Annotated in this window: 48 protein-coding genes and 1 other annotated feature (2 of these 49 running past the window's edge); of the genes, 5 read left to right on the top strand and 43 right to left on the bottom strand. The window is 50.8% G+C overall.

Translation table 11 applies throughout. The features are described 5' to 3' along the window. From PAECUDRAFT_RS04135 to PAECUDRAFT_RS04035, 21 genes are all read right to left on the bottom strand, one after another. Window positions 1–670 carry the 5' portion of an AMP-binding protein gene (locus PAECUDRAFT_RS04135; protein ID WP_006036850.1) on the bottom strand. 587 nt of this gene lie to the left of the window's left edge, so 670 of the gene's 1,257 nt are visible here — the first part of the coding sequence; it begins with the start codon at window positions 668–670; its stop codon lies beyond the left edge, outside the window. Window position 671: 1 nt separating this feature from the next. Then, window positions 672–1,793, bottom strand: a complete 1,122-nt coding sequence (locus tag PAECUDRAFT_RS04130) for a cysteine peptidase family C39 domain-containing protein (RefSeq protein ID WP_006036849.1) — start codon at window positions 1,791–1,793, stop codon at window positions 672–674. 321 nt (window positions 1,794–2,114) lie between these two features. Then, window positions 2,115–3,233 carry a cysteine peptidase family C39 domain-containing protein gene (locus PAECUDRAFT_RS04125; protein ID WP_006036848.1) on the bottom strand — a complete coding sequence of 373 codons (1,119 nt, stop codon included), beginning with the start codon at window positions 3,231–3,233 and terminating at the stop codon, window positions 2,115–2,117. A 301-nt stretch (window positions 3,234–3,534) separates the two neighbouring features. After that, a complete protein-coding gene (locus PAECUDRAFT_RS04120) occupies window positions 3,535–5,013 on the bottom strand; it encodes an Lsa family ABC-F type ribosomal protection protein (protein ID WP_006036847.1) in 1,479 nt (492 codons plus the stop codon). 311 nt (window positions 5,014–5,324) lie between these two features. Continuing rightward, window positions 5,325–5,747: a hypothetical protein gene (locus PAECUDRAFT_RS04115; protein ID WP_006036845.1), complete on the bottom strand. Its 423-nt coding sequence runs from the start codon at window positions 5,745–5,747 to the stop codon at window positions 5,325–5,327. A 162-nt stretch (window positions 5,748–5,909) separates the two neighbouring features. After that, window positions 5,910–7,442: a gluconokinase gene (gntK, locus tag PAECUDRAFT_RS04110; protein ID WP_040711610.1), complete on the bottom strand. Its 1,533-nt coding sequence runs from the start codon at window positions 7,440–7,442 to the stop codon at window positions 5,910–5,912. Window positions 7,443–7,510: 68 nt separating this feature from the next. Further along, the gene (locus PAECUDRAFT_RS04105) at window positions 7,511–8,872 is read right to left on the bottom strand and encodes a GntP family permease (protein ID WP_006036843.1); all 1,362 of its coding nucleotides are present in this window, start codon (window positions 8,870–8,872) and stop codon (window positions 7,511–7,513) included. A gap of 150 nt (window positions 8,873–9,022) precedes the next feature. Continuing rightward, the gene (locus PAECUDRAFT_RS04100; protein ID WP_006036842.1) at window positions 9,023–9,700 is read right to left on the bottom strand and encodes a GntR family transcriptional regulator; all 678 of its coding nucleotides are present in this window, start codon (window positions 9,698–9,700) and stop codon (window positions 9,023–9,025) included. A 90-nt stretch (window positions 9,701–9,790) separates the two neighbouring features. Further along, a complete protein-coding gene (locus PAECUDRAFT_RS04095; protein WP_006036841.1) occupies window positions 9,791–10,315 on the bottom strand; it encodes a 5' nucleotidase, NT5C type in 525 nt (174 codons plus the stop codon). 130 nt (window positions 10,316–10,445) lie between these two features. After that, window positions 10,446–11,705, bottom strand: coding sequence for an MFS transporter (locus tag PAECUDRAFT_RS04090; RefSeq protein ID WP_006036840.1), 1,260 nt, complete (start codon window positions 11,703–11,705; stop codon window positions 10,446–10,448). A 174-nt stretch (window positions 11,706–11,879) separates the two neighbouring features. Further along, the gene (locus PAECUDRAFT_RS04085; RefSeq protein ID WP_144266435.1) at window positions 11,880–12,428 is read right to left on the bottom strand and encodes a hypothetical protein; all 549 of its coding nucleotides are present in this window, start codon (window positions 12,426–12,428) and stop codon (window positions 11,880–11,882) included. Between the two features lie 261 nt (window positions 12,429–12,689). Then, window positions 12,690–14,165: a protein adenylyltransferase SelO gene (locus PAECUDRAFT_RS04080; protein ID WP_006036838.1), complete on the bottom strand. Its 1,476-nt coding sequence runs from the start codon at window positions 14,163–14,165 to the stop codon at window positions 12,690–12,692. A 107-nt stretch (window positions 14,166–14,272) separates the two neighbouring features. Beyond that, window positions 14,273–14,443, bottom strand: a complete 171-nt coding sequence (locus tag PAECUDRAFT_RS04075) for a twin-arginine translocase TatA/TatE family subunit (RefSeq protein WP_006036837.1) — start codon at window positions 14,441–14,443, stop codon at window positions 14,273–14,275. A gap of 24 nt (window positions 14,444–14,467) precedes the next feature. Continuing rightward, a complete protein-coding gene (locus PAECUDRAFT_RS04070) occupies window positions 14,468–15,658 on the bottom strand; it encodes a ZIP family metal transporter (RefSeq protein WP_006036836.1) in 1,191 nt (396 codons plus the stop codon). A 15-nt stretch (window positions 15,659–15,673) separates the two neighbouring features. Beyond that, complete coding sequence (locus tag PAECUDRAFT_RS04065; RefSeq protein WP_006036835.1) at window positions 15,674–16,714, bottom strand: multicopper oxidase domain-containing protein; 1,041 nt, start codon at window positions 16,712–16,714, stop codon at window positions 15,674–15,676. A gap of 188 nt (window positions 16,715–16,902) precedes the next feature. Next, window positions 16,903–17,796, bottom strand: a complete 894-nt coding sequence (locus PAECUDRAFT_RS04060; RefSeq protein ID WP_006036834.1) for a polysaccharide deacetylase family protein — start codon at window positions 17,794–17,796, stop codon at window positions 16,903–16,905. Window positions 17,797–17,886: 90 nt separating this feature from the next. Beyond that, window positions 17,887–18,645: a cyclase family protein gene (locus PAECUDRAFT_RS04055; protein WP_006036833.1), complete on the bottom strand. Its 759-nt coding sequence runs from the start codon at window positions 18,643–18,645 to the stop codon at window positions 17,887–17,889. Window positions 18,646–18,742: 97 nt separating this feature from the next. Further along, complete coding sequence (asd, locus tag PAECUDRAFT_RS04050; protein WP_083814072.1) at window positions 18,743–19,831, bottom strand: aspartate-semialdehyde dehydrogenase; 1,089 nt, start codon at window positions 19,829–19,831, stop codon at window positions 18,743–18,745. 134 nt (window positions 19,832–19,965) lie between these two features. Next, window positions 19,966–20,231, bottom strand: a binding site (T-box leader). An 85-nt stretch (window positions 20,232–20,316) separates the two neighbouring features. After that, entirely contained in the window at window positions 20,317–21,216 is a 900-nt protein-coding gene (locus PAECUDRAFT_RS04045; protein ID WP_006036831.1) for a class I SAM-dependent methyltransferase, read from the bottom strand. 72 nt (window positions 21,217–21,288) lie between these two features. Further along, window positions 21,289–21,690: an Rrf2 family transcriptional regulator gene (locus PAECUDRAFT_RS04040; protein WP_006036830.1), complete on the bottom strand. Its 402-nt coding sequence runs from the start codon at window positions 21,688–21,690 to the stop codon at window positions 21,289–21,291. Window positions 21,691–21,754: 64 nt separating this feature from the next. Beyond that, complete coding sequence (locus PAECUDRAFT_RS04035; RefSeq protein ID WP_006036829.1) at window positions 21,755–22,669, bottom strand: NAD(P)/FAD-dependent oxidoreductase; 915 nt, start codon at window positions 22,667–22,669, stop codon at window positions 21,755–21,757. 195 nt (window positions 22,670–22,864) lie between these two features. On the opposite strand from PAECUDRAFT_RS04035, the gene PAECUDRAFT_RS04030 reads away from it, so the two are divergent. Both PAECUDRAFT_RS04030 and PAECUDRAFT_RS04025 read left to right on the top strand, forming a co-directional pair. Beyond that, entirely contained in the window at window positions 22,865–29,578 is a 6,714-nt protein-coding gene (locus PAECUDRAFT_RS04030; RefSeq protein ID WP_006036828.1) for a DUF7507 domain-containing protein, read from the top strand. 23 nt (window positions 29,579–29,601) lie between these two features. Then, window positions 29,602–31,260 (top strand): DUF11 domain-containing protein, encoded by a 1,659-nt coding sequence (locus PAECUDRAFT_RS04025; RefSeq protein ID WP_158306229.1) that lies wholly within the window; start codon window positions 29,602–29,604, stop codon window positions 31,258–31,260. A gap of 66 nt (window positions 31,261–31,326) precedes the next feature. Here the strand turns inward: PAECUDRAFT_RS04025 and PAECUDRAFT_RS04020 are convergent, their stop codons facing one another. From PAECUDRAFT_RS04020 to PAECUDRAFT_RS04005, 4 genes are all read right to left on the bottom strand, one after another. Further along, a complete protein-coding gene (locus PAECUDRAFT_RS04020; protein WP_006036826.1) occupies window positions 31,327–32,067 on the bottom strand; it encodes a hypothetical protein in 741 nt (246 codons plus the stop codon). A gap of 143 nt (window positions 32,068–32,210) precedes the next feature. Next, a complete protein-coding gene (locus tag PAECUDRAFT_RS04015; RefSeq protein ID WP_006036825.1) occupies window positions 32,211–34,031 on the bottom strand; it encodes an ABC transporter ATP-binding protein in 1,821 nt (606 codons plus the stop codon). 86 nt (window positions 34,032–34,117) lie between these two features. Then, window positions 34,118–35,869: an ABC transporter ATP-binding protein gene (locus PAECUDRAFT_RS04010; RefSeq protein ID WP_006036824.1), complete on the bottom strand. Its 1,752-nt coding sequence runs from the start codon at window positions 35,867–35,869 to the stop codon at window positions 34,118–34,120. Between the two features lie 76 nt (window positions 35,870–35,945). Beyond that, window positions 35,946–36,479 carry a hypothetical protein gene (locus PAECUDRAFT_RS04005; protein ID WP_006036823.1) on the bottom strand — a complete coding sequence of 178 codons (534 nt, stop codon included), beginning with the start codon at window positions 36,477–36,479 and terminating at the stop codon, window positions 35,946–35,948. 172 nt (window positions 36,480–36,651) lie between these two features. On the opposite strand from PAECUDRAFT_RS04005, the gene PAECUDRAFT_RS04000 reads away from it, so the two are divergent. Further along, a complete protein-coding gene (locus tag PAECUDRAFT_RS04000) occupies window positions 36,652–37,647 on the top strand; it encodes a YpdA family putative bacillithiol disulfide reductase (protein WP_006036822.1) in 996 nt (331 codons plus the stop codon). A gap of 86 nt (window positions 37,648–37,733) precedes the next feature. Here PAECUDRAFT_RS04000 and PAECUDRAFT_RS03995 read toward each other — a convergent pair whose 3' ends face one another. From PAECUDRAFT_RS03995 to PAECUDRAFT_RS03965, 7 genes are all read right to left on the bottom strand, one after another. Continuing rightward, window positions 37,734–38,642 (bottom strand): polysaccharide deacetylase family protein, encoded by a 909-nt coding sequence (locus PAECUDRAFT_RS03995; protein WP_006036821.1) that lies wholly within the window; start codon window positions 38,640–38,642, stop codon window positions 37,734–37,736. A gap of 68 nt (window positions 38,643–38,710) precedes the next feature. Continuing rightward, window positions 38,711–39,823, bottom strand: coding sequence for a homoserine kinase (locus PAECUDRAFT_RS03990; RefSeq protein ID WP_199558717.1), 1,113 nt, complete (start codon window positions 39,821–39,823; stop codon window positions 38,711–38,713). Next, the gene (locus PAECUDRAFT_RS03985; protein ID WP_006036819.1) at window positions 39,820–40,494 is read right to left on the bottom strand and encodes an MOSC domain-containing protein; all 675 of its coding nucleotides are present in this window, start codon (window positions 40,492–40,494) and stop codon (window positions 39,820–39,822) included. Before PAECUDRAFT_RS03985 ends, PAECUDRAFT_RS03990 begins: the two co-directional genes overlap by 4 nt. A gap of 192 nt (window positions 40,495–40,686) precedes the next feature. Beyond that, window positions 40,687–42,345, bottom strand: coding sequence for an amino acid permease (locus PAECUDRAFT_RS03980; RefSeq protein ID WP_006036818.1), 1,659 nt, complete (start codon window positions 42,343–42,345; stop codon window positions 40,687–40,689). Window positions 42,346–42,474: 129 nt separating this feature from the next. Then, window positions 42,475–43,086, bottom strand: a complete 612-nt coding sequence (locus tag PAECUDRAFT_RS24420; protein ID WP_006036817.1) for a response regulator — start codon at window positions 43,084–43,086, stop codon at window positions 42,475–42,477. A 53-nt stretch (window positions 43,087–43,139) separates the two neighbouring features. After that, window positions 43,140–43,751, bottom strand: a complete 612-nt coding sequence (locus PAECUDRAFT_RS03970) for a DUF3298 and DUF4163 domain-containing protein (protein ID WP_006036816.1) — start codon at window positions 43,749–43,751, stop codon at window positions 43,140–43,142. 75 nt (window positions 43,752–43,826) lie between these two features. After that, on the bottom strand, window positions 43,827–44,552 hold the full coding sequence (locus tag PAECUDRAFT_RS03965; protein WP_006036815.1) for a phosphonate ABC transporter ATP-binding protein: 726 nt from the start codon (window positions 44,550–44,552) through the stop codon (window positions 43,827–43,829). A 180-nt stretch (window positions 44,553–44,732) separates the two neighbouring features. On the opposite strand from PAECUDRAFT_RS03965, the gene PAECUDRAFT_RS03960 reads away from it, so the two are divergent. Further along, a complete protein-coding gene (locus PAECUDRAFT_RS03960) occupies window positions 44,733–44,954 on the top strand; it encodes a hypothetical protein (RefSeq protein WP_006036814.1) in 222 nt (73 codons plus the stop codon). A 61-nt stretch (window positions 44,955–45,015) separates the two neighbouring features. Here PAECUDRAFT_RS03960 and PAECUDRAFT_RS26560 read toward each other — a convergent pair whose 3' ends face one another. Then, window positions 45,016–45,147, bottom strand: coding sequence for a hypothetical protein (locus PAECUDRAFT_RS26560; protein ID WP_267879164.1), 132 nt, complete (start codon window positions 45,145–45,147; stop codon window positions 45,016–45,018). 197 nt (window positions 45,148–45,344) lie between these two features. Here PAECUDRAFT_RS26560 and PAECUDRAFT_RS03955 point away from each other — a divergent pair, with 197 nt between their 5' ends. Then, window positions 45,345–46,085: an HAD family hydrolase gene (locus tag PAECUDRAFT_RS03955; protein WP_006036812.1), complete on the top strand. Its 741-nt coding sequence runs from the start codon at window positions 45,345–45,347 to the stop codon at window positions 46,083–46,085. 90 nt (window positions 46,086–46,175) lie between these two features. Here PAECUDRAFT_RS03955 and PAECUDRAFT_RS03950 read toward each other — a convergent pair whose 3' ends face one another. The 10 genes from PAECUDRAFT_RS03950 to PAECUDRAFT_RS03905 form a co-directional block, all read right to left on the bottom strand. Beyond that, the gene (locus PAECUDRAFT_RS03950; protein ID WP_006036811.1) at window positions 46,176–48,485 is read right to left on the bottom strand and encodes a type IA DNA topoisomerase; all 2,310 of its coding nucleotides are present in this window, start codon (window positions 48,483–48,485) and stop codon (window positions 46,176–46,178) included. Between the two features lie 153 nt (window positions 48,486–48,638). Beyond that, on the bottom strand, window positions 48,639–49,835 hold the full coding sequence (locus tag PAECUDRAFT_RS24415; RefSeq protein WP_006036810.1) for a hypothetical protein: 1,197 nt from the start codon (window positions 49,833–49,835) through the stop codon (window positions 48,639–48,641). Between the two features lie 77 nt (window positions 49,836–49,912). Further along, window positions 49,913–50,233, bottom strand: coding sequence for a hypothetical protein (locus PAECUDRAFT_RS03940; protein ID WP_006036809.1), 321 nt, complete (start codon window positions 50,231–50,233; stop codon window positions 49,913–49,915). A gap of 106 nt (window positions 50,234–50,339) precedes the next feature. Beyond that, on the bottom strand, window positions 50,340–51,827 hold the full coding sequence (locus PAECUDRAFT_RS03935) for a glutamate synthase subunit beta (RefSeq protein WP_006036808.1): 1,488 nt from the start codon (window positions 51,825–51,827) through the stop codon (window positions 50,340–50,342). A 237-nt stretch (window positions 51,828–52,064) separates the two neighbouring features. Continuing rightward, window positions 52,065–52,550, bottom strand: coding sequence for a dihydrofolate reductase (locus tag PAECUDRAFT_RS03930; protein WP_006036807.1), 486 nt, complete (start codon window positions 52,548–52,550; stop codon window positions 52,065–52,067). A 45-nt stretch (window positions 52,551–52,595) separates the two neighbouring features. Further along, on the bottom strand, window positions 52,596–53,552 hold the full coding sequence (locus PAECUDRAFT_RS03925; protein WP_040711483.1) for a thymidylate synthase: 957 nt from the start codon (window positions 53,550–53,552) through the stop codon (window positions 52,596–52,598). Window positions 53,553–53,660: 108 nt separating this feature from the next. Beyond that, complete coding sequence (locus tag PAECUDRAFT_RS03920) at window positions 53,661–54,191, bottom strand: acyl-CoA thioesterase (protein ID WP_083814085.1); 531 nt, start codon at window positions 54,189–54,191, stop codon at window positions 53,661–53,663. 138 nt (window positions 54,192–54,329) lie between these two features. Further along, window positions 54,330–55,745: a dihydrolipoyl dehydrogenase gene (gene lpdA, locus PAECUDRAFT_RS03915; RefSeq protein WP_006036804.1), complete on the bottom strand. Its 1,416-nt coding sequence runs from the start codon at window positions 55,743–55,745 to the stop codon at window positions 54,330–54,332. Window positions 55,746–55,750: 5 nt separating this feature from the next. Beyond that, window positions 55,751–57,052 carry a dihydrolipoamide acetyltransferase family protein gene (locus PAECUDRAFT_RS03910; RefSeq protein ID WP_006036803.1) on the bottom strand — a complete coding sequence of 434 codons (1,302 nt, stop codon included), beginning with the start codon at window positions 57,050–57,052 and terminating at the stop codon, window positions 55,751–55,753. Window positions 57,053–57,128: 76 nt separating this feature from the next. Then, window positions 57,129–57,671: the 3' portion of an alpha-ketoacid dehydrogenase subunit beta gene (locus PAECUDRAFT_RS03905; RefSeq protein ID WP_006036802.1), read on the bottom strand. It continues 435 nt past the right edge of the window; only the last 543 of its 978 coding nucleotides appear in the window; the start codon falls outside the window, past its right edge — the gene reads right to left on this strand; the stop codon is at window positions 57,129–57,131.

The following is a 57,671-nucleotide window of genomic DNA, read 5'->3' as shown; positions in this document are numbered from 1 at the left end:
TTGGAGCGCCGGAGCTTATGAGCTTATGGAGGCGAAGCTCCTTTCGGCCAAGCGTTTGGATAAGATGCAGCAAAAACGGCACCGCGTACAAAATCGAAGGTCCGGCAGCTTTCAACAAATGAAGCGCAAATTTCGGGTTTTTGTCCGCGACGATGATCGGCTCAACGCCTCTGGCAAGCGCGGTAAGCGTGCCGGCAACGAGTCCGAACGAATGCGATACCGGTACGAGAATAATCGGCTGCTCATCGGGCGTTGCCTGAAGCCGGAGGTTATACGATTCGATTTCCCGCTCTACCTCGCGCCACGGTCTCGCAATTAATTTGGGTTCGCCCGTCGTTCCGGAGCTGAACTGGCATAAGGACGGCTCGCCAACATATTGCGGCTTGCTCACGACCACAGCCTCCCGCCAATTCGTATGGAGCAGAACGTTACAGCCAGCACGATTCGCTAGCGATAGCGCCGCTTCGAACGGCGTTTCCCCATGAAGCAGCAGCACGGAGCCCCCGCGCTCGCGTAAGTATAGGACCGTACTGAGTACATCGAACGGGTGCGTGAAACAGATCGCATACAGCTTCGTCTCCGGAGCTGAGAAATGAGGAAGCTTGGCCAGCTCCTCGTGCCTTTGCGCCAGCATGCTTTTGTCATAACGTTCTTTGTCGACGATGAACATATTAGTCTGCTGCCCCTATCGCCGGAGCACGGTCTAGCAGCGGCGTGCCGTTCAAATGAAGCTGCAAGCGCATAAACAAGTGCATCTCCAAATCGAGCGCTTCCTTCAAAAATGCGATCGTCCGTTCAACGACATCGGCTCTTTTACGCGCTACATTAATGACGAAGGAATTATAGATCGTCTCCCATTTTCGTTGCAGTGGCAAATAGGCATCCATGATATCCTGCGGAATGAGCGCAAGCTCCCTCATATCCGTAAGCAGCACGCCCATTTGCAGGCGATTGACTCGCATGAAGTAGAGGCAGCCTTCAATCCGTTCAGCTGGAATAGCTTGGCCTGCGAATTGCTCCAAATCATGCATAAACGTCGTTACCGCCGCATGCCCGAACCAGCATCGTTCTTCCCCTAAGTTAAAGCTTTCGCCCTTCAAATAAAGAGTCGTAATCGTATTGGCCGTACGCAAGAACAGATCGTTGAGCTCAGCTTGGCTGAAAATATGGCCGACATGAATATCAAGCTGGCCATAAATCGTACATTTTTCGACATCCTTCTTATCTGCTAGCTCAGGCACGAGGGCATTGCCTCCCCATGCATGCCGAAAATCCTCTAACGGAATCGTTCCCGTAAATTTGTTTGGAATCGGATCATAGATTCGAACGCCCGTCTCGTCGATTCCATATACGGAAAACCAGTGATCGCCAACGATATACATGGTCGCATTGACCCCATAACCAAACGTCTCAATAAACGAAGGGTTATAATATTCGGATGAATAAGGCAAACAGTAGGTGGTCCCGCTCAAAACAACCGCTTTTCCTTCCGCTAACGTCTGACTGATGCTTGCAAGCCCAGCTTCAAACGTATCATGCTTATGCTCATGCATATCGAGCTTCAAGATGTTCGTTGACCGCTCGAAGCCGTGGATATCCTTGATGTGAAAATCGATTCTCGCCGAGTCAAACGATTCGCCCCGCGTATAAGCAGGCAATCCTGCCAAATCCAGATTGGATAATAAGCTGATTGCGCTTGCGGAGCCCTCTGACTTTAGCTTTGCATGGATATATGGAATTAGGCAGTACACATAGCTAGGAATATCCACGGTAAGCTCTTGCGTTTCGATCAATATTGCTCCTCCTCTTCTCAAAATGGCATAGCTTATGTGCTTTTCAAGAGCAATTTCATACCATTAAACGCGCAAACGTTTGCACATTTGAGTAAAAACAACTGATTTGCCATTATGCAGCACTTTTGTTCACGGTTTAGTAATCTCCACCTTTACGAAAATAACAGAGTGAGAAATGTTTCCATGGTGCTTATAGTGAATATTATCTCAAGATCTAGCAATTGGCAATATGATCTAGTACCTAACATAATAAGAAATTATACTTGTTAAAAAAAACCAACAGAATCGAGTATCTGCTGGTTTTAAAAACGAAATATCCCGTTATTCTCCTCTTCCCGCCGAGCGCGCTAGGAATGGCGTTCCCTTAAGATAACGGTACAGAAGCGTAAACAAATGCTTCTCCATGTCTAGTGCCTCCTTCAGAAGCACGATCGTCCGTTCAATCAAGTCGTCCTTCTTCCGAGCCATATTAATCGCAAAAGCGTTATAGGTCGTTTCCCATTTCCTGTGAAGCGGCAGATACGCATCTAGTATATTTTGTGGAATCAGACCTAGTTTCCTCATATCATGCAGCAAATCACCGATCTGGTACCGGTTAACCCGCATCGAGTATAAGCATCCTTCAATCCGCTGCACGTGTCGATTATCGCCAGCTAACTGTTCCAGATCAGAGATAAATTCCGCTAACGCCGCATGCCCGAACCAGCAGTGCTCCGCCTCTAAGTTAAATTTGTCACCTTTCAAATAGAGGCTTGCCGTCGTGATGGCCGTACTTAGGAAGAGATCGTTCAGTTCGGTTTGGTCGAAAATATGGCCAACGCCCACATTGAGCTGACCGTAGGCCTTACACTTTTCAATATCCTTCTTATGAGCTAGCTCGGCGATTAGCCCATTGCCTCCCCATGCGAGTCGAAAGTCCTCCATCGGAATCGTTCCGGCAAATTTGCTAGGAATAGGATCATAAATGCGAACGCCGGATTCATCGATCCCATACACCGAAAACCAGTGGTTTCCAACAATATACATCGTCGAGTTAATGGTGTAACCAAAATTATCGATGAACCACGGATTATGATAATCGGAAAAATAGGGCAAATGATAGGAGCTTCCGCTCAAAATAACGGCTTTCCCCTCTGCAAACGAACGATTGATGCTAGCAAGCCCTGACTCAAACGAATCGTAATGATGTTCAATCAATTCGAGCTTCATTAGGTTCGTAAATGAATCGAAACCGAAAATACCTTTGATGTGAAAGTCTGTCCTCGCCGACTCAAAAGTCGCTCCGCGAACGTAAGCAGGCAGTGCGGCAAGATCCAAATTCGACATTAAGCTTATTGCGCTCGCCGATCCTTCCGACTTTAACTTCTCGTGAATATAAGGAATCAAGCAGTACACATAGCTGGGAATATTAACGGAAGGCCCTTCCGTTTTGATCATCATTGCTGCTCCTCCTTTTAGCCAATTCATGTTGCTCGTGTCTGTAATCGTAATCAATCCAAAATAGCGCAAACGTTTGCGCTATTGCGTAAAAAAACGCATTTCTTGCTCCATACAGCACTGTTGTTCGTGCGCTTGCCATCCACCGCCCTTTTAAATTTTCCGAATATGAAAGGCTTCCTCGGTACTTAAAGTGAATATTAGCTTAAGATCATACAATTGGCAATATGACTATACACCTATCAAAACATGCAATTGATCAATAAAAAAGGAAAGACTTGTAAAGTCTTTCCGCATTGATTCATTATAGATTAACAACTTTAGTAGCAATATTTTTGCAAAACTCGCTATCATGCTCCACAAACAGAATGGTTGGCGCGTATTCGAGCAGCAGCTCTTCAATCTGCATTCGGGAGATCACATCAATAAAATTAAGCGGTTCGTCCCAAATATGCAGGTGCGCAGACTCGCAGAGGCTTTTTGCTAGCAGCACCTTCTTCTTCTGCCCGCCGCTGAAGGATGCAATATCCTTCTCAAATTGCACCCTAGCAAAGTCTAACTTCCTTAGAATCGATTTAAAGAGGCTCTCGTCAATGCCATGCGCTCGCGCATAATCTGTTAAATTACCCTGCAGATGCGAGGTGTCTTGCGACACATACGATATTTTCAGCTGGCTTCCCTTTCTGAGCGTGCCCGTATGTGGGATATCCTCGCCGCATAAAAGCTTGATAATGCTTGATTTGCCAGAGCCATTCTGGCCCGAGAGCGCGATCCGTTCGCCCTGCTCAATCGTAAAGGTTAAATCGGAGGTAACCTTTTTCTCGCCGTAATAAATCGATACATGGTCGAACTCGGCTAGCAGCCGATTATGATACGGAAGCTGTTTTATTTTCAGCTGATCGGCCTTCTCGACATTTCTAAGCAGCTGCGACTTCTCATCAATCGCGGATTGCTGCCGCTGTTCGATCGATTTGGAGCGTTTCATCATTTTGGCAGCCTTATGGCCAACGTAGCCTTTATCGACCTTCGAACCCGAATTCCGAGTCCCGTTCTTCGTTTTCTCCACTTCGTCGGACCAATTGCTCGTTCGCTTGGCTGCCTCAGATAAGCGCTTGACGTCTTTTTTCAGCTTCTCGTTCTCCGCCAGCTCGTAGTTGTCTTGCCTCTGTTTATTTTCCCACCAGTCAGAAAAATTCCCGCGCTGAATGTCGATGTTCGTTTTGTTGATGGACAGAATGTGATCGACGCATCGGTCCAGGAAAGCCCGGTCATGCGAAACAAGAATAAATCCGCTCTTGGAATTGAGATATTGACTAACGATTTTTCTCGCATGAATATCTAGATGGTTAGTCGGTTCATCGATCAAGAGAAAGCTGTTTTCCTTCAAAAATAAGGCGGCTAGCATCACCTTCGTCTGCTCGCCATTGGATAGCGAATCGAAGGGCCGGTACAGCACATCCTCCGACACCTTAAGCAGCGAAAGCTCGCGCATTAACATCCAATGCAAGTAGTCTGGCACAATGTCGCTGACAATGTGCTCCGTAAGCTTGGCTCTGTCCTCGATTTGGAATGGAAAATACTCAAAGCTGACATTGGCTGAAATCGTACCTTGAAATTCATATTTCCCTTGCAGCAAATTGAGAAACGTCGTCTTCCCTCGTCCGTTGCGGCCCGTGAAGCCTAATTTCCAATCGGTATCGAGCTGAAAGCTCACGTCCTCGAATATGTTGTCATAGCTGCCGTCGTAGGCGAACGTTAGGTTTGTTACATTAATTAATGACATATATGGTTATCCCCCTGAAATAAAAATAAGAGCTGCAAGAAAGTTACTTTCTCGTAGCTCAAATAAATATAACAGCAAATCCAGCCCCCTAGCGGAGACAGATAAGGATATATGGATTGAGTTTGGAAAATGTCGTAACTTTCTTGCATATAAAAAATAAAACATGCGCAAACAAACCACGCATATGCTGTTTTATTGATTTATACGTCAGCAAGAAAGTATCTTACATGTTCCACTTCACTCCAATCTGGAAATTAGGTGTATCATACCACGCTCTTTCGATGATTTCAACCAGCCGACGTAACTGTGATTTACTCTTTGATGAGATTGCTGTCGCTGTATAGTTCTTTATAAAAAGATGACAACTCATCGTTAATATCCTCATTCATCTTATAAAATCCATCACCAATTGCAAAAACACCATCTCCGTTTGAGGTTATAAATGTAATTCTTTCATTTTCTTCATTATATAGCCCTAAACTAGAATTACCTGTGACAGGCTCATATGGTCCAGTCTTTGAATAAGTTGTAGCGCTCATAGTATTGACAAAATGGGCTATTATTTCTTTATTTGTCGTTGAATAAAACAATCCACTTCCACTATTGCGGCTAGAGATTTTGGATAGATCGTCCTTTACGATTTCAGAAAACTTCAACTTCCCTTCAGATGAGCTGCATCCGAAAAGAGAAAGTATGGATAACACCATCAGCAATTGAACAAATATTTTTTTCATTTACTCCCCCCTGTAAAAATAAACATATCCTTCTCAGATAAGTAAGCATTCCTTGCTATCCAAATAACGGAACCGGCCTTAATAATGTTGCAACTCCTTCATTGCAACGGTCGCAAAAAAAGAAGCCGCCAGCAATGCTGGCAGCCCAATTCCGTTCAGTCCCTATTGTTGAAACAAACTCTGCTGGAACTTCGCAATGCTCGCGTATTCCTCTTCCAGCTTGCGGGAGATGCTGACGAAGATCGGCAGCAATTCGCGATACACCTTGGCCGCTTCCGGATTCGGAGCATGCTCATGCGTCGTTCCGACCATCTTCTTAATGATCGTGAACGCATCGCCGTCTCCGAATGCTTCCATCCCAAGCACGACCGCACCCAGACAGGAGCTCTCGTAGCTCTCGGGCACGACGACGCTCTGATCGAAAATATCGGCCATCATTTGCCGCCAAAGCGGTGATCGAGCGAAGCCGCCTGTCGCTTTAATTTGCCTAGGTACGCCTGTCGTCTGCTCGATCGCCAGCATAACCGTATACAAATTGTAGATCACGCCTTCAAGAACGGCCCGAATCATGTGCTCCTTCTGATGATGCAGCGTCAGGCCAAAAAATGATCCTCGCGCGTCCGGGTTCCAAAGCGGCGCCCGTTCGCCTGTGAGATAGGGATGGAACAAGAGCCCATCCGCTCCCGGTCGCACGCGTTCGGCAATCCGAGTCAGCACATCGTATGCGCTGATGCCGAGCCGTTTCGCAGTTTCGGTTTCTGACGCGGCGAATTCGTCCCGTACCCAACGGAAGATGACGCCGCCATTGTTGACAGGTCCGCCGATGACCCACTTCTTGTCTGTCAAGGCGTAACAGAAATATCTCCCCTTGGGGTCGGTAGCAGGCTCGTCGATCACAGTGCGAATCGCCCCGCTCGTGCCGATCGTGACGGCAATTACGCCAGGATCAGTCGCATCCAAGCCGAGATTGGACAACACGCCGTCGCTTGCGCCTACTACGAATGGAGTCGATATAGCTAAACCCATCTCAGCAGCAGCTGCCGAATTCGTCATGCCAGCGAGCGTGTAGGTTGTCGGTACGAGCTCGGACAACTGGTCAGGCGACACGCCAGCGATCGCTAGCGCTTCCTTATCCCAATCCAACTCCGACAGATTGAATAACCCTGTCGCAGAAGCGATGGAATGGTCCACGACATAGCGTCCGAATAGCTTTGCGAACACATATTCTTTGATCGATATGAATCTGGCAGCCTGGCTGAACACCTCGGGTTGATCATTGCGAAGCCACAGCAGCTTCGTTATTGGCGACATCGGATGAATCGGCGTTCCCGTTCTCCGGTACAATGCAAGCCCATTCATCTCATCCTTCAACCGCCGCGACCAATCTGCGCTGCGATTATCCGCCCAGGTGATCACTCTCATCAAAGGCTTGCCGTCGGCGTCAATCGGAATAATGCTGTGCATTGCAGAGCTGCAGGACACGAATCGGATGTTCTCAGGCGCTGCAGCTGCTTCTCGGACTGCTTGCCCAATCGCGCTAACGACTGCAGCGAATATTTCATCAGGATCCTGCTCAGCAACGGAAGGCGTAGGCGTATAGAGCGGATACTCTACATTAGCTGTCGACACCGCACGACCTGCCGTATCAAAAACGACCGCCTTCGTGCTGGTCGTGCCCATATCGATTCCGATCATGTAAGTGTTGCGATCCGTCAATGTTTTCCCCTTCTCTCCACTGTACTTCCATTGTTTATTATAACGTTTTATACGACTGCATTAAGCAGCAAAATAAGAATTAATCCCATCACGGACAGGATCGTTTCCATCACTGTCCACGATTTGAGCGTCTGCGGTACGGTCATGTTGAAAAACTCTTTCACCATCCAGAAGCCGGCGTCGTTGACATGGGACAGGACGAGCGAGCCTGCTCCTGTGGCAAGTACGGCTAGCTCAACATTCGCGCCTGGCGTCATTGCGAGCACCGGGGCCACAATGCCGGCTGACGTCGTCATCGCGACCGTCGCAGAACCAGTCGCTACGCGGATGAGCGCAGCTACGAGCCATGCGAACAAAATAACGTTAATGTGTGCGTTCGTCGCCATGTCCGCAATGGCTTGGCCAACGCCGCTATCGATAAGCACCTGTTTGAAGGCGCCGCCGCCTCCGATAATAAGCACGATGCCAGCGATTGGCGCCAAGCTTTCGGATGCAAACGCCGATACCTCTTCTTTCGTAAACCCGCGAGCGAAGCCGAGCGAGAAGAACGCGAAGACGACCGAGATCAGCAAAGCAACGACTTCATGTCCAATAAATTCGCAAAACTGCGTAATGCCGCGCGTTGCCTCAGGATCCGAAATGCTCGCAATCGAGCCAGTAAGCATAAGGATAACCGGCAGCAAAATTGTAAATAACGTAATGCCGAAGCCGGGCAGGTTGCGGTTTTCTTTCAACGCGAACTGCTCGACGAGCTTCTCGTCAGGCGTCACGGCAATCCGTTTGCCGATAAATTTGCCGAACAACGGTCCTGCAACAATCGCAACAGGCAGTCCGACGAGAATCGAATACATGATCGTTCGGCCCAGATTCGCATGATAGGCATCGATTGCGATCATTGGCGCTGGATGCGGCGGTACGAGTCCATGAACGGTCGACAAGCCAGCCAATACCGGAATGCCGATTTGCAACAGCGGCATTTTCGTTTTACGAGCAACGATAAAGACGATCGGGATAAGCAAAATGACGCCTACCTCGAAAAATACAGGGATACCAACCAAGAAGCCGACGAGCATCATCGCCCAGTGAACCCGCTTCTCCCCGAAACGATCGATCATCGTCGTGGCAATTTTCTCCGCGCCGCCCGACTCTGCCATCATCTTGCCTAACATCGTTCCTAACCCGATGACGATTGCGATTGTACCAAGCGTACCGCCCAAGCCTTTCGTAAGCGAAGTAACCGTATCAGCAGGCTTCATGCCCGTAGCAAGGCCCAAACCGATACTCGAAATTAATAACGTAACAAACGGATTCCATTTGAATTTGGAAATCATCACGATCAAGAAAGCGATTGCAACAAACGTCCAAAATAACAAGGTTGCGCTGTGGCTCATACCGAATAATGTATCCATATTGTCCTCCAGTTGCGAATGGATTTTTCTCTAAGCTGTTTGTTGTGGATTCGGTTGGCTTGGATAGGATAGTGTAACCGAAATAGTGAACTTTTATCATGTATACTTGTCGACAACTTAAAGCAAAGGAAGCCGGGAAAGTTCCCGTCCTTATGATTGGCCAAAGCTATTATGCAAGGTAATGAAGGAATCCTCGAAATAGTTGCGCACCTGCTGCTGAATTTCTTCCTTATTCCCCGTACGCAGCCCTTGCAAAATGACGCTATGCTTGGCAATTACACGATCAATGCGCTCCGGTCCTTCCTTGAATACGCGCTGCGTCGTCACCAGCATGAGAGCGAGCACGATTTGACGAATACTCCGCCAAAGCTGCCAGATACGTGAATGCTTCGCTTCAGCGATGATCGTTTCATGGAACATGAAATCCTGGTAAGCAAACTCTTCTGCATCGAGATGCTTCGCAGCCAATGTCATTTTGTCGATAATGCGTTCCAGCTGAATAATGACCGAATCTCGGTCCATTCGCGATAATCGTTCCTGAACGAAGCTTTCGATCAAATATCGGACGTCGAATAGTTCATCGACTTCCTCTTCATTCAGCCCAAGCACGACAGCGCCCATTCGTTCTAACCGAATCAGCCCTTCATCGGAAAGCGTTCGCAGCGCTTCGCGTACGGGAGATCGACTTGTTCCAAAATCGGCAGCGATGCGATTCTCGGACAGCTTCTCTCCGCCCTTGATGGTTCCCATAATAATGCTTAATCGAAGCTCGCATGCAATCGCTTCCCCAAGCGATGCGCCGCGCAGCCAAGCTGCCGGATAAGCCAACCTGGTTCCCTCCTCACGTTGTGTACTTGTATACAGGTTAAAGCGCTCTCTTATTCTACCCGCAATCGCTTCAGCTGTAAACATGGAATATCATCGCAAGAAATAATCTCTAATTTCCAGCCAATTATGAACCCTGATCTCTGCATGCTCGTTCACATTGTGCGGCGCATGAAACAGAATCCCTTGTCCTGCGAAATGCTCAAAATGCCTAACATTATCATCTATTAAGTAGTCTGCCCGAATGATGCTTTTATCGCCGCAAAATACAAAATTCATATCGCTCAAAAACGAAAAATGCTCTTTCAGCCATTCATATTTGGCTGCGAACGAGGTCGGATACTCCATTGCGGCGGTTGTGATGTAAATTTCGTACTGCTCGCTTAATTGCTTGATGACCTCTTGGCTATTCGCCATTACGTCTAGATCGCGGAAAAATGACGGGTCCTTCAAGTAGCCGATGATTTCGTTTTTTAGATGGGGACGCAATAACCGAAGCCTTGTCCCTTGCAAATCATGTACCGTAAGCTGTTCGTTGTACTGCTCATTAAACAAGCGCAAATGTTTGGTATTAAAATCAGCAATAACCTCGTCCATATCGATGGCAATTCGTTTCATTCATTGTCACTCCTTATTTTGGTTTTTGTCATTGTAGCACAAAAAAGAAGCTGTTGACCGATTGACGGTCGGGCAGCCTTCATTATTTTCATTGTTATGACCCCCCATTCGATGAAATCCCGTATAACAGTTAAATCAGTTCCTTACGGCTCTTCAAATAGCGGTACAGCATGAAGCTAAACACGGTGCAAATCGCGGCGCACAGCCCGATAAACCCGTATCCTGCCTGCAATCCACGCAGCAAACCAAGCTCCGTTCCTGCGCCATAATGATCCTTCACCAGCTCCATAATGCCCCCGATCAGGTAGTTGCCGATAACGCTGCCTACCCCCATGAGCGTGACGGTTATCGTAATGGCGTTATCGCTGCCGCCTGCATATCGTTTGGCGATGAACGCCATTACGGTCGGATAAATCATTGCGATGCCGATGCCCGATGCAGCGAACAAGAACGCCCACTGCTCCCCGCCGATAATCGCAGCAAATGTACAGATCGCCGAGAAGGCCGAGAACACCATCAGCGAGAGGTTATAGCCGATTTTGTCCGTGATCGCTCCTAATAACAGCCTTGCCAATGCAAAACAGAGGAAAAAAGCCGACAGCATGCTGGAAGCGGAAACCGCATGCCAATCATACGCCTTTTCCAAGAAATTGACGAGCCATCCTCCTACTGCCAGCTCCGAAACGACGCCGAAGGACAGAATGAGCACTAACAGCCATAATGCGCGATCCCGCAAGAGTGATCTAAACGGCATACGCTCGTCATGGTTTGCATCGTCTGCTGGGAATTTGCTCCCAAGGGCAAATAGAATCGGTACGAACGATAACAGCAGCATAATGAGGTACATGCCACGCCAATCGAGCGTATGTCCGCCTATGTGAACCGTCATAAGGCCTGTTGCAAGCAATGGCGCAATCGTGGAGCTAAGCCCATAAAAACCATGCGTAAGATTCATCATCAAGCCCGTGTTTCGCACGAAAATTCTGGCACTCAAAATGGCAAGCGCGATCTCCAATATGCCATTGCCGATATACATGAGGAAATACGATGCCGAAAATAACGGATAACTATGGGACACATAAATAAATACGCCAGATAACGCCATCGTCCCAAAAGCGAGCACGCTGACCGCTTTAATTCCCCACCTACGCGCGAGAAATGCGGTGAAGGAACAGGCGATCAAATACCCAAGCGCATTAAGCGATAATAAAGTGCCAAGCTGCCCTTCGCTTAAGCCGAAATCAAATTGAATGCGCGGGATTGCCGGGCCTTTAATATTTTCAGACAAGCCAAACACGATAAAGCCGAGAAAAATCGTAACCAACTGTATGGCGTACGTTTTGTTGCCTCGTACCTGTTGTTTTTCCACTTCGTAGTTGCTTGGCCTCAAGCGATCGCCTTCTTCTCAGGGGGAGTTTCCATGCTGGGAATGAAATATGTAAACAAAACCTCGCCTAACCGCTCGTTAACAAGCATGACTGCCGTCGTCATCGTCGTCGTTGCTTGCTGCACGCCGTTGTACTTTTGCTGGAAGTAGATAGCGTTTATGGATGAATAGCAGGAATCAGTCCTGTAATTTCCAAGTCAATAAATCAAAATGGAGCCTCATTTTACGGTTCAATTGGTACATCGCTTCATGCGTGCAGTAAACGATCGTCAATTGTTGGCCATCACTGAAGTAATAGTAATGCTTGGTTTCCCCCATTGCATCCGCTAAATTGGCTAACCTTCGTAACAGATTCGGATCAAGCCAATCATGCTCAAAATCCAGCTCCCAGATATAAGCAGCCCCTCGGAATTCAAAAGAGACGCTTGCGATCTCTTTCTCGAAATCAACGAAACTCTCTACATTCGATAATGAAAACCTGCCGTTCGACAAGTTGCAAAACTGATTAACGATGTAGGTATAAATATCCTCATCTTCAACACACTCCATATCGAATGTCCAGATTTCATCGCAATGTTCTTCATTAATCGTAAGCAGCAACAAAAAATAGGGTTCTGACTCGTAATCTTTGCTCGAATGGCTTTCCAATAAAGAAGGGATAAGCTGTTCATCATCTATATGAAAAGCAAACCCAAGCTGCCTGAGCGTAGAAACTTGTTCTTCCAAGCTTATTTTCCTTTTTCTGAGAATGCCGAACATGCAAGTTTTGCTCCTTTATTTGCAAAATAAAAAAAGCCGCAAGGAATGCGACTTTCTCTTCAATTCGGATCGCTAGCAAACTTGCGTGCTGTTAGGGCAGATAATTGTTCCCTATTCAACCACCTATCCCACCTAAGCACTTATAGGGCAGATCATTCTGCCCTATTCAGCCACCCACCACGCCAAAACGCTTATAGGCATATATTTCTTCCCTATAAAACCGCTAAGCTACGTCCCGCAAAACGTCCGATAAGGCAAGTCCGTTCGCGTTGGCAACCCGGCGTACGCTGCGTGCTCTTCTGACCGCACAAACGGAGTAGCCAGCACGCTGAGCAGTCGATCCATCACGCTGTAATCACCATCATTAACCGCGGCTTGGATCGCTTCTTCCACCCGATGGTTGCGCGGAATGACGACAGGATTGCTGGCTCGCATCAGTCGCGAAGAAGCCTCGCTTCCCGCTTCCTCCCTCGAGAGTCTCGCCTGCCACACCTGATGCCACTCTTTATATTCCGCGCTGTCCGCCAATGCGGCTTCGACTGGCTCCCCATAGGTTAGCGCAAGGAACGTATTTGTGAAATCCGCGCCATCCACCTTCATCAGCTCGAGCAGCCGTTCGATAAGCGCTTCATCCTCGGGCTCCTCATTGATCATGCCAAGCTTTGCTCTCATCCCCGCCAGCCAATGTTGGTGATGCAGGTCATAGTAGCGAGAAAGCTCGGCTTCAGCGAGCTCCACAGCCTTGTCTTCATCCTCATGGAGCAGCTGCAGCAGCGTCTCGGCGAATCTAGCCAAGTTCCAAACGCCAATCTTCGGCTGATTGCCGTAAGCGTAACGGCCTTGTGCATCAATAGAGCTGAAAACGGTCGATGGATCATAAGCATCCATGAATGCGCAAGGTCCGTAATCGATCGTTTCCCCGCTAATCGCCATATTGTCCGTATTCATGACGCCATGGATAAAGCCAACGAGCTGCCACTGCGCAATAAGCGCCGCTTGCCGGTTAATCACTTCCTGCAGCAGCCCGAGATACCGGTTCTCTTGCGCCTGCACCTCTGGATAATGCCGTTCCAGCGTGTAATCAGCTAAAGCGCGCAAGTCGTCGATTGTCCCCATCGCTCTTGCATATTGGAACGTACCGACTCGCAAATGGCTAGCTGCTACGCGTACCAGAATCGCGCCTTGCAGCTCTGTTTCCCGATAAACCGGGTCGCCTGTTGTCAGGACGGCAAGACTGCGCGTCGTCGGGATGCCTAGCGCATGCATGGCTTCGCTAATGATGTATTCGCGCAGCATCGGCCCAAGCGCCGCGCGACCGTCGCCTCCGCGTGAGTATGGCGTTCTGCCCGAGCCTTTGAGTTGAATATCATAACGCTTGCCTTCTGGCGTGATCTGCTCGCCGAGCAGCAGCGCGCGTCCATCCCCGAGAATGTTGAAATGCCCGAACTGATGCCCTGCATAAGCTTGCGCCAAAGGCGCTGCGCCTTCTGGAATCGCGTTTCCGGAAAGCGAAGCGACGCCTTCATCGCTTTTTAACGATTGCGTGTTCAAGCCAAGGGACTCTGCGAATGGCTCATTGCATTTTACAAGTGCTGGCTCGCTAACAGGATTGGTGGACTGTTGGGTGAAGAACAGGTTCGGCAGGCGAGCATAGCTATTGTCAAAGCGCCAGCCCGTAGGATTCGTCGATTGGTTAGCTGTCATCGTATCTCCACTTTTCTGTTGGTCGTTTTCTTCACTTATAGCATGCGCACAACCAGAAGTAAACTATTACGCCAAAGTTACCCTTTCCTGCGTTCGCCTATCCCTCCTTAGTCCCTCTTCGCCTCAACCTCATCGATACATTCCTTCGTTCCTTTGCGAAACTCCGAAAATGTGGAGCCAATCGCGCGGCCGAGCTGCGGCAGCTTAGAAGGCCCGAACAACAAAACGCCTACCAGAACGATTAGGATCAATCCCGTTGCGCCGATTCCGAATGGCATGGATTCGCCTCCTGTCTAAGTGAATTAAAAGTTAACCAACAATGCCGTCGCATACATAAGCGCAACCCCAAGCGTGAAGCCGGCAAAATTACGCCAACTGACGGAAGCGAGCTCAAAGCGCTGCGCATCTCGCATAATCATGCGGCCAATCACCATGATGACCTGAATAATTGCCCCTGCGCCAATTCCGAAAAATAACGCGGCCAGCGTGTCATTAAATACGAAGCCGCCTGCCCATGTCCCAAGAATGGCCGGCGCGCCTGCTACACAGGTCAGGCTGAGGAACGTTTGCCACTTTGGCGCATCCTTAAGCAGCGGAGCTGCAATGCCGACCCCTTCGGTAATGTTGTGCAGCGTGAAGCCGATGATCAAGAAGGTGCCTAGTGCGGATTCGCCTGCGGCAAAAGCAGCGCCGATCGCTAAACCTTCGCCCAAATTGTGTAATCCGATGCCACCGGCAATTTTAAACGCAACTCGCTTTCCGCTTTCCTCCGCCTTCGCGCTTCCTTTCCGTTTCCCGCTCTGATCGACTGCTGTCAAGAACAAGAAGCTAAGAATGAGTCCGAACCATACCAATCCGGTCCCTTGGAACACGCCCGGCGCCTCGGCCCCCAGCTCCAGCCCCTCCTGAAGCGTATCGATTGCAAGGAAGAACAACAAGCCAATTGTAAAGGCGAGTATCGCTTGCGTGCCTTTGATCGAAAACCGGCGCATAAACGGGAACCAGAGCAAGCCCAGCCCTACCGGTACGACACCGACATAGAAACCGATCAACGCATACTGCAGCAAACGGTTAGCGTCCGCCTCAGGCGTTTTCATCGCTGCCGCTACTTCTCCTGTGAAGATCAAGCCATTGGAGGTAATGAGCTTAATCGCATGCGGGTCGCCTTCCACCCACGGGTATGGAATATGGATCGTTGCCGAATCAAACCGTTCCAATGTATCGCTCGGGCTGAACGATGCATTCCAGAACGCGTCATCCACGATGACCTGAGCGATTGTAACCGCCTTAGGTCCGGAGTTGAGTACAGATACTTGAAAGCCTTCGTCTTGGATGACGATTCGTTGAATATCCAATATCTCGATAGGCGCTGCCTGCTTCTCTTCTACGCCCGTTCCCAGCTTGGTAATAACGGTAATAATTGCGATTAATGCGATAAGCGGTGCAACACCCCATAGCCATATCGCTTTTCTTGAGCTAGTTTGCGTATGCACGCCGACCCCTCCTCTCTATTCGACCTCAAAGAATCCCATCCAGCCGAGCTCCGTAAATTCGCTTTGATGCGCATGGAACATGTATTTGCCGGGTGCTGGAAACACGACCTCAACCAGTCCACGTTCGCCTTGGCATTGCACGATGGTGTCTGTGAAATACGGGCGTGCCTCCGGATCTGCCCCAGTCGCGTAATAGTGAAAATAATTGGCATGCAAATGGAAGGAATTAATCAAATCAAACTCGGTCATGTTGCTGATATAGATGCGGACAAGCTCTCCGGCTTTCACTTTGATCGGCCTGGATAGGTAAGCAAATGCATAGCCATTCACGGTGTACACTTCGTTCTCGCCATCCAAATCGAGATCGAATCCATTCATCACCATGCTGAACTCCTTAGCCGGCTTCCGTTTTACAACAGGATCGATGATGAAATTGCCGTACAATCCTTTATGGATATGGCGGGTGAACGGCTGCACATGGCAATGATAGACCTGCATCCCCGCTGGCTTCGCCTCAAATTCATAGACGAACGACTCCCCGGGTGCAACAGCTTCAAGCCCATCCATATTGGTCGGATGAATGCCATGGAAGTGAATTGAATGCGGATGGGACGAACCGTTATGGAAGGTGACGCGAACGATATCGCCTTCTGTACACCGCAGCGTCGGCCCTGGAATCGTACCGTTGTACGCCCAGCCCGGAAACTTGACGCCTTTGGCGATTTCCACTTCGAGCTCCACCGCGTGCATCTCATAATCCCGCACCGTTTTGCCATCCGCTCTCATGCTTACTTTCCCGTAATCGAACGCCGTTAATGCCTTCACCGCCCGCTCCAGCGCATCGGATTGATCGGTTCCAGGATCATAGCCATGCGACATGCCATGATGGGCTTGCGCTTGCAGCTTGTTATGCATGTCATGCTTGGACTCCGCTTTGGCTGTTTTCGTGAATAGGGATGACTGGCCAAGCAGCGCTCCTCCAAGAACGCCTAATAAACCCGCTGCGCCAACCTTTAACATGCTTCTTCTCGAAATATTTTGCTGAGGATCGATCATTCTAACGCCTCCTGCTCAATTCTTTGTGATAGGCAAGAAAGTTTACTATAGGCAAAACTATTTACAAAAAAATTTATTTTTCATCAAAGACAAAATGTTTCCTTAAAGAAACTTTCTTTATGCATACTATAAGACAGCCGTGCCTGCTTGTAAATCTTTTTTTTCCAATTGCTTGTCCAGTTAACCAATTACATGCTTCGTTGCAAGTCTCGAATATCTCTCCACGATATAAGCTTGATCCGCTCCCTGCGAAACAATCGTTTAATGTCACTATCATTTAGCAGCCTATATTCCATCTCCCTTTCTTTATAACAGCTTGTTATTCCCATTAACTGGTCGGTAATTTTAGACGGATGTAAGGTCAACTGGGTAATTCCAGGCTTAATGTTACTTAATGTATCTTCCAATTGTTTCTTCAATTTGCTGTAAGGAATTACGGGATTAAAGCAATATGGAAGAGAAACGATGTCATCGATTAATAAAATTTTTCTACCTTTTGCCGAATTAATTCTTTTTTGAAACAACCTCCGTTGATCCGTATTAAACAAGGGCTGTTCTACTATCCGATTAGGTAAAAGAAATGGGAGACGATACTTCTCACATAAGTCAAACGATAATTCCAAAAAATCCCTACCTGTAAATAATCCCAAGATGCTGCCCGCATGGTTATCAAGATGGGTCGGATCAATCCCGTTCAAAATTGCGCATCGAATCTGAGATTCCATCTCCAGTAAGACCTCATCCTCATCAGCATTTCTTTCAAAAAGAGCAACATCAGTATGAAAATGCCCTTCCGTGGTAATTAAACTATGCAATGCACGTTTATCGTAAACGGGGGCATATGGATTCAACTCGTCGCTTGTGAGCGTAAGATGAATGCCAATATCCTTCATACCTTTTAATCTGCTTACTGCCATTGCTTCAGTCGAATCCATACAAGGAATCATAATCGATGTCGATGTTATACTATTTTTTTCAAACAAGTGAACAATGGCCTCATTCGTTCCCTTGGTCATTCCAAAATCGTCCGCGTTGATGATGAGCAATCGGTCATTGGCTGCAAAGCCTAATTTTTGAATCATAGCAGTTCCCTCCACTAACTATTTCATATATAAAACAATAAAAAACGCAAACACCATGAAGTGTTTGCGCCCTTATTAAACAAAGTATTTTTATTCTATAATTGCGACAGGCCGTGCCCACCCTGCGCTTGCTTTTTCCACCTTTACTGGGAAGCAGCTCACCTTAAAGCCAAACGGCTGCGGAATTTGATCCAGATTCGCCAGCTTTTCGATCTGGCAATATTCCCGGTCTTTGCCGACATAGTGCGCTGCCCATAGAACGCCTGGCTTCGGGTCCTTTTTATACGCCTCAGCTTGAAGATTCAACGGAATATCCCATCCCCAGCCATCTGTACCGACTACTTTAATGCCTTGATCCAGCAGCCAAACCGTCGCTTCAGCTGATACGCCTGCATGGAGAAAAGCATAATGCTCATGATACAGCCGCTTGTCCGCATCGCTGCGAATGAGGACGATATCGAACGGCTTCAGCGTATATCCGATTCTAGCCAGTTCCCCGATTAGATCCTCTGTCGTAATCTCATAGCCTGGGGGCTTCGAGCTGAAATCGAGCAGCACCCCGTCGGAATAAAACCATTCGAGCGGTAGCTCATCAATCGTTCGCGAAGGCTTTCCTTCAGAGGTTGGCCAATAATGCCATGGCGCGTCAATATGCGTTCCCGCATGCGTATTCAACGTCACGGTTTCTGTTGCCCATGCCATGCTTTCCGGGAAATTATCCTCCTGCAAGCCAAGCACAGCTGCCGCCTGCTTTGCTCCGTCATTATGGCTCGCGTATTCGATCTTCGCTGGCAACGGCTCGCGAATTTTGGGGCTGATCGACACGCTCAGGTCAATTAGCTTCACCATTCCTATTCCCTCACTCTTCGTTTGGATATGTATCAAAAAAAAGCCGCAGCAATTGCGGCTTTTCTAAGCTTAATTGAAATTGGTTCGTTATGCCAGTTTATTTCTTCGGTTGAATGTAGCCTTCTGCTTTCAGCAGCTCGGCGATCAGCACAGCGCCGCCAGCAGCGCCACGCAGCGTGTTATGCGACAGCCCTACGAATTTGAAATCGTGGAGCGAATCTTCGCGCAAGCGGCCAGCCGAAACGCCCATGCCGCGCTCGATGTCGCGATCCAGGCCCGTTTGCGGGCGGTTCTCTTCAGCGAAATACGTAATAAATTGTTCTGGCGCGCTTGGCAGGCCAAGCTCTTGCGGACGTCCTTTATATTGCGCCCAACGGTCAAGAATTTCTTCTTTCGTTGGCGTTTTCTCGAACGATACGAATACCGTTGCAAGGTGGCCGTCCGTTACAGGAACGCGGATACATTGTGCTGTAATCGAAGGCTCGCTTGCTTTTACAATTGCGCCATTATCTACGTTGCCCCAGATGCGGAGCGGCTCCTGCTCGCTCTTCTCTTCTTCGCCGCCGATGTACGGAATTACGTTGTCGAGCATTTCCGGCCAGTCCGTGAAGTTTTTGCCCGCTCCGGAGATCGCTTGGTATGTCGATACAACAACATGCTTCGGTTTGAATTCTTGCAGCGCATGAAGCGCTGGAACATAGCTCTGAATTGAGCAGTTCGGTTTGACGGCGATAAAGCCGGTTTCTGTGCCCAAGCGTTTGCGCTGTGCAGCGATTACTTCCAAATGCTCAGGGTTAATTTCCGGAATGACCATTGGCACGTCTGCCGTCCAACGGTGCGCCGAGTTGTTGGAGATAACAGGCGTGCCTGTTTTGGCATAAGCCTCTTCCAATGCTTTGATTTCGTCTTTCTTCATGTCAACCGCGCAGAAGATGAAATCGACTTGGCTTGCGAAGTTTTCTACATCCATCGCATCTTGCACGACGATATTTTTTACGTCCTCAGGAATGGCGCTATCCAGCTTCCAGCGGCCTTGAACGGATTGCTCATACGTTTTGCCTGCCGATTTGGCGCTGGCCGCGATTGCCGTTACTTGAAACCAAGGATGCTGATCCAGCAATTGAACGAAACGCTGGCCAACCATGCCCGTTCCTCCGACGATACCTGCTTTAAGTTTTTGTGACATAAGATATTCAAATCCTTTCGGTATGGAATGTTTAGTTTAATTGTGCTATTGGTTAGATGTGGTGTACCGTATGCAGCGCATGTGATTATGTTTCTTTTGAAACAACAAAAAAATCCCACCCCCAAGACAATTGTCTTAGGGACGAGATTTGAATACTCGTGGTACCACCCCAGATTCGCTCATATGTCGCCATATCAGCCTCTTCAAGTACTGCATTACGCTGTAATGCTTATACTCTAGCTCTGTAACAGGAGCTCCTGTCGCATCATCCCCGGTTTGGACCAGTTCCGATGCGCTGCTCAGAGTCTTTATTCAATAAACAACCCTTTGCCCCTTTTCAGCTAAACGGAGCTCTCTGTGAAAGAATCGATTTATTTACTCGTCTCGTCATCGCATTTCATATTGCAGTTATAATAGCAGATTACGAATCGGAGGTAAACATTTTTTTAATAAAAAATCAGTCTTGACCATGGTCGGCGTTGATATCATGCTTGCTGCAGCTCTCTCGTATACATATTCTGATCCTGCAGCTGGACAAGCACCTTGCCATAACGTCCGCCCTCTTGGAAAATCACGCGATCATCCGGATACTTTTGTTCCAGATACTCCGCAACGATCCCTCGCGTTCGTTCATCGTCAACAAGTCCATTCATTTTCAACCGAATCATCAATTCGTTCAGCACTTCGACCCGAGACGATTCTGTCGTTTTCATTTCACGCGTGACTAGCGATTGGAAAGCATAGCCTTTGATATAGAGCAAATGAAGCAAGTATCCCATCTCCATATGCTGCGGTTTCAACGATTGGCTAGCGACGAGCGGCCACACCTCATCCACTAGGCTACTCACGTGTGAACCGGCGGACATGCTAATATAACAGTACTGCTTTGCACAGCTAAGCACCCTCAGCACGCTCTCCCAGTCCGAGACGACCGGACACATCGAGACGAAGACAAGATCAAATTTGTTCTCCCATCCCATGCCCTGAAGATCTATGTGCTCGAACGGCTGTGTCACAATGTCGATTGCTCCATGCTTCAGCTTGGCGGCATTTTCCTCCAGCAGCTCTGCGAGCGGCAAACAAGGCTCAACCGATGTTACGCTAGCGCCACGCTCAGCAAACGGAATAGAGAAGCCGCCCGAAGCAGCGCCTATGTCCAGTATGGAAGCATCCTTATACTGCACGCCTTGTCCTTCCAGCCAGTTCATAATCCGTTTCGTTCTTAATCGACCTTCCTCATTAAACACCTGCTCGTTAAATGCTTTTGCTTTATGATCAAAGGAATGCGTTGCATCGATTCCCGCTTTTTTCATCTTATTCGCAAACGAATGGGGATCTTCCTTCCAGGCTTTCTCCCACAATCCTTCATCAAACAAATCGATCATTTGAATCGCCCGCTCTCATTATGGATTTTAAAGACTCGGAATATCTGTAATTAGCATAAAAAATGACCATTGCTACAGGTCAATTTTGAATGTTTGCGCTAGCGCAGCTAGCGTTTGATTGCTTAAGTGCTGCTCCATCTGCTGCTCCGCCTCCAGCACAACCCGTTGAATTGGGCATTGCGGACCATGGTCGAAGCTGCAATCGAATATCGAAGCCGTGCCTTCGATTGCATGAATGATATCAAGAAACGAGATTTGCTCCCAATCCCGCTTCAACCGATACCCGCCATTGGCTCCCGATGCCGATTCGACCATGCCTGCTTTGACAAGCTTCGTTAATATTTTGGACAGATACGTGGACGAAACATCCTGCCGCTCTGCCAGCTGCTGAACGCCAATTGGCCTATTCGGTGTGGCTGCCATCAGATACAGCATCGTGTGCAGAGCATAGTTGGTTGCTTTCGAGTATTTCATCCGGTATCGCCCGCCTCAATTCAAGACTTTAAGCGTCCATGATAACGGTTGTCCGCCCGATAAGTCAAGTAAGCTGAAAGTCCTCTTCCATCAGCTCCGTATTGATCATAACGGCTGCCATACTGCCGGACGATGCCGCGATTATCAATTGGGAAGAACCCCCTGTAGCAGTTTCTCCGGCCGCAAACAAACCAGGTACGGAGCTTTTGCCCATTGGATCGACTTGAATGCCGCCCCGCTCGTTCGCTTCGTAGCCAAGCGCTTCGCTCCATTGCGCATGCACAGATGTCCACTGCGGCGTAATGAAGCCGCCGGAACGTGCAATACGAGTCCCGTCCGTAAACTCGACCTGCTGGAGCTTGCCGTTCGCATCGCCGTGAAGGGCGGAAACCTGCTGCTCGGTAACCATAATATCGCGGGATGCCAGCAGCTGTTTCTCCTCATCGGTCAGGATGCTTTGTCCATTCGTGCAAATAACAAGGTCTTTGCTCCACTTATATAGAAGTTTAGCCATATGGAACACGTGAGGTTGCTCCGAAATCACGATCAATGGCTGATCTCTCAGCTCCCAGCCGTCGCAATATGGGCATTGAAAGAGGCTTTTGCCGTAAAGCTCCTTCACCCCAGATAGGTCGGGTAAAATATCTTTCAGTCCGGTTGCGATCAGCAGCTTCTTGGATTGAATGCGTTGATCGTTTCCATCCGTAATCTCGAAGCCTTCTGCAAGCTTCCGAATGGAAATCACGGTCTGGGCGCGATGCTCGACTGTCGGATATTGCAGCACTTCTTCATACGCGATTCGCCGGAATTCGGCTGGCGTTACGCCGTCTCTTGTTAGAAAACCATGCGAAGCATGCGTCACCGCATTGCGCGGCTGATCGTTATCGAACAGCGCTACCGTTCTCCTTGCTCTTCCCAGCACCAAAGCCGCATTCAGCCCTGCTGGTCCTCCGCCGATAATGGCACAATCGTAAATCATACGTTTTCCCTCCCTGATCGTGAGCAGCTATGAGCTTTCCCTTCGTATATATCATAGATTCATTATATCCATAATTCAACCCTTAATCGCGATTTCATTACAAATATATTGGCCAATCCGCTCATAGGATTACTAAGAATGGCTTGAAATCCTCTGTTTCTGCCCTCTTCTACGCCTGAATTTGCCACTTAGGGGGTGATTGCTATTCCGTTAATCACACGTGCAACGTTTAATGCAACTGGTGCAATAACGTTTACAGGGAATACGCTAGGCCTTAGCCGTTCGGATACGATCGGCGTGCCAGGTACGGAGGATAGCATTGGCGCGTTCACGACAACGAACACCGCCTCTACCTACTTATCTTATCCGGCGGGTACGACGAGCGCATATGCAAGCAATAGCTCGGCTGCGATATTAACCCTGCCTGCCGGCAGCACGATCCTATACGCAGAGCTGGTCTGGGGCGGCTCTTACATTAACGGGAACGTTGACTTAAGCGCCTTTATCAACAATGCCGTGACGTTTACGACGCCCGCAGGCACCTTCAGCATCGCGCCAGACGCTGCCACGAGCAACCAGGTCAACCTCGGCAACGGGGCCTTTGCTTATACGCGCTCAGCCAACGTGACCACGCTTATCTCGCAGGGCGGGGCTGGCACCTATACGACAGGCAACGTGGTAGGCACAATCGTCATTAATAATGACTCGACAGCTAACCATGCAGGCTGGACACTAGGCGTTATTTATCAAAATCCTTCATTGCCCTTCCGCAATATGTCGCTTCGCGCCGGCGCCGTGCTTGTACAGGCATCATCCGGCTCCGTATCCACTACGCTCACCGGCTTTGCCACGCCGATCTCCGGCGCGCTCGGCGGCAGAGCATTATTCAGCGCCCAGGAAGGCGATGCCAACCGCACGGGCGACCAGGCTTTGTTTGGCCCGACCTCAGGGACGGCTGTTGCGCTGTCGGGACCGAACAACTTTGCGAATAACTTCTTTGCTTCACAGATCAACAACGACACAGGCGCGCTCAATACGACAGGAACGTTCGGCAGCCGAAACCAAACCAACGGCACACCAGGAACGAATATCATTGGCGGGCGGCAGGGCTGGGATATTACGAATGTCGATATTTCAGCGCGGCTCGTGAACAATCAGTCATCCGCCGTGCTGATCCTTACGACATCAGGCGACGCCTATGTAGTCAATGCCAATGCTATCCAAATCAACATTAATTCACCGACCATTACCGTCACCAAAGGCGCTAACGTCACAGGCTCCGTTGTCGGCGATACGATCAAATATACGGTCACAGTCAGCAACACGGGAACCGCGAATGCAGCGAGCGTTGTATTGACCGATGCACTGCCTGCCGGATTGACGTTTGTCAGCGGGAGCGTAACGGTAGGCGGCGTCAGCAAGCCGACCAATGACATCTTATCCGGGGTGCCGCTAGGCGCATTGAATTTGAGCAGCTCAATCGTCGTTACCTATCAAGCTAAAGTCACCTCGACGCCAAACGGCTTCGTCCTGCCTAACAATGCGAATGCCGCTTTTACGTTTCAGAGCGTTGCGGGCGGTTCGGTCATTACCGGCGTCATTCCTTCCAATACGGTTAGCACGCCTGTCTATACGCCAATCATAGGAATCGCAAAAAGCGCCAATCGCACGACCGCAACCGTTGGCAGCACGGTGACATACACGCTGTCAGTATCCAATACAGGCAACATCGGAGCAGCCGTTACGCTGGCGGATAATATTCCTGCAGGCAGCTCGTTCATAACTGGCTCGTTCCGCGTGAATGGAACTGTCATTGCCGGCGCTAATCCTGTTGCTGGCGTAGCGATCGGAGCGGTGGCCGCTGGGGCCACGTCCGTCGTCACCTTTGATGTGCAGGTCAACTCGCTTCCTTCACCGCCGCAATTCGTCGATCAAGGGACTGCAGCCTACACCTTCTCGCCGCCTGATGGCCGTACCATCTCGGGCGCCGCGTCATCGAATACGCTCACGCTTCCTGTTTCACTGCCGAACGTCACCGTAACCAAATCCGCGAATCTTACTGATATCGCTGTCGGGGAAACATTGACGTACACATCCGTCATTACGAACAACGGCACGGAGGCTGTTACAAAAGTGTCGCTGACCGATGTTTTACCTGCGGGAACAGCTTTCGTCGCAGGCAGCGTCATCGTTGGCGGGACGTCAAACGCGTCAGCGAATCCCGGCACAGGCATTTCAGTCGGCACGCTAAGTGCCGGCAGCTCGATCACGGTAACCTTGCAAGCTCAGGTCATCTCTATGCCCGGCACTTCTCAGCTCGTAAACCAATCCAATGTGTCGTATTCCATTGGTACATTTTCCGGGACGACTGCCTCCAACAGTGTAACGACGCCGGTCTATCAGCCGGTCATTAATCTTAGCAAATCGGCGGGCACCACAGCAGCCACCGTCGGGGACACGATTACGTACACCATTATTGCGCGCAATGCTGGCAATCGTGCCGCCGTTGTCACGCTGACGGACAATATCCCGAATGGATCAAGCTATGTTGCGGGCTCCGTCACGATCGACGGCGCTGCTAGCCCGGCTGCTTCCCCGATAACGGGCATTTCCATCGGCAACCTGCTTCCGAATGCTTCAGTTACGGTAACGTTCCAGACCTTGCTCACATCGCTGCCAAATCCAGCCGTGCTCACAGACCAAGCCGCATCGAGCTATACATACGTTTTGCCAAGCGGGCGGAACCTTGCTGGCAGCAGCAGCTCGAATATCGTAACGATCCCGGCTTCCTCGCCGAACGTGAGCATCGTCAAGAGCGCCAGCGATACAGCGATTGCGGTACAAGAATTTCTGACCTATACCTTGCTAATAACCAATAACGGCATTGCGCCGATCAGCAGCGTCGTATTGTCGGACCCTGTGCCTGCTGGCGCAGCGTTCGTTACGGGAAGCGTGATTATCAACAACGTCGCGGCCCCTCTGGCGAATCCGAATGCAGGCATATCGCTTGGCTCCATTAGTCCATCAGCAACAGTCACCGTAACGTTCCAGATTCGCGTTGTCTCGTTGCCAGCTACAGCCTCGCTCAGCAATGCAGCTAGCGTCGGCTTTACTTCAGGCGCATTTTCGGGCACCTCCATTTCGAATACGGTAACCACGCCAGTCGGCGAGGCCGTCGTTTCGGTTGCCAAATCGGCAAGTATGCCTAATGTGACGGTCGGAGACACGTATTCATATTGGTTTACGCTAACGAATACAGGCAATAGCCCGGCGACGGCTACCTTGACCGATGTTGTGCCTAACGGCAGCACGTTCGTCGGCAACAGCGTGCTGATTAACGGCGCTCCAACGCCTGGCGTTGACCCCACATCTGGCATTCCTGTTGGAGTTATCCCTGCCGGAGGCAGTGCAGTCGTCAGCTATGTCGTGAACGTCGTTTCGTTTCCTGCGAGCAGACAGCTGGTCAACCAAGCTTCCGCATCGTATCAATTTACGCTATCGAATGGGCGAACCGTAACACGAACGGCTGCATCCAATTCCGTAACCGTTCAGGTTGCCCTGCCGAACGTTTCGCTCGCCAAGAGCGCCAGCAGATCGTCGGCTGTCGTCGGCGACACGATGACCTACACTTCGCTGCTTACTAATAATGGAATTGCTAATGTGAATAACATCATATTGCGGGATCAGCTTCAGAGCAACACAAGCCTCGTTCCTGGCAGCGTTCAGGTGCAAGGCGTAACGAGGCCGGACGCTTCCCCTGATGCCGGCATATCCATCGGAACCTTGGCGCCGGGCGCCTCGGTTACCGTAACATTCGAGGTGATCATAACGATGGCGATACCTTCACAGATTACGAACCAATCGACCGCCAGCTTTACTTCCGGCAGCTTCTCGGCAACTACGTCTTCGAACACGACAATAACGCCGGTCACGCAGCCTCAAATTTCCGTGGTGAAAAGCGCAAGCTCCAGCAATGCCACGCTTGGCGATACGATTGTATACACGCTAGCGGTGACGAATACAGGCAATTTGGCGGCAGCGGTCACGCTGACGGATACGATTCCAGCAGGCACCACCTTTACAGATAATAGCGTGATTGTAAATAGATTCCCGTTTCCTGGAATTTCGCCAGCTACAGGCATTGATCTGGGCAGCGTCGCGCCGGGAAGCACGGTCACCGTTACGTTCAGCGTCGTGGTCACCTCCCTGCCTTCGCCGCAGGTGCTGTCCAACACGGGCACAGCCTCCTACACGTATTCGCCGCCTGACGGGCGTACACTGACCGGCTCTGTCAATTCCAATACAGTGAGCTTCCCCGTATCTGCGCCGAATGTTTCGGTTGTGCTGAGCACGCCAACTACTGCGGCTACAGTCGGCGATACGATCGTATACACAGCTGTCATCTCGAATAGCGGGATCGAAACGATTAACAACGTGCAGTACACGGACCCGGCTCCCCCGGGATCATCGTTCATTCCGGGAACCGTTACGATCAATGGAGCGCCCGCCCCTGGCGCTAATCCTACTGGCGGCATACAGCTTGGATCGATCGCGCCAGGCGGCAGCATAACGATTACGTTTAATAATGCGGTGAACGCGGTTCCCGATCCTGCCGTACTTAACAATATTGGCACCGTTACATTTACGTCGGGCGCGTTCTCTGGCTTAACCTACTCCAACACCTTCTCGACTCCTGTCTATCTGCCAGTAATCGCCGTGGTGAAGAGCGCAAGCACGTCCAATGCATCGGTAGGGCAAACGGTAACGTACACGCTCGCGGTCACGAACAGCGGCAACTATCCGGCTACGATTACGTTAACGGATAACATTCCAGCGGGTACCTCCTTCGAGCCAAACAGCGTGCTGCTCAACGGCTCGCCGCTGCCCGGCGTCGATCCTGTCACTGGCATTCCGGTCGGGTCTGTTGCTGGCGGGGCGACGGCAACCGTCATGTTCTCGGTGGTCATCAACTCCCTGCCATCTCCGCAGCAGTTGGCGAACCAAGGTACCGCAGCAATCTCTTATACGCTTCCAGATGGCCGGACCTTTAATCAGACTGCACTGTCCAATACGGTAACCTTCCCCGTGTCGGCGCCGAATGCAGTCGTCGTCAAAAGCACGCCTTCCACAGCGGTTTCAATCGGCGATACGGTCACGTATACGACGACGGTCACCAATAGCGGAATTGCGTCCATCACGAATGTCTTGTTTACCGATCCTATTCCGGCAGGCGCAGCATTCGTATCGGGCTCTTTGACGGTTGATGGACTGACGAAGCCTGCGGCGAATCCCGCGACGGGCATCGCGATTGATGCAATTGCGCCAGGCGCAACCGTGACCATCGTCTTCCAAGTTACAGTCACGGCGCTGCCTAATCCAGCTCGGCTGGATAATCAATCGTCCGTCACCTTTACGTCGGGCGCATTCTCTGGCGTCACGTTTTCGAATACGACAAGCACGCCGGTCTATCAGCCGATCCTGAGCGCTTTGAAAACCGGCAGCACAGCGAATGCAACGGTCGGCGATACGGTGACCTATACGGTAACGATAACGAATGCAGGCAACTACGGCGCAGATGTCATATTAACCGATACAATACCGGCAGGTACCGTGTTCGTGCCCAACAGCGTCATCGTCCAAAATCAGCCCTTGCCAGGCGCAGACCCGTCCACCGGCATTCCGCTGAGCAATGTAACGGGCACGACGACAGTCTCCTTCTCCGTCGTCATTCAATCCTTGCCTGTCGGCCAGCAGCTGATCAACCAAGCGTCTGCGACTTATTCCTATACGCTGCCGGATAGCCGAACGCTGACTGGGTCTCTATCTTCCAATACGCTGACGATTCAAGTGTCCGCCCCGAATGTTGCCATTGTCAAAACATCAAGCGTTACGACAGCGATCGTCGGCGATACCATCACATACACGATTGCCGTTACCAACAGCGGCATTGCGCCGATCAATAACGTCGTCATCGTGGACACGATTCCGAATGGCAGTGCATTCGTAGCGGGAAGCGTGACGGTCGATACGCTGCCTCGTCCTGCAGGCTCTCCGCAGGCGGGCATCGCCATCGGAACGATTGCGCCGGGCGGGACCTCTACGATCATGTTCAATGTAATCGTAACGAGCCTTCCTACTCCCGCTCAGCTTAGCAACCAAGCGAGTGCCACATTCACCTCTGGTTCCTTCTCCGGCACAGCATTTTCTAACACCGTCGTTGTTCCGGTTTACCTGCCAATTATTGCGATTCAAAAGACCGGAAGCTCAACGAACGCTACCGTTGGCGACACGATTACCTATGAGCTGCATGTTACCAATACAGGGAACCTGCCTGCTGAAGTCACGTTAAACGATCCGATCCCTGCGGGCGGCTCGTTCATTCCAAACAGCGTGCAGGTCAATGGCGTGCCGCAGCCTGGCGCCAATCCAGCTGCCGGATTCTCGATCGGGACCGTGAACCCCGGCGAACTCGTCGTCGTATCCGTGTCGTATGAGGTCGTTATCCAGACGCTTCCGCCTTCCCAGCAGCTCGTAAACACAGCAACGGGCACTTATACCTATACAGCGCCGGACGGCCGCGTCCTGACCGGAACCGTAACATCCAACACCTTATCCATTCCTGTATCCTCGCCAGATGTTTCGGTTGTCAAAAGCACGTCGGCGATCGATGCGGTCGTCGGCGATACGATTACGTATTCGATAACGGTAACCAATCTAGGGATCAGCACGGTTAACAACGTCGTGCTCGTTGACCCGGTTCCGACGGGCACCGTATTCGTCACCGGCAGCGTAACCGTTGACGGCACGCCTCGTCCCGCCGGCAATCCGAACACCGGCATCTCCATCGGCTCGATTGCCGCGGGCGCCTCGTCAGTCGTTACGTTCCAAGTGCTGGTCGTAACGTTATGACGCCGGGCGGCGCGCGGGACATAATGCTGCTGAACCAGACGCATGTCCGGTTCAGCAGCGGCTCGCTTGAACAGGTCGCGTATTCCAATACTGTACAGACGCCTCTCATTGGTCCGCTTCTTACAGCCAGCAAACACGCAACGCCTGATCAGCTCACGCTTGGACAGACGGTGACGTATACGCTAACGATTGCCAATGAAGGCAATCGCGACGCTCAGGTGACCGTATTCGACGCCTTGCCTGAAGGCTTAGCGTTCATCCCGAACAGCGTACTGCGCGATGGCTCGCCGATACCCGGAAGCAAACCGGCGACGGGCATTTCAGTTGGCACGGTTGCAGTCGGCGCTACGGTGCAGCTCGTTTTTCAAGCAATTATGATCGCGATTCCGAACACTCGCGTATTCGTTAATCAAGCTCATCTCGCATATCGCTTTGCGACGCAAGAAGGCCGAGTTGTGACCGAAGCCGTGCAGTCGAATCCGGTCACGACTGCTGCTGTTCCTTTTCAACTGCATGCATACGCCCAATTGAGTTCCGTCGTTACTTTCATTGGCGATGCGCTATATTATGATGTCATATTGAAAAACGAAGGTTTAGAGCCGATCGACCATACGAGTGTTGCGACGCCGCTGCCAGCCGGCTTCGCTTTCGTTCCCGGCAGCGTCATAATGAACGATGTCCACGCCGCTTGGATCGATCCAACTGCCGGCATTCCCGTCGGCACGATTGCGCCAGGGGCGACAGTGTCCATTCGCGTAGGCTTGCGCGTGAACGGAACACCTGCATCTGCTAAAACCATCATCCAATCCGTTGTTCAATACGCCGTAAACAACGAGCCGTACAGTACCGATACAAATTCGGTTGAAGTGATTGTCATTGCGCCTTCCGTCTCCGTCGGTCTTACGACGAATCGGCTGACGGCGCCCGTCGGCTCCAAAGTGACCTATGAGGCAGTCATCACGAACGGCAGCAGCTTTGCTGTCGATGCCGTTCTGTCTGACCTATTGCCCAAGGGAACCACCTATGTACCGGACAGTCTCCGGATGAACGGAAACATCCGCAGAGGCGGCACGATTTCCAATGGAATCCCGCTCGGCACTTTGCTTGCAGGCTCTCGCACGGTAATCACCTATCAGGTTCTCATCCCGCCTGCGACGGAAGCAGCAGGTCTTCAGCCTATCCTGAATCGGGTTCGGGTAACGTACACCTTTCGCCTTCCGGACGGGCGGGTAATCGAGCAATTCGCACAATCGAATACAGAGGTGACCAACCTCATCGGTCCGATTCTGTCCATCACAGCTTCTGCCCATCCGGCTGAATTCGTCATCGATGAGTCCATCTATTACTCCTTCATCGTATCGAATACAGGAAATTGGGATGCGGACGTGACATTTTATCGCAGCGCGTATCCACCTGGCTTTGAGCTGCGGAATCCGCGCGTGAACGGCGCGAGCGTCGCTTATTTTTCAGCTGATGAAGGATTGTCGCTAGGGCTTCTACCCCCGGATGCCAGCATACGGGTCGCTTACCTTGTCTTCTGTGCAGAGCTGGATGATTGGGAACACTATGAAGTGGCGACACGCTGTATGGCTCGATATGTATATGAATACGATGGAAGCAGCTACTCGGGGATTTGCGAGGCGAATGAGCTGGTCATTCCGATTGAGGAGCAAGACGAATAAGTCTGAATCGATGCAGGAGAAAAAGCAGTCCCTGCGGACTGCTTTTTTCGCGTTTTAGGAGCAGGGTCAAATGTTGAGTTTAAACGGTTCCTCGGTAAAGAAGCCATTATTCGGGAATTCGCTTCGCTCGCCATACCCGATAAAGGTTTGCTGAGCATGCGGGATGCTGCGAATGATCTGGGTAATCGGCTCTTGCGCGTCGTAACCGTCGAATGAAATCCATTTCAAAATCTGCTCGTCGATGACGTCAAAAATGCTTGCGACCCTTTGGCTGCATTTTTGCCGGAATCGCTGCTTTACGTTATCCAAGTCCGGCAGCAATCGTTCAATCCCCGCAGAGGTTACGGTCAGATAATGCGGGAGCAACGTCATTTTGTTCGGAATCGGCGTGTTCAAAATCTCGTTGATGAGCAGCGGAACCGCCACGGCGTCGTCATCATCATAGAAAAAGTCAGGATTGTAGCCCATCGCGACATATTGATCATACATTTTGTGATGCTGCAGCTCGTTGTCTAGCGATTCCATAAAGATCGGGAACCAATGCCCTGCCCCGTCCGCTGAGCATATGCCATAACGCAAACGCTTAAAGCCCTGCCGTTGGATATCAAAATGCAGCAGCTCATGTGTAAACGCTTCCTCTGGATGCTGGCTGTCCGCCCAATAGATCGTTGCATGCTTCGATTTGATGTCAATGTTAGAGGACCAACAGCCTTCGTCGGTGGATGGCTGCAGATTGATTTTGTATTGAGCGGTCACGCGATTGAACAGATCTTCATTCTTGCTCGTAATGAGTTCTCTAAGTTTCATGTTCAAAGTCCCCTCCTGATTGATGACGGCGATATCGCTTCGTGGAGCTTATGAAGAGACATACTACTCTATTAAATCATTGCCGCACAAAAAAAGCCAACACGAGATTTCGTTGACTTTTGAGATTCGCATTATCATTCCCCTTATCCGGCTTGCGGCTTCGAAGAAGCCTCATGGAACGACTGCTGCATGAGCAGCTGCGATTGCACGAGATTCGCATATAAGCCGCTCGTTTGCATCAGCTCCGCATGCGTACCGCTCTCTGCGATGGTTCCATCTTGAACGACGAGAATCATGTCCGCGTCTCGAATCGTGGACAACCGATGGGCGATAATAAACGCCGTCCTGCCTTCCAGCACAGTCGCAAGCGCGGCTTGAATATGCTGCTCTGTCTCGGTATCAACGCTTGACGTTGCTTCATCCAGAATTAGAATGCGCGGATCGCTCAGCAGCACGCGCCCGAATGCCAACAGCTGGCGCTGGCCGACCGACAGCTTGCTTCCCCGCTCTTCCACCTGTGTATCGTAGCCTTCTGGCAAATGAGCTACGAATTTATCGATACGAACGCTCCGTGCCGCTTCGCGCAGCGCTTCATCCGTTGCATGCTCATTCCCGTACCGCAGGTTCTCTTCGATCGTTCCCGAGAAAATAAAAGAATCCTGCAGCACGATCCCCATCTGGCTGCGCAATGACTCTAGCGTCACATCCTTCACATCATAGCCATCAATGATTACTTTCCCGCCGGTTGCATCATAAAAACGCATGAGCAGGTTTACGATTGTACTTTTTCCTGCCCCTGTCGGACCGACAATCGCCACGCGTTGTCCCGGCTTTATGGAAACATTAATGCCATGAAGAACCTCGGGTTTATCTGGGCCGTAACGGAAGGAGACTTCCTTCAATACAACCTCTCCGCGAATTGGCGGAAGCGCCGAGGCACTCGCTGCGTTTTTCACCTCAGGCTCTGTATCCAAAATCTCGAACAGCCGCTCTGCTGAAGCCATCGCTGACAGCAGCTGGCTGTATACTTTAGATAACGCGCTGAGCGGACCCCAGAAGCGCCATAAATAATTGATGAAAGCCATGACAAAGCCGATCGTCAGCGTTTCATTCATGACCTGCCTTGCGCCGAACCAAACGACGATACAGGTGCCAAGCATGCCGACCATTTCCACGAGCGGCCACACGGTTGACTCCATTCGAATAGCGCGCATGAACGCCTTTTTATTGTCAATGTTAATGTCATTAAACTTCTCGTTATTCCCCGATTGCCGGGAAAATGCTTGCACGACCCGTATGCCTTGAATCGTTTCGTTCACGTTTCCGTTAATCGCTGACATCGTCCGTCTGGAGCGAGACCAAGCGCTTTCAATCCGCGTCCGCAGCGTCGATACGATCAAATACAGAAGCGGCATCGTCGCAAACGATAACAACGCCAGCTGCCAATCCATCCAGAACAAAATAACGACGATACCGGCCAGATGCGTCACTTCCATAACGGTCGTGATGAGTCCCCCGTTGATCAATTCGCCGATGGCATTCGTATCGTTCGTGATGCGCGACATGATTTTGCCGGCAGGGCGTCCATCGAAGAAACGAAACGATAACGTCTGCAGATGATTAAACAATTGCTGCCTTAAGTCGAACAAGACGCGCTGTCCAGTGAAGTTAATGAGCTTCGTGTGCAGCCATCCGAAAAGCCAGCCTAGCAACCGGAAGCCCAGCAATGCAGCGCCTACCCCATGTATAAACGTATAATTATGCTTAACAATTCCCTCATCAATAATATATCCGAGCAATAGCGGCTCTGCAAGGCTCAGCGCCATGTTCAGCAATACGACCGCGACGACAAAGCTTAACGTCCTGCGATACGGCAGGACATAACGCAGCAGCCTTCGCATATAGTCGAGCTGAAACGGCTTTTCTTCTAGCTCATCGACGGAATCCCACTCCACTTGACTCACGCATATCCTCCTTTGATCCTCATATAGTTACTGTCATTAAATAAATAGGCTATAAATGATTGATGGCGTAGTTGCAAAATCACGCCTTACGAATTCGAAGCAGCAGCCATCTCCTGCTGCTCCAACAGCCGACGGAAAAATCCGTCCTGCTCCAGCAGCTCCTGCTGCGTCCCCATTTGTGCAATCCGCCCGTTATCCAGCACAACAATCCGATCTGCTCGACGTATGGAGGACAGCCGCTGCGCAATAATGAAAGTTGTTCTGCCCTTCATAACCTCTAATAGCGCTTCATGGATCGCTGACTCGGTCGCGGTATCCACGCTTGCCGTCGCTTCATCCAACACGAGAATAGGCGGGTCCATCAGAATCGCGCGAGCGAGCGCTACGCGTTGGCGCTGGCCGCCTGACAATCCGACGCCTCTCTCGCCTATCAGCGTTTCATACCCATATGGCATATTGACGATAAAGTCATGGATTTGCGCTTTCCTCGCAGCAGCCTCCACCATCTCTTGCGTCGCATCTGGCCGTCCGTAAGCCACATTGTCATGAATCGTTGCCGAGAAGAGAAACGTCTCCTGAGGCACGATGCCGATGCTCTGGCGAAGGCCTTCGAGATTGTAGTTCCTCACGTCCACCCCATCCATGCTGACCGATCCTGCGGTCGCATCATAATAGCGTGAGAGCAAGGCGATCAAGCTGCTTTTGCCTGAGCCAGTAGCGCCTAGAATGGCAATCACTTCGCCCTGCTTGACTTGGAGCTGGATGTTGCTCAGCACATGGCTTGGCTCCGCTGCTGTCGTATCGAATGCGAAGGATACGTTCTCGAACGTAACAGTTCCCCCGATTCGGGCAGCATCGATCCCTCCGTCAGCAGGCGATTCGATATCGACTTTCGTATCGATTACTTCAAATACGCGCGGCGCTGCCTTCAACGCCTGCTGAAAAATATTAATTTGCCAGCCGAGCATATTAAGCGGCCAAATCAGCCCCCATGTATACCATTGAAACGCCATAAACGTCCCCAGCGACATTTGTCCCTTTGCAACATAGACTGCCCCAAGCCAAATCATAATCAGGAAGGTTAACCCCCCGAAAAATCCCATGAGCGGAAATGCCGTAGCTTCGAGCTTGGCGCGCTGCATGTTTGTATCAAAATTTTGTTCGTTGCGTTCAGCAAACTTACTCTGCTCCTTCTTTTCGCTTGCGAACGCTTTCACGACGCGTATGCCCGATATATTTTCCTGAAGCGTTGTCGTAAGCCGCCCCATTTGCTCCCGGATGTTCCCCCATGCGGGCCCAACCTTGCGATTGAACAGCCACATGACAACCAAGAGCGGAGGAATCGTGCTCAAGCTAAGCAGCGTAACCTCAGCTTGCATGGAAAGCATAAAAATTAACGTCCCGAAGAAGGTGGCGATGCCCGTAATCAGCATCATCGCGCCGAACCCGACGAAATTTTTAACTGCCTCAATATCGCCTGTCATTCGCGACATTAGCTGCCCGGTTTGCGCTTTGTCATAATACGTAAAGGATAAGCGCTGCAAATGCGCATACATTTCCTTGCGAAGCGTAAATACGACGTTCTGCCCGACCAGCTCTTGCGTATAGCCCTGTGCAAAAGCGCCTAAGCTTTTCACGCCCTGCATGCCCAACAAAGCCAGCGTCAGCAGAAGGACGGTGCCCATATTTTTCCGAGCGATCCCCTCATCGAAGATGTTGCGCAGCACCCAAGGCGCTAATAGATCGACAACCGTAGCAACAACCATAAGCCCAAGTGCAGCGAATGCCCACTTTGCGCTTGGTTTCACGTATTTAAGGATGCGAAGCAAGGTTGACATTGTGTTCCTTTCTCCCCTCTCATTGCTTCTTGCTCAAAAAAGAAGACCTGAAGCCGTTAGACTCAGGTCATTCTCCTTACAAATCGCGATGCTGCTGAAATTCATCCGGCTCAACGCCTTCTTCAACAGCGAATTCAAAGTCGTCGATGTCATAAATAAGCACTGGAATTTCCGCCTCGATGAGGCGCTCCTGAAACTCAATCTGATCCGACAAGATTGGCGTGTCCAGCTTCATGCCGGCGAGCAGCACTTCCGTTTCAATTGGATCGAACAGTTCCCCATATTGCGCGTTGTCGAGCGCATGCACAATCGTGAATTGAATTTTATCATTCAGCAGCAGCGGTGAGCTTTCGCGCCACGGCACCTGCAAGGCACGCTCTATTTTCTTCCGGTTTAGCGGGTCCTCGAAGAATGCGATCAACTCGCCAATCTTTTCCTTCACATGCTTATCGTCGGACGGATCCTCCATCACAGGATCTGCTCCATCCTTCATATCGTACAATTCAGCAATCGTCGAATATGGAACGACATAGTCCACCGGACGGCTTGGCACCAACAGATGCCCATATGTTGCCACCATGACTGCCTCTATAACAAATCGCCGCCGCATCTAGCAACCTCCCAGTCATACAATTGATTCCTATTATACATGATTCGAAAGCTCGTACCCAGTGTTAAACGTTGATTTATTGCCCGTCTCGAGTTCTAGATTTGCCATCGTTCACTAGAGAGCAGTACAATGATTGATACGATCTCTATAGGCAGGAGGCTGTTATTACCTTATGCAAACTATTCATCCCATTAACGAAAAAGCCATCATCATCGGCGCAGGCCCTTGCGGGCTTGCCGCAGCGCTTGAGCTGCAGCAGCTAGGACTGTCGCCGCTAATTATAGAAAGCCGCAATATCGTCCATTCCATTTCCCAATACCCGACTTACATGCGCTTCTTCAGTACGCCCGAGCTGCTTGAGATTGGCGGCATTCCGTTTACCACTTCAGGAGACAAGCCGACAAGACAAGAGGCGCTTGCTTATTATCGTACCGTCACGCTGCGCCGCGACATTCGCGTCAATGCCTTCGAAACCGTAACCGAGGTGCGGCCCGCCGGCGCGCGGTTTAGCGTCACGTCCGTTACACGGTTCGGAGAGATGAAGCAGTACGCATGCGATACGGTCATCATCGCTACAGGCTATTTTGACCATCCGAATACGCTTGGCATCCCGGGAGAAGAAACCGAGAAGGTCAGCCACTTTTTCCGCGAATCCCACCCCTACACCCGCACGAAGGTCGCCATAATCGGAGGAAGCAACTCCGCTATCGATGCTGCGCTTGAGCTGGAACGCGTTGGCGCGGAGGTCACCGTCGTATACCGGGGAGAGGCTTATTACAAAGGGATTAAGCCTTGGGTGCTGCCGCTGTTCGAAGGAATGGTCAATAAAGAAAAAATCCACATGCGATTCCGCTCGCGCGTCACACGGATCGATCCCGCTTCCATCCTGATTGAAGGTCCCGAAGGCGCGGAAACGATCCCGAACGATTTTGTGCTTGCGCTGACCGGGTTTCATCCCGATCGTGATTTCCTTACCAAAATCGGCGTTGCAATGGAGGCTGACGGAAGTCCGCAATTTAACGATGCGACGATGGAAACAAACGTCCCAGGCGTGTATCTTGCAGGAGTCGTCGCTTCGCGACGCGAAGCGAATGAAGTGTTTATCGAGACAGGCCGCCATCACGGCCGCCTGATCGCCGAGCATTTGTCCGCGACCCGATTAAGATAAACGACAACCTCTAGTCGCGCGAAAATTTGGCTAATCGCGATTAGAGGTTGTTTTATTTGCCCCCATTCAGCGCGGTTCTCGCCTGTTCACATCGAAAGCTGCAGCCTCTGCAGCTCCCGCCAGCCGATACGGATCAATTGCTGCTCCTCCATCGTTCGAATGACCATTTCATCCTGAAGCAAACGCCGCTCCCAATCACGCTTCGCAGCCTGCTCGTGGAACGCCTGCAGCTCCGCCGTCGCTGCTGAAGGGTGTACGATAATTTCGGAAACGCCAGGCTTCAGCGACGTAAGCAAATGGATGAATTGCGCCCGAAACGATTCATACGTTTCGCCAGGCTGCTCGCCGAATGGCAATCCCAACAAATAGTCCAAGACAACGACGCCATAGGCTTCCGCCTCTTCCGCCCGCTTTAACGCTTGATCCGCCAGCTCAGGAGGGGCCACTTGGCCCGTTTCAGTGAGCAAATGGCGAGGAAGCCGGAATGGCAGCCCATAGGCCGCGCACACCTCGAACACGATCGTCAGAAAATCACGGCCGGTCGTTAGCCCGTAGAGGCTGCCCATATGGCTATCCGCATGTGTCGGACGCATGCCAAGCTTTAGCGCCATTTCAAGCTGGGCGATCAGCTCGGCTTTGACCTCTTCGGGATCAGCCTGTCGCTCGAACGCCTTGACATCCTTCGGGAAATAGCCTTCATCGGTGACCAGCGAGCTTGTAGCGGAGGATCGGCATACCGGTCCCCATTTGTACAAATCCCATTCGCTCGTTGTTGTCCAATGAACGCCGACGTCCATCTCCGGGTGCCGCGCGCTCCACAACGCTGCATCTCTCGCCCAACCGCAAGGGAGCATCAAGGTCGCTGAGGACACGAAGCCGCCAGCCAACAAATCGCTAATCGTTTCATTAGACGTATGGCACAATCCAAAATCATCCGCATTAATGATCACAAGCCGATCCTCTTCCCCATATCCAAGAGCACGAGCCGTACTCATCGCGATACCTCCTCATCGGCATGCCGATTCGTTCGATTCGCTCTATTATATGGCGTCGTATAGCTCTTTCATTCGCTCATCGTCTCTCGAAACATATCGTGCAGCTGTACGCGATGCCGATCTACCCAGCCGATAACCGCATCCGCATGCTTGGCTTGCTCGATCCATACCGTCGAGTCGTCCAGCCCTTCGGACAGGCGTACGGCAAAATGCAAAAATACATCCAGCATCCGCAGCAGCATCAAATCCGGCAGCGCTGCCGTCTCGTCGACCCCAAGCCGCCTCTCATGCCCGAATCCTCTAGCGAAACGTTCGATCGCTTCGATTCGCTGCGCCTCCGTTCGATCGCCTCGGATAAAATCGACCATGGCAACTGCCGGCTCCATGGCGCGCAGATCGATCGTACAAAACTCAAAATCAAGAATGCCAGTCACGCGCCTGCCAATCGCAACCGCATTCGAAGCATTCAAATCGCCATGAATCCACTGATGGGGAAGTCTGCTTAATGTCGTTAACTTCAGTTGCAGCTGCTTTCTGGCAGCCAGAACGCAGCTTATGCTGATCAATGCTTCCTCCGGCAGCTCCGCTTGATAGGCAAGCGCTAACACAGCCTCATCGGACCAGCCCTCATACGCTTGCGCAAGCTCGTAATAGGGGCGGTATTCGGCGACGGTCTGCTCCATCGCTGGCAGCTTCTCCAATGCTCCGCTCAGCATACCGGCTGCACGGCCAAGCGATTCCACTTGCTCAAGATCCGCGACAGAAGGTCGCTCGCCTTCGATATAACGAAACAAAGACGCCAATTTCCCGTTGCTGTCAACGGTGATTGTATCCCCATTGCGATTCGTAACCGGGTCTGGCACCTTTAACGAAAAACCTGTACGCAGCAAAAACTGGAGCACCTCATGCTCCAGCTTTACAATCTTGGCATTTTGATGATTATTATATATGCGCAGCACAAACTGTCCGTCCGAACAGGCAATTATGCGAGTTGTATTATTCATCCCTGATGGACCTTGAATCGCACGCCAATCCGAAGGCAAATCATATTGCCCGATCAGTTCGGCAAGCGTCCGATCCATTGACGAATCCGAGTGTGCGGGATCGTTTATCTGTGCTGATGCTTCATCTGCATGCATGGCCTCTGTTCGCCCTTTCCTTTCAACCGATCTTGCAGTCAAGCCGTCTCATTGCCGCCTTCAAGCTTCAATAGTCGCTTGTTCAACGTATTCTGCCAGCTATCCGATAGCTCAGCGACAGCGAGCAGCCTGCGCATGCCAGCGGCGTCTGATTTATCGATATGCATAACCCGATTCGCTTCTGCGATCGTAATGGCTGCAGAATGCCGTTCCACGATAATCGCTTCATCCCCGGCGCTGAATGCGCCCGCCTCAAGTACGCGCAGGTAAAAGCCCGTAAAACCTGTTTTGGCTACCCAATCGGCAAGCTCCGGCACATCATATAGGGCTGCTAGTTTAAAGCAGGGCTGCCTTGGCTGGCTGACCTGCATTAGCGCACCGCCAAACCGAATTTTGTCTCCGATGCACCAGTCCGATTCATTCCAGCCACTCAGGGAAATATTTTCCCCGAATGCGCCATAGGTAAGCGAATGCCCTAGCAGCTGCTCCCAATACGGGAAATGGTCCGTTCCATACACGCATACGGCCTTATCCGGTCCGCCATGATTGACTAAATCTGCCTGGCCATCCCCCGGCAACCCATGCTCCGTCGCCAAAACAGCGCCTGTTACCGGACGCTTCACGATGCCGGACTGCACGAATTTACCGCCATGCGCGAGCTCAGCAGGCATCCCCACGTTTATTGCGGCAATTGTTGCTTTCAACGCAATCATTTCCCGTTTCCTCCTATCGCCATCCATGCTCTTTATCTCCGCTCATTATACCGAGAATCGCCAATCCTTGGCAAATGCGCCGTATTGTCACCATCGTTTCGACACAGCTTGTCGCAAAGCAGCATGTAAACGCTGTCGAACGGTTATCTTTTGTGTAACTTCATGCGTTTCCCCGGGAAATAAATGTTCTGATCATTTCCCATCCAAATAGAGCGGTCCGAATTTTCTCTCAATTCGCTGAAGCTCCTGTCGCGTCCGCTTGAATAATTTCCTCAGCTGCTTCTCGAATCGGGCGCCTCTCCATACAGCCGCTCCCCACGCGATTATGCCAATGCCTATAGCAGCTAAACCTGCGCTCAAGCTAAGCACTGCCGTTGCCCCGACTGCCATGCTTATCATCCCGATCCAAGCAATCCAGCGGATTGGGGTCCCTAATCGCCCTAATGACCACGGCGCTTCTTGCAGTTCCTTACGTTGCCGAGCGCTTAACAGGCGCAGCCCAAGCGGAATCGCACAGCCTAGCTGGCTAGCAGTTGCAGCAAAGGCTGCAAGCGGAATGCCAATGGCAGATGCGCCATTCCACGCTGCATAAGACATCCCAACGCCAGCTGAGATTATTGCCGCAGCGGTTACTGCCGAATTCGGCTTGCCGGTGCGGACCGACACACGGCTCCAACGCATTTTATCCGGCAGCGCGCCATCTCTGGACATCGCGAATAATATTCTTGATAGCGCATTCATTCCTTGTACGCCAGACCATCCAATCGCAAGAAAGACAGCAACGATGATGATGGGCTCGCCCGCCTTCCAAGCATGAGCCAGCGTAGTCAGCCCAATACCCAGCACGCCCGAGTCACCTTGAGCAATCGGAATGTTCAATGCGACAATCGCGAGCATTACGAAGCCAATGATATAGACATAGACGGGAGCCAAGTACATCGACCAAGCGCTTCGCACTCGAGGGTCAATCGTTTCCTCCGCGCTCGCAGCAGCGCCCTCGCTCCCGATGAACATCCGCTGCAGCAGCAGCACCCCTGCAAGCCACCCGATAGGCGACGAAGAAGACGACTCTGTTAGGAAATCAGCAGACCCCACTGTCTGGCCTCCGAATCCGAATAACGCTTCCGCAGGCAAGACGCCCGGCCAGCTTAACCACATAATCCTCGCAATCGCGCCGAACGCGATGACTGCGACCAGCCAAATGCCGATTGTCTGCATGGCGCTAAATCTATGCTGGCGTATCCGATTTACCCGCCACTGCATCGCATACATAACGAGCATAATAAGCATACACATCCAGGACTCATTCGCATAACCAAATTGGTTTGCCGCATAGCTCGACAACACCCTTGCTCCTGTATAATTCGTAAAGGCAAGGAACGCTGCATTGCCGGCGACATACAGCCACCCGGCCAGCCAGCTCCACCGTGCGCCGCCTAGCGCCAACGCCCAATGATACGGGCCGCCAGCTGTCGGAAAAGCGGAGCACAGCTCAGCCATTGCCGCTCCCGCGGCAATGCCGAACAGCCCGATGATCGGCCAACCCCATCCAATCACGGCAAGTCCGCCTTCGCTGATCGCCCAGCCGAATAAAGCGACCGTTCCGCCGACCAAGCTTAGCTGATGGAAGGAAAGCCCGAATGACGATGCATGCCCAAATTTGCGCAGCAGCAATTGGGGATACCCGAATCGGTTCAAATCATCTTTGTCATGAACAAATTGGACATAAGTCGATACACCATAGCATTGATGCTTAGATCGACTGATGCTTTTGCTTGCTGCTGCCGCACAAATAAGCGCAACCAAACAAACGGCTGCAAACAGCGACAGCGCCGCAATCCCTGCAAACATGAAAACCACTCCTAACGTTCCGATCTCAATGGTTTCATTGTATGAGGCATCCCGTCCGATCAGCACCTTACGCAAAAAGGACGAGCGATCTGCTGAAACCCAGCATCATCGTTCGTCCTTCTCCTTTTGTTACCGTGAATGGAGCTTCGCAGCGCGGATGCGATCATCTGCCTGCAGCTCAGCCAAGACAAAGCTCTTCACCGTATGAATATCAAACGGCTTGGCAAAAAAACGCAGCGCGCCTAACCGTTCGCCTTCCTCCAGCCGCTCCGGATCCCCGTAAGCCGAGATGAACGCGCTTTTCACTCGCGGATCAATGCGGCGAATGCCTCGCAGCACCTCAACGCCATCCATGCCCGGCATGTTCATATCCAGCAGCACAAAATGCACCTCATGCCGTCGGAACAGCTCCCACGCATCTCGACCGTTGCCCGCATCGAGCACGCGTACCCCTTCCGACTCGAACACCTCGCGAATGAGCAGGCGAATCATAATTTGATCATCTACGATCAATAATGTGGGCTTGTCTGCGACGGCACGAATAATGCGCATCTCTTCTTCGTGCTGCGCAGAAGCGCGATTCCCGCTCTGGGCATGCCCGAGCATTTTCTCCGCTTCTTTCCCGTTTCGTTCATTGGAAGGCTTGTCCTTCCGTTGCAGGCTCCGATTCCGGAGCCCTCTCATGATGATCAGCGTGACTACGACCGTAATCACAATGACACTGCCAATTAGCGCTAGCATTTCTGCTCCCTCCGGGGCACTCATTATTGTTTATCGCATGTTGACGGTGGAAGCTAGTTATTCACGACCATCGGACCGAGCGGACCATTCTCATTAATGATATCCTGCAGGTCAAATACCGATATCGGAAAATACAAAAAACCATAAACATATGCCGCGATTTCATACAATTGAAAATAAATGACCAACGCGCGATCCGCGACATAAAAATCTTGGTCGGGACGAATCGTTTTGAACGGCTCGAACGTCTCAATGCCTCGCGCTGTGATTTGAGCTGCTACAAGGTCAGAAATGCGCTTCACATAATCAGAACCGGGCTTGAACAGCTCAGCTAGCTTATAGGAATGCCCCGTACCTGTGTTGAAGGTCAGAGAGTGTTGAAGCGTCATGCCATGCGCGCCGCCCGTATAAGCATAATTAAAGAGCGACAGGCTTAGCACGCCTTTCTCGTTCGTCTTCACTTCAAAAAAGCCGTTCATTTCGGAGCGCGGATCCTCGAGCGAGCCCTGCTCCGACGCCAGCTGCTGTACGACGCGTCTTATTTCAGTGTTCATCGCATGCTCAGCGGTCGGATTAGGCGCACCGGAAAGGACGGGTATGTACAGCTCGGTCTTCGGCCGGGTCGCCCGATAGGTTTGAATAACAAGAGGCTGTTGAAACGCCATGAGGAGCCACCTTCCTAATCGATCAGATGGTCCAGTGTATGCGCAGCCCATTGTCCATCATACCAGCCTCGAAAGTTACAGCTTGCGGCGTTCCATCTCCGTTAGCCTTCTTCCTTTAACATCAAACAAGAGCTTGCCGCCGCTCAAGCCGAAGGTCCGATCCGCAAACCGCTCGGCGTAGTCGCCTTGATGAAGCGCTGCAATGACAATCAGCCCCTGCTCTTTGCAAAGCCGCTTCAAATCCCCCAGCACTTGGTCGGCCGAATGAGGGTCCAATCCTGTAACCGGCTCATCGGCCAAAATGACCTTCGCCCCATGGACAAGGGCACGCGCAATGGCAATACGCTGCCGTTCCCCTCCGCTCAGCTTGTTTCCCTTCATGTGTGCCTTATCGAGAAGTCCAAGCTTCTCGATCGTATCCATAGCGCCCATATAATCATCGCTGCGGACCATGCCGGTCCAACGGCGCCAGAATGGCGTCTGATTGACTGAACCGATTTGAACGTTTCGCAGCGCCGTTTTATCTTGATAAAGCCTTGGAGACTCTTCGAGATAAGCGATCTCGCGCCTTACTTTGCTCCTGCCCTTCAAAAATTGCTCTTGAACATTAACCTGGTCAAATATATAAGTGCCCTTCGACCATTTTTCCCGAAGCGCCAAGCAGCGAAGCAGCATGGATTTCCCGCTTCCGCTTGCCCCTTTCAACGCGACGAATTCCCCAGCTTCGATCTCGAAGCTAAGGTCATCCAACACTTTTGGGCCACCCGGAATTTGCTTCGTTAAGTGCGATACTCGAATCATGACGTGCTCTCCTTTAAAACGATGAAGTATGCAATCTGTCTGGTTCACATGACGGATAAATCTGTCTCTATTATTCTAGTTTACGGTAAACAAAAAACAGTTTCCATCCGAACAAATGTTTGGTATAATAAAAACAGGAACAAACGTTCTATTCCACCCAATTAAAGGAGGCCGATCATCATGAAGCGCTGCGAGAATTATCGTTATGTAGAGAAAAGAAGTCCTTATCGTGACCTTACGTTTAAATTTTATAGCGACGGCAAACTTACTATCGTAGATAATGACGCTGGTACTTCGATCGCGCCGAAAGAATTGCGTGGCGACAGCTTCGATTTTTATGTCAGACGGCGTATCGAATTTATTAAGAACGATTTGGCTGCCAAGCGGCTGAAATATGCTTAATCGATAATAGTACGGAAGACCAAGACATCCCGAACAAATCGGACCCGTCTTGGTCTTCTCTTTAGTTTTTATTAATGCCATTAAGGCTTGCTGGACGCTCTGCCTGCTTCCTCGCCTTCGCTGTTTGTTCTTCTTCCTTCAGGCTTGCTTCGTTATGCTGGTTTTTCGTTTTCTGGCTTTTATTATAAGGCACTTGGCTCACCTCCGGGTTTAGCATTCGCTCCACTCTGTTTCATTATTCCGTTTGACTTCGGGTCATTGGTTACGGTAGATTGGTGTCAGGAGGGAAACGCCGCCAATCCTGCATTTATGCAACAATCTGGCGTGCTCAGATGAACGATCGGGCAATGTCCGACGGTTATCTTTTCTGACAAAGGAGCCGTGCCAACGATGAAACAAAACCTATTTTTTGACCTAGACGACACGCTCGTTTACTGCAACAAGTATTTTTATCTCGTCATCGAACAATTTGCTGATGCTATGGCCACTTGGTTCCAAGGCTATGAGGGCATTACTCCGCAAGTCATTAAAGACAAACAGACCGAGATCGATATTGCTGGCGTTCATATCGTCGGCTTCAAGAGCGATCATTTTCCAGAGTCGTTCATTGATACGTATCGTTATTTCTCTGATCTGACGGGACGCGCTCGCTCCGATTCCGAGGAGAACTTCTTATGGAAGCTCGGACGCAGCGTATATGAGCATGCAGTTGAGCCTTATCCGTTCATGGAAGAAACGCTCAATCATTTGGCCGAATCCGGCCATGAGCTGCATCTTTATACGGGCGGCGAGCTGCTTATCCAGCGCCGGAAGATCGAACAACTGCAGCTTGAACGATATTTTGGATCTCGCATCTATATTCGTCGGCATAAGAACAACGAAGCGTTGGAATCGATTCTGCACGAGGGCTCGTTTGATCGAGACCAGACATGGATGATCGGCAATTCCATTCGTACCGATGTCGTACCAGCCCTGAAGGCCGGCATTCATGCCATTCATATGAAGATCGATAGCGAATGGGCTTATAACAATATCGCCATCGAGGTTCAGCCACGCGGCGCATTCATGACGCTTCAGAGCTTGCCGGACGTTCCGCCAGCCATTCATACTTACGTGAATGCGCGGCCTTAACGCATCAACAGGTTGATTCAACAACAAAGAGAGGGCTTGCCGCGTTTGCGACAAGCCCTCTTTCATATGCCGCGTTTATGCTTCGTCAGCTTACACGGATTCGACTGCAATTTCCCCGTTCGCTGGATTACGCAGTACAATTCGGCCATCAACCGCGGCGCCGTCCGGCAAAGTCAGCTTAAGCTTGCTTGTTCTACCCTTCTCGATGAGCGCTTTCACTTGAAGATCCGTAAGCGAACGCCCGTAGCTTTCTTTCCAGATGACGAATTTACAGCCCTCTCTGAAGTGCGAACAGCCGTAGCCTTTGCGCCCCATAAAGATGCTGCCGCCGCAGCCAGGGCTCGGGCATACGGCAATCACGCTCGGGCCAGACGATGCCGAAGACACACTGGAGGCGTCAGACGCAGCATTCTGCTTGCTGCCTCTGCTTCGGACAGCGGTTGAGCCAGCGTCAGCTTTGCTGCCACTTGCCGCTTTGCTGCTTCGCGAACCAGATGCACCCTCGGCCTTTTTGCGACCTTTCCCTTTGCCACCTCCTGCAGCATCCGGCTCGCTTTCGAAGGAGGTTTTGGCCGCTCTTGATTGAACCCGTACCTTATCGACAATTTTGGATGCGAATCGTTTTACATTCTCCATAAATTGTTCATCCGACGCTGTACCGCGGGAAATCTCATTTAACCGGCGTTCCCATTGCCCTGTCATTTCCGGAGACGTGAGCAGCTCAATGCCAGCGCCTCGGATGAGCTCGATTGCCGTTCGGCCTTTTTGCGTGATCATAATTTTTTTGCCCTGCATGTCCACGTAGCCGACGTTTTTCAGCCGTTCGATCGTCGCTGCCCGAGTAGCTGGCGTGCCAAGGCCCGATTCCTTCATTGCATCGCGAAGCTCTTCATCCTCAATTTGCCGTCCGGCACTTTCCATGGCCTTGAGCAATGTGCCTTCCGTGTAATGCTTCGGCGGCTGCGTATCCTTTTCTTTGACGATCGCATCCGTACAATGGACAGAAGCGTTGCCGTCGATCGTGAACGGCTCGCTCACCTCGACTTCTTCCTCTTCCTCTTCGTCCTTACCTTTCGTGGAACGCGGTTTTTCTTTTTTCTGGTCGGCATAAATCGCCTTCCAGCCTATGCTTAGCAGCTGCTTGACCGTTGTCTTGAACGCTTCGCCCTCGACCTCCGTCATAACCGTATGCACCTTATACTCCGCGGGCGGATAGAACTGGGAAAGAAACCGTCGTACGATCAGGTCATACAGCTTTTTCTCATCCGGCTGCAGCCCTGAAGCTTTGCGATGCGTCGGCAGGATGGCATGGTGATCCTCAACCTTGGCAGGATTGCATATAAACTTATTTCCTTTATGGACCAAATTGCGGTTCGCTCCGCGTACGAGATCATCATACTCTGTTCCTTGCAGAGCGGAAAGCGACTTGTGCATCTCGGGAATATTTTGCTCCGTCACATAGTTCGAGTTCGTTCTCGGGTAGGAGATTACCTTATGCTTCTCATAAAGCGCTTGAGCGGTGTCCAGCGTCTTCTTGGCTGAGAAGCCATACTTCCCATTCGCTTCCCGCTGGAGCAGCGTAAGATCGTACAGCTTGTTCGGATACTCCTTCGTGTCCTTAACCTCGTAGGATGCAATTCGTGCCGGCTTCCCCTTCACCTTAGCTGCCAGCGCATCGGCCTTGGTTTGATCGGTCATTCGTTCGCCCTGCCACATCCCCTTGTAACCCAGCTCGCCCTGCGCAAAATGGCCTTCCAGTTCAAAAAACTTCAATGACGAGAATGCTTCAATTTGCTTCTGCCGATCATAAATGATCGCCAACACAGGCGTTTGAACACGACCGACCGATAACAAAACATTATGTTTGGTCGTAAAGGCGCGCGAGCCGTTCATCCCGATGAGCCAATCCGCCTCGCTACGCGCTCTAGCCGCTTTGGTCAGATTCTCGTACTCCGCGCCTTCCTTCAGCTCCGCAAACCCTTTACGGATCGTCTCCGGCGTCAAATCCGATATCCAAAGACGCTTTACCGGATGCTTGAGCTTCAAGTGCCGCTGGATCAGTGAAAAAATATGCTGGCCTTCGCGCCCGGCATCGCAAGAATTAATGAGCAAATTGCTGCGCTTTGCCAGCTCGGCTATCGTTTTTAATTGATCCATCGTTTTCCGATTCGGCACAAGCTTGAACATTTCCGGGATAATGGGCAAATCATTGATGTTCCACTTTTTATATTTCTCGTCGTAAGCCTCCGGCTCTGCAAGCCCGATAAGATGCCCGATTGCCCATGTAATAATGTAGTGCTCGCCTTCTAGGTAGGAACGGTAATTTTTTGCTTTAGGATCTATTGCGGCTGCGATATTTCTCCCCATATCGGGTTTTTCCGCAATGATGAGTGTCTTCAAAAGATTATCGCTCCCTTTGGCATTCTGTTCATGCAAAAAGAGGCTGCAACAGGCAGCCACGCTTCAATTCATTACGTTAATTTTATCATCCATACTTGATCAACGGCAATGAAGGAGAACGCTTTTTACGTTGTAACGATAGTATCAAAGAGCCTAATCCGCAGTACTTGCTCCAATTCGACGGTCCATCACTTTCCAAATCGCTCTTACGCCGTCGGACCAGTTTAAATCTTCAGCATACCCTCGGTTCACCCACGTGAAAGCATCGACATCCGATGGACGGCCCTTACTCCATGTTACGATTGTACGGGCTGCGATCATCGCCGATTTCTCAATCGTCGTGTTGTACTCCTTCCAGCTATGGAACACGTTAAACGGATTATTTACGATCTTAAATGCCTTCTTATTGCTGCGAGGAACGAAAGCCTGTTCTTGGCCTGTTATCGCGAACATAAGCAAAGGATCAATATCAAACTGCTTAGCAGCTTTAATGATAGCCTTCATGTTATTCTCTTCCGCGAGAAGCGAGTCTTTCTCCTTCAAATAAAGGATCAGCTTCTCCCGATCCACTTCCCGATACTGAAGCGCAGCCGGCAGCTCGTTGATGCTCGGCTTAGCCGCGATCGGCACAGGCTTGCCCACTGGCGGGATCATGTCCCCTACAGATGGCCGAGATAACGACCAGCCGTAGAACAACGTCACGGCTACAAGCAATCCGCTCAGTGCTGCGTATATGCTTCGTCGCCCAAAGTGTCTGAACCATGGCAGGAGTGGTTTAACGGCGCTCGCAGAAGTGGGATCGAGTGCAATGGCCCCGCCTTCACCGCTGGCATCAAGCACAGGCTGGTTTTGAAAAGGAAGCACTACGCCTTGTCCCTCAGACATCGGGACGAATGGCTCCGCATCCACCGCAACCGTCTGTGCGATCGTTTGCCAAACGTTTAGTGCGCCAGATGATGCCGCTCCAATCGCCGTCTCATTTGCCTTGCGAATCGCCTCTCTGAGCCGATCAGGCATGATGACAAGACTCAATTGCTGCTCCACCCAAGCATGAAACGGTTCGAAAATTGCGGGATCATCCAACTCGCAGGACAGACAAGCTTCCGCAATCTCATCGGCGCCAACAGGTCCGGATCGTTCCATCACAGCAGACCGAATGAGCCGAGACGTTATTTGCTGACGAATTGCATCCGCAAACTCAGGCAATCGCTTGTAAATAATACGCCGCACCGCATCCGCTACAATATCGGCATGCTTGTCCTGCGGCAAATCAGCAAATTTGTGCTGAACATACCGCCTTATATTCCGAACATCAGACGGCGAAATGATCGTGGCGTTGTCGGTGGGCATCGTCCCTACCTCCGCTCGAATCGGATCTTAGCATCATCGCTTCAATGCCTATTTCTCCGATTTTACCACAACTTTCCTCATTCTGGGGAGGTCAGATTATGGATACGCGACTGGATTTCTTCCGACAAAATATACGCTTCGATCTGCTCCTTCTCCGTCATCGTAAACTGAAATTCGCAATCGCAGCCTTCGTCATAGGGTATCATCTGTGCGATTTGACCCCCGGTTGTGCAAATCACCAATATCGTAAAGTCACTGATCGCAGATGGCACTGGCGTAGACGGCCACAATGTTGGTCGAAGCTCAATATCTACCCATTGATGATCTCTCTGCTCAATCGTAGGCTCGAACGAAACAAACTTCAGCTCTGTAATCATATCTGAGCCGTATTGAATCATGCTTACTCCTCCTAACGAATTATTATCGATCCATTTCGCAAGGCAAAACAACACAAGCGCCCGATTGGGCGCTTGTGTTACTAGCCTATGGATAAGCTGTGATGCCTTATGGGAGCATCGACGAACCCATCAAATATTTATCTACTTCACGAGCCGCCTCGCGGCCTTCGTTAATTGCCCATACTACCAAGCTTTGTCCACGACGCATATCGCCAGCAGCGAATACTTTGTCGACGTTAGTCGTGTACTTGCCGTATTGTGCTTTTACGTTCGAACGACGATCCTGCTCCAGATTAAGCTGGTTAATGATCGTGTTCTCCGGTCCTTCGAAGCCTACTGCGATCAGAACCAGATCCGCTTTCCATACTTTTTCCGTTCCCGGAATTTCCGTATAGACCTTGCGTCCCGTCTCATCCACCGTACGTTCGATTTGAACCGTGTGGAGTTCCTTCAAAACACCGTTCTCGTCGCCAACGAATTTCTTCGTCAATACCGAGAATGCACGCGGATCATCGCCATAAAGTGCTTTCGCTTCTTCATGTGCATAATCAAGCGTATACACATTCGGGAACTGCGGCCAAGGATTGTTGACAGCATCGCGCTCAAGCGGAGCTTTCGCATGCGTACCGAATTGTGTTACCGAACGGCAGCCGTGGCGAAGCGCCGTCGCTACGCAGTCAGTACCCGTATCGCCGCCACCAATTACGATAACGTCCTTGTCTTTACCCGAAATGTAGTTACCGTCTTCCAAATTGGAATCCAGATAGCTCTTGATCGTGCCGTTGAGGTAATCCATCGCTTGGTGAACGCCTTTCAGCTCGCGGCCTTCCATCTCTACATCGCGTGCTTTCGTAGCGCCGCCGCACAGTACAACAGCGTCGAATTGATCAACGAGATCTTGTGCCGAGATGTCTTTGCCGATCTCTGTGTTCGTCACAAACGTGATGCCTTCTGCTTCGAGCAGATCAACACGACGTTGAACAACGCCTTTATCCAATTTCATTGTAGGAATACCGTATGTCAGCAAGCCGCCAATACGATCAGCACGCTCGTACACCGTTACCAGGTGACCAGCTTTGTTCAATTGCGCTGCTGCTGCCAAGCCTGCAGGACCGGAACCGACGACAGCTACACGCTTGCCAGTCCGCTCCTTCGGCGGTTGTGGTACGACCCAGCCTTCATCAAACCCGCGGTCGATGATCTCTTGCTCGATCGTCTTAATTGTAACAGGTTGTCCGATAAGACCAACTGTACAGGAACCTTCGCATGGCGCTGGACAAACGCGTCCAGTGAACTCAGGGAAGTTGTTCGTCTTATGCAGACGGTCCAGCGCTTCGCGCCACAGACCACGATAAATCAGATTATTCCATTCTGGAATCAGGTTGTTTACTGGACAACCGGATACGCTACCAGCCAATTCCATACCTGTATGGCAATAAGGCGTACCGCAGTCCATGCAGCGAGCACCTTGCGTGCGCAATTGATCGTCATTCAGATGAAGATGGAACTCTTCCCAATCTTTAATCCGCTCGATCGGATCGCGATCTGCCGGCAGTTCGCGTTTGTACTCCATAAATCCCGTTGGTGTAGACATGATCGCAACTCCCTCGTTTCTTTACTCCCGGTACAACAAATAAACAGTTATATTTAAACTATATCGGGAATCGAACAATTATTCAATATAAATCTTTGCATAAGAATGCTTATCTTACTCATTATTTCGGACCATATTAGCATCATTTACCGCTCGCCACAAATGGATTATCCGTATAATGATTTGCACTTTTCTACATAAAAACCTTCAATGCTTGTCCACATGAACGTTCGTCATTTACAGCCGTTTATAGGTAAGAAACCGATAATCGTACGTGTTTTTCTCGTCCCGAACGCCTTCACGCGATTCAATGAGCTCCCAATCATTCCAATCTAAAGCTGGGAAAAATGCATCCGTATCCGCAAATACCCCATCAATTTCTGTCACAAGAAGTTGATCTGCATATGGAATAAACTGCGAATAAATTTCTGATCCGCCAATAATAACCAATTCTTTTTCGTTTTCAAACCTTTTTAACGCTTCTTCTATTGAAGTAACTGTCTCAGCGCCCTCAAGCTCCAGCCCCGCCGAACGGGTCAATACGACGTTCCGACGATTCGGCAGCGCCTTCGGAAACGATTCGAACGTTTTTCGCCCCATGACGACTGTTTTACCCGTCGTATAAGCTTTAAAGAAAGCCATGTCGGCTGGCAGGCGCCATGGGATCCGATTCTCAATGCCAATCGCTCGATTGCGATCCATTGCCCATATCATCGATATCATTGCCGATTATGCCTCCTCTCGCTGCTGCTTGCCTCTCCTTTGTTTCTATACCGCCACAGGCGCCTTGATCGTTGGATGAGGATCATAGCCTTCGACAGCTATATCCTCGACCTCAGCATCAAACACGGACGTCCAATCACCTGACAGCTCCAGCTTAGGAAGCGACTTAGGCGCACGGGCCAGCTGCTCTTGAATCTGATCCATGTGATTCGTATAAATATGGGCATCGCCTAGCGTATGAACAAACTCTCCGACAGCTAGCCCGCATTCTCGTGCGATCAAATGCGTCAATAACGCGTAGCTCGCAATGTTAAACGGAATGCCGAGAAAAATATCTGCGCTGCGCTGATACAGCTGGCAAGAAAGCTTTCCATCCGCTACATAAAATTGGAACAACGTGTGGCATGGCGGCAATGCCATGAGCGGGATATCTTCTGGATTCCATGCCGATACAATTAATCTGCGTGAATCCGGATTTCGTTTGATCATCTCGATCACATCGTGTAATTGATCCAACGTATCGCCTTTGGTCGTCTGCCATGCGCGCCATTGCTTGCCATAAACGTCGCCTAGCTCACCAAATTGCGCAGCAAATGCGTCATCGGTAAGCACGAGCTCCTTAAAGCGGTTCATTTGCTCCGTATAGCTTGCAGCGAAATCTTCGTCTGTCTGCGAACGCAGCCCGAAATTCGCCATGTCCGGCCCTTCATACGAAGCGCTTTCCACCCAACGCTTGAACGCCCACTCATTCCAAATGTTATTGTTATGCTGGAGCAAATAGCGGATGTTCGTATCGCCTTTCATAAACCACAACAGCTCGCTTACGATGAGCCGGAAAGGGATGCGCTTGGTCGTGAGCAGCGGGAACCCTTCATTCAAATCAAATCGCATCTGGTATCCAAACGTCGAAATCGTTCCGGTTCCAGTGCGGTCATCTTTACGTGTTCCGTTATTCAGCACATGCTGAAGCAGTGCCAAGTATTCATTTTCGTTTTGGCTCAAAATTGATCATACCCCGTTCGTCTAAGCGATCTGTTTCGTCGTTTTCGACTCTAATTCGAACGTTACTATTGTATCATAAAAAGCTGAAATGACGACATTTTCTGCACATTATGTGCTTCGTTTTCGTTCTTCCATTCGTTTGTTTCTCTCCGCATATCGCTCTGCTGCAGAATCATGCAATTGCAGCTCCTCAGCCGATTCTGGCACAATTCCAGGTACAGCGGTTGGCTTCCCTTCATCATTCAAAGCAACAAAAATAAAAAAGGCAGTAACCGCCGTAATGCGATCGCCGGTTCGCAAATTTTCCGACTGAGCGCTAACATATACCTCCATAGAGCTGCGATGTGTCCACGTCACGAAAGACTCTACGGTGATGACATCCCCTAATCGAATAGGCTGTACAAAATCAATATGATCCGTCGATGCCGTTACGACGGCACACCTGGCATGACGCATTGCACTGATCGCGGCTACTTTGTCCATATACTCCATGACTTTCCCGCCAAACATCGTACCGAGATGATTCGTATCCGATGGAAACACAATATCTGTAATAACCGCACGCGACTCACTGGCACGCCGCTGAGCTCGTGCTATTGCACCTCTATTGTCTTTCCACTCATTCGTTTGCTCAGACATCCCTTTGCACTCCTTCATCGGCTTAAGAAGACCAAGATCCAAGATTACTTGTTCCAACGTAGTATATGCCAAAATGCAACAAAAAGAGGCCAGCGGCATCATAACCGTTGACCTCTTGATGTGAACGAAGCGTACTATTTACTTAACGAACGTATGGATCGGATGTCCGAGCGCAACTTCCGCTGCGTCGAGAACGATCTCGCCGAGCGTTGGATGCGCATGAATCGTAAGAGCGATATCTTCGAGCGTAGCGCCCATCTCAATCGCAAGAGCAATCTCAGCGATCATGTTCGATGCTTCGATACCAACGATTTGAGCACCCAATACGAGACCATTGTCCGCGTCGGAAACGATTTTCACGAAGCCTTCTGCGCCGTTAAGCGACAGGGCGCGACCATTTGCTGCAAACGGGAATTTGCCCGCTTTAACGTTGTGGCCTTTTTCTTTCGCTTCTTTTTCCGAGTAGCCCACGCTTGCGCATTCTGGATCAGAGAAAGCAACCGCTGGGATACATTTATAGTCAACTACGCTAGGCAGTCCGGAAATCGACTCTGCAGCAACGCGTCCTTCGTACATCGCTTTGTGAGCAAGCGCTGCGCCTGGAACGATATCGCCGATTGCGTAGATGTGTGGAAGGTTCGTACGGCCTTGGTTGTCGACTTTCACGAGACCGCGATCCGTCAATTCAATTCCGATCAGATCAAGGCCAAGCTCGCCATCCGTATTCGGACGACGGCCAACCGTTACGAGCAGGTAATCAGCAACAACGGATTCTTCCTTGTCGCCAACCGTGTACGTAACCGTTACGCTGTCAGCCGATTGTTCAGCGGATTTCGCTTGTGCGCCAGTAACGATGTTAACGTCCTTAGCTTTGAGCTTCTTCGCTACGATATTCGACATGTCTTTGTCAAAGCCCGGCATGATAGCGTCCGCGCCTTCAATGATCGTAACCTTCGTGCCGAATTTGCTGTACATTTGGCCAAGCTCGATACCGATGTAGCCGCCGCCGATAACAACGAGGCTTTTCGGAATTTCTGGCAGCGACAGTGCTTCCGTCGAAGACACGATGCGTCCGCCGTATGGGAATGCTTTCAGCTCGATCGGGCGGGAGCCCGTCGCGATGATGCAGTTTTTGAAGCGATAACGCGGTGCTTCTTGGTCGTTGAATACGCGAGCTTCGTTCGCATTGATGAACATTACTTCGCCATTGAAGTATTCAACTTTGTTAGCTTTCAGGAGCGATGCAACGCCGCCTGTCAGCTTTTTCGTCACACCGTTTTTGAATTCTTGCACTTTGCTCCAGTCTACTTTCACGTCGCCGACTGTGATGCCGAACGATTCGCCGTGGGAAGCAGCCTCATATTGATGAGCGGCGGAGATGAGTGCTTTGGAAGGAATACAGCCAACATTCAAGCAAACGCCGCCGACTGTGGCTTTCTCTACACAAAGAACGGATTGACCGAGTTGCGCTGCACGAATAGCTGCTACGTAACCGCCAGGTCCTGCGCCAATGACTAATGTATCGATATCGAGTGAAGCGTCTCCTACTACCATATCCGTTACACCTCCATGATGAACAGTTCAGGCTGTGCCAACAACTGTTTGATGTAGTTCAAGAAGTTTTGCGCCGTTGCGCCGTCGATGAGACGGTGGTCGAAGCTGAGCGACAATGCCATAACAGGAGCTGCTACGATTTCGCCGTTTTTGACAACAGCTTTCTCCGAAATGCGGCCCGTGCCAAGAATGGCAACCTCTGGGAAGTTGATTACCGGCGTGAAGAACATGCCCCCAGCCGATCCGATGTTCGTAATCGTGATCGTGCTGCCGCGCATTTCGTTCGGTGCAAGCTTGCCATCACGGCCGCGTACAGCCAGATCGCTAATGCTGCTTGCAACTTTGTAAATATTTTTACGGTCTGCATCTTCGATAACTGGAACGATCAAGCCGTTGTCCGTATCCGTTGCAATGCCGATGTTGTAGTACTTGCGAAGCACGATTTCTTGCGATGCTTCATCCAGCGTCGCGTTCATGATTGGGAATTCGCGGCATGCCGCGACCAATGCTTTTACAATGAAAGGCAAGTAAGTGAGCTTAACGCCTTTCTTCTCAGCAAATGGCTTGTATTTTGCACGCAGCGCGACTAACTCCGTTACGTCAACTTCATCCATAAGCGTTACATGCGGAGCTGTGTACATCGATTTGGACATTGCGCTTGCAATCGCTTTGCGAATGCCTTTGAATGGCAGGCGCTCTTCCGGACGATGTGCGGAGCCCGCTGCCACTGGAGCAGATGGCTTGTCTTGCGATGCAGCTGGAGCTGCCGCTTCTTGAGCAGGTGCTTCAGTTGCAACAGCAGGAGCTGCGCCGCCAGAAGCAAATGCATCGATGTCTTCGCGTGTTACTTTTCCGTTCTTGCCGGAGCCAGCAACCGTCGTAATGTCGATGCCTTTCTCACGCGCATATTTGCGAACGCTTGGCGTTGCCAATACGAGCGCTGCGCTCGCTTGCGGAGCTTGTGCAGCCGCCGTAGGAGCTGGAGCAGCTTGAGCTGCTGCCGGTGCCGCAGCCGCAGGGGCTGGTGCGCTCTCTTCAGCTACTGTTGCGCCCTCTGGAAGTTCGCCTTCTACATCAATGATTGCCACGACTTCACCTACGTGACACACCTGACCGTCTTTCGCGAATACTTCCAATACTTTGCCTTCTACTGGACAAGGCACTTCTACGATCGCCTTGTCGTTCTGCACTTCCATAATGATGCTCTCGTCATTAACCGCGTCGCCTGGCTTAATGTGCATTTTGACGATTTCGCCTTCATGCAGACCCTCGCCTAGCTCCGGGAACCGATATTCGAATTTAGCCACTCGAATGCATCCTCCCTCTGTTCTCTATGCGTACCGTCCACTCATCGCAGCAGCGTGTAATTGGATCGATTAAATATTAAAAGTTCAGTACTTGCTTCGCTGCTTTAACGACGCGCTCAGGCGACGGCAACCAAGCGTCTTCGATTTGTGCAAATGGATATACCGTATCCGGTCCTGCTACGCGAAGCACTGGAGCTTCGAGATGCAAAATCGCTTTTTCGTTGATTTGCGCAATAACCTCAGCTGCTACGCCGGACGTTTTTTGCGCTTCTTGGACGATAATTGCACGATTCGTTTTTTGGATCGACTTCACGAGCGTATCGATATCGAGCGGAAGAAGCGTACGAAGGTCGATAACTTCAGCCTCGATGCCTTCTTTAGCCAGCTCTTCAGCTGCTTTCTTCGCCGTATGCACCATCATGCCGTAGGCGATGATCGTAACGTCTTTACCTTCGCGAACCACGTTCGCTTTACCGATCTCGATCGCGTAGTCGCCTTCTGGCACCTCGTCGCGGAATGCGCGATACAGGTTCAAGTGCTCCATGAAGAAGACAGGGTCATTATCGCGAATAGCGGAGATCATCAGGCCCTTAGCATCGTAAGGATTCGAAGGAACGAT

Source organism: Paenibacillus curdlanolyticus YK9, from assembly GCF_000179615.1.
GTDB lineage: Bacteria > Bacillota > Bacilli > Paenibacillales > Paenibacillaceae > Paenibacillus_T > Paenibacillus_T curdlanolyticus.
This window is presented reverse-complemented; position numbering and strand designations above follow the sequence as displayed.

Bases quoted from the DNA above. Each gene is read 5' to 3' on its own strand.
- PAECUDRAFT_RS04125 (WP_006036848.1), bottom strand. From the start codon at position 3,233: ATGATGATCAAAACGGAAGGGCCTTCCGTTAATATTCCCAGCTATGTG.
- PAECUDRAFT_RS04120 (WP_006036847.1), bottom strand. From the start codon at position 5,013: ATGTCATTAATTAATGTAACAAACCTAACGTTCGCCTACGACGGCAGC.
- PAECUDRAFT_RS04115 (WP_006036845.1), bottom strand. From the start codon at position 5,747: ATGAAAAAAATATTTGTTCAATTGCTGATGGTGTTATCCATACTTTCT.
- gntK (WP_040711610.1), bottom strand. From the start codon at position 7,442: ATGATCGGAATCGATATGGGCACGACCAGCACGAAGGCGGTCGTTTTT.
- PAECUDRAFT_RS04105 (WP_006036843.1), bottom strand. From the start codon at position 8,872: ATGGATACATTATTCGGTATGAGCCACAGCGCAACCTTGTTATTTTGG.
- PAECUDRAFT_RS04095 (WP_006036841.1), bottom strand. From the start codon at position 10,315: ATGAAACGAATTGCCATCGATATGGACGAGGTTATTGCTGATTTTAAT.
- PAECUDRAFT_RS04080 (WP_006036838.1), bottom strand. From the start codon at position 14,165: ATGACAGCTAACCAATCGACGAATCCTACGGGCTGGCGCTTTGACAAT.
- PAECUDRAFT_RS04075 (WP_006036837.1), bottom strand. From the start codon at position 14,443: ATGCCATTCGGAATCGGCGCAACGGGATTGATCCTAATCGTTCTGGTA.
- PAECUDRAFT_RS04065 (WP_006036835.1), bottom strand. From the start codon at position 16,714: ATGATCGATCCTCAGCAAAATATTTCGAGAAGAAGCATGTTAAAGGTT.
- PAECUDRAFT_RS04060 (WP_006036834.1), bottom strand. From the start codon at position 17,796: ATGATTCAAAAATTAGGCTTTGCAGCCAATGACCGATTGCTCATCATC.
- PAECUDRAFT_RS04055 (WP_006036833.1), bottom strand. From the start codon at position 18,645: ATGGTGAAGCTAATTGACCTGAGCGTGTCGATCAGCCCCAAAATTCGC.
- asd (WP_083814072.1), bottom strand. From the start codon at position 19,831: ATGTCACAAAAACTTAAAGCAGGTATCGTCGGAGGAACGGGCATGGTT.
- PAECUDRAFT_RS04045 (WP_006036831.1), bottom strand. From the start codon at position 21,216: ATGATCGATTTGTTTGATGAAGGATTGTGGGAGAAAGCCTGGAAGGAA.
- PAECUDRAFT_RS04040 (WP_006036830.1), bottom strand. From the start codon at position 21,690: ATGAAATACTCGAAAGCAACCAACTATGCTCTGCACACGATGCTGTAT.
- PAECUDRAFT_RS04035 (WP_006036829.1), bottom strand. From the start codon at position 22,669: ATGATTTACGATTGTGCCATTATCGGCGGAGGACCAGCAGGGCTGAAT.
- PAECUDRAFT_RS04025 (WP_158306229.1), top strand. From the start codon at position 29,602: ATGCTGCTGAACCAGACGCATGTCCGGTTCAGCAGCGGCTCGCTTGAA.
- PAECUDRAFT_RS04020 (WP_006036826.1), bottom strand. From the start codon at position 32,067: ATGAAACTTAGAGAACTCATTACGAGCAAGAATGAAGATCTGTTCAAT.
- PAECUDRAFT_RS04010 (WP_006036824.1), bottom strand. From the start codon at position 35,869: ATGTCAACCTTGCTTCGCATCCTTAAATACGTGAAACCAAGCGCAAAG.
- PAECUDRAFT_RS04005 (WP_006036823.1), bottom strand. From the start codon at position 36,479: ATGCGGCGGCGATTTGTTATAGAGGCAGTCATGGTGGCAACATATGGG.
- PAECUDRAFT_RS04000 (WP_006036822.1), top strand. From the start codon at position 36,652: ATGCAAACTATTCATCCCATTAACGAAAAAGCCATCATCATCGGCGCA.
- PAECUDRAFT_RS03995 (WP_006036821.1), bottom strand. From the start codon at position 38,642: ATGAGTACGGCTCGTGCTCTTGGATATGGGGAAGAGGATCGGCTTGTG.
- PAECUDRAFT_RS03985 (WP_006036819.1), bottom strand. From the start codon at position 40,494: ATGATTGCGTTGAAAGCAACAATTGCCGCAATAAACGTGGGGATGCCT.
- PAECUDRAFT_RS03980 (WP_006036818.1), bottom strand. From the start codon at position 42,345: ATGTTTGCAGGGATTGCGGCGCTGTCGCTGTTTGCAGCCGTTTGTTTG.
- PAECUDRAFT_RS24420 (WP_006036817.1), bottom strand. From the start codon at position 43,086: ATGCTAGCGCTAATTGGCAGTGTCATTGTGATTACGGTCGTAGTCACG.
- PAECUDRAFT_RS03970 (WP_006036816.1), bottom strand. From the start codon at position 43,751: ATGGCGTTTCAACAGCCTCTTGTTATTCAAACCTATCGGGCGACCCGG.
- PAECUDRAFT_RS03965 (WP_006036815.1), bottom strand. From the start codon at position 44,552: ATGATTCGAGTATCGCACTTAACGAAGCAAATTCCGGGTGGCCCAAAA.
- PAECUDRAFT_RS03960 (WP_006036814.1), top strand. From the start codon at position 44,733: ATGAAGCGCTGCGAGAATTATCGTTATGTAGAGAAAAGAAGTCCTTAT.
- PAECUDRAFT_RS03955 (WP_006036812.1), top strand. From the start codon at position 45,345: ATGAAACAAAACCTATTTTTTGACCTAGACGACACGCTCGTTTACTGC.
- PAECUDRAFT_RS24415 (WP_006036810.1), bottom strand. From the start codon at position 49,835: ATGCCCACCGACAACGCCACGATCATTTCGCCGTCTGATGTTCGGAAT.
- PAECUDRAFT_RS03940 (WP_006036809.1), bottom strand. From the start codon at position 50,233: ATGATTCAATACGGCTCAGATATGATTACAGAGCTGAAGTTTGTTTCG.
- PAECUDRAFT_RS03935 (WP_006036808.1), bottom strand. From the start codon at position 51,827: ATGTCTACACCAACGGGATTTATGGAGTACAAACGCGAACTGCCGGCA.
- PAECUDRAFT_RS03930 (WP_006036807.1), bottom strand. From the start codon at position 52,550: ATGATATCGATGATATGGGCAATGGATCGCAATCGAGCGATTGGCATT.
- PAECUDRAFT_RS03920 (WP_083814085.1), bottom strand. From the start codon at position 54,191: ATGTCTGAGCAAACGAATGAGTGGAAAGACAATAGAGGTGCAATAGCA.
- lpdA (WP_006036804.1), bottom strand. From the start codon at position 55,745: ATGGTAGTAGGAGACGCTTCACTCGATATCGATACATTAGTCATTGGC.